The sequence below is a fragment of the Streptomyces sp. NPDC107581 genome, assembly GCF_055657175.1.
In genome coordinates, this window is record NZ_JBVKBH010000008.1 from 113,762 (window position 1) to 170,236 (window position 56,475).

Genomic DNA, 56,475 nt, shown 5'->3' on the forward strand with positions numbered 1-56,475 from the left:
CCGGCCTGACCATCCAGTCCGAGCGCGGCAAGGCGCTCGGCCGCATCACCGCGGAGGGCAACGTCCGTCTGGTGCGCGGCGACCGGGAGGCGTTCGGCATCAAGGGCCGCAGCGCCGAGCAGCGCGTCGCGCTGGACCTGCTGCTCGACCCGGACGTCGGCATCGTCTCGATGGGCGGCCGGGCCGGCACCGGCAAGTCGGCGCTCGCGCTGTGCGCGGGTCTGGAGGCGGTCCTGGAGCGCCGCCAGCACCAGAAGGTGATGGTCTTCCGGCCGCTGTACGCGGTGGGCGGGCAGGAACTGGGCTATCTGCCGGGCAGTGAGGCGGAGAAGATGAGCCCCTGGGCGCAGGCGGTCTTCGACACGCTGTCCGCGGTCACCAGCCGGGAGGTCATCGAGGAGGTCACCGCGCGCGGGATGCTGGAGGTGCTGCCCCTCACGCACATCCGGGGCCGGTCCCTGCACGACGCGTTCGTGATCGTGGACGAGGCGCAGTCACTCGAACGGAATGTACTGCTGACCGTTCTGTCCCGGATCGGCGCCAACTCGCGGGTCGTTCTGACCCACGACGTGGCACAGCGGGACAATCTGCGCGTAGGCCGTTATGACGGTGTGGTCGCCGTCGTGGAGAAGCTGAAGGGACACCCGCTCTTCGCACATGTCACGCTGAACCGGTCCGAGAGGTCCCAGATCGCGGCCCTTGTGACCGAAATGCTCGAAGAAGGCCATATCTGAGCAAGCCCAGTTGGCGCCGTCCGGCAAAGGCCAAGAGCCTAGCCGGGCGGCGCCTTCGCGCGTGAGGGTTTCCTGAAATCCCCAGGGGCAAACGAGGTGTGAGCTTTCACACTCAACTCGGAATTGCCACTCGGCGTCGGGTTACGGCAGAGTCTCACTCCTGTCAGGCCCCGCATGCGACACACCTGTACCCCCAGCGGTACGGCACCACAGAAGCACCACCTCCAACTCCATAGAGTCGTCGTATGCCGCCCGAGCATCACGTGGCGCTCCCCTCGCGGGAGTTGCCCACCGGGCCCGCGCCTCCCGTGACCCCGCAGTTGGGAGGCCAGTGTCAGGGGCACGATTGCGTCCGCCAGGGTCACCGAAGCGGGCGATGCTGGAAGGAAACCGTGTGAGCCGGATTTCGGTCCGGGGATTCGCAGTGGCCTCGGCCACCGCGGTCACCGCCGTCGGAAGCGTTGTCGGCGTTGCCTCGGGCAGCACCGCGCAGCCCAACAACGACGCCGAGGCGACGGCAGCCGACACCACGCTCCTCGCGGACATACCCGCGGGTCAGCAGGCCCAGGTGCAGACCGCGTCCCTGACGCAGCAGGCCGACGCCCAGGCCATCGCCGCCGACACGAGCGCCAAGAAGGACGCCGAGGAAGCGGCCCGCAAGGCCGCCGCCGAGACCGCCGTGGCGAAGAAGGCTGCCGCGGAGAAGGCGGCCAAGGAGGCCAAGGCCGCTCGCGAAGAGGCGAAGCAGGCGACCACCCGCTCCACCCGTGACTCCTCCAGCTTCCCCGTCCAGGGCAGCTACAGCGTCGCGCAGATCCAGGCCATGGCCAGCCAGATGGTCGGCGCCGGCCAGTTCCAGTGCTTCAGCAACATCGTGGACCACGAGTCGAGCTGGAACTACCGGGCGGTCAACGCCTCCTCCGGTGCCTACGGCCTCTTCCAGGCTCTGCCCGGCTCCAAGATGTCCTCCGTGGGCGCCGACTGGCAGACCAACCCGGCCACCCAGATCAAGTGGGGCCTCAACTACATGAACAGCCGGTACGGCAGCCCGTGCCAGGCCTGGTCGTTCTGGCAGGCCAACCACTGGTACTAGGCCGCCCGTTCGCCGCTCAACCTTGCGCAGCCCCTCCCCGTCCTCAGGGGAGGGGCTTTCGCCCTGTACGGTCGTACCCGAACGACTCCAGGGGGAGTGGTGGCGAGCACCCGGGGACGCGGGGGAAGAGGACAGATCATGTCGCGAGTGCCAGGGTGGCTCGGCCGGCTCGGGGCCGGTCTCACCGAGGTGAGTGAGCGCCTGGACGAGCGCCGCGCGGAGGTGGAGAAGGAGCACATCGCGCCCGAGCCCGCCGACCCGGCCCCCGTCGCCGACGCGCCACCGCCACCGCCCGCGCCCCTGACCGCGCCGAAGGCCGGCCCCCGCCCCGACCCCGCCGAGGCGGTGCCCTGGGGCGTGCGGGTCGCGGCCGAGGCCGGCTGGCGGCTGCTGGTCCTGGCCGGCACCGTCTGGGTGCTGATGCGCGTCATCAGCGCCGTACAGCTGGTGGTCTTCGCCTTCGTCATCGCCCTGCTGATCACCGCGCTGCTGCAGCCGACGGTCGCCCGGCTCCGGCGCCACGGGGTGCCGCGCGGCCTGGCCACCGCGATGACCGCGATCCTCGGCTTCGTCGTCATGGGCCTGATGGGCTGGTTCGTGACCTGGCAGGTCATGGAGAACATCGACACGCTCTCCAGCCAGATCCAGAACGGCATCGACGATCTGCGCAACTGGCTGCTGAAGAGCCCCTTCCACGTCACCGACAAGCAGATCAACCAGATCGCCAAGAACCTGCGCGAGGCGATCGGAGCCAACGCCGACCAGATAACGTCCGCGGGCCTGGAGGGAGTCCAGGTCATCGTCGAGACCCTGACCGGCATCCTGCTGGTCTTCTTCTCGACGCTGTTCCTGCTCTACGACGGCGAGCGCATCTGGCAGTGGTTCCTGAAGCTGGTGCCCGCAGCGGCCCGCCCGGGCGTGGCCGGCGCGGGCCCGCGCGCCTGGCGCACCCTGACGGCGTACGTCCGCGGCACGGTGCTGGTCGCGCTGATCGACGCCATCTTCATCGGCATCGGCATCTACTTCCTGGACGTGCCGATGGCCGTCCCGCTGGCCGTCTTCATCTTCCTGTTCTCCTTCATCCCCCTGGTCGGTGCCGTCGCCTCCGGCGCGCTGGCCGTGATCGTTGCGCTGGTGACCCAGGGCGTCTTCACGGCCGTCATGACCCTCGTCGTGGTCCTCGCCGTCCAGCAGATAGAGGGCCACGTCCTGCAGCCCTTCATCCTGGGCCGCGCGGTCCGCGTCCACCCGCTCGCCGTGGTCCTCACGGTGGCGGCCGGCGCCATGGTGGCGGGCGTCGGCGGCGCGGTGGTCGCCGTACCGCTGGTGGCGGTGACCAACACGGTGGTGGGGTATCTGCGGCAGTACTCGCTGGAGCTCCAGAACCGGCAGGCCCCCGCGGTGCCCGAGCAGGCGTCCGGTGAGAAGAACGCGGAGGACCCCGCCCACCAGGGGTGAGCGGGGTCCGGGAAGAGCGCGGCCGGACTACTCGGCGAGGATCGCCTCGGTGTCCAGCGTGACGCCGACCGCCTGAACCACAGAGGCGATCTTGAACGCCTCCTGGATCACCTCACGGTCGACGCCGGCCTTGCGCAGCACCTGCTCGTGCGAGTCCAGGCACAGCCCGCAGCCGTTGATCGCGGAGACCGCGAACGACCACAGCTCGAAGTCGACCTTCTCCACGCCCGGGTTGCCGATGACGTTCATCCGCAGACCGGCGCGCAGGGTGCCGTACTCGTGGTCGGACAGCAGGTGCCGGGTCCGGTAGAAGACGTTGTTCATCGCCATGATCGCGGCCGCGGACTTGGCCGCGGTGTACGCCTCCGGCGTGAGGTTCGCCTTCGCCTCGGGCTCCAGCTCACGCAGCACGATCGGGGAACGGGAGGCGATGGCGGTCGCCAGCACCGTGCCCCACAGCTGCTGCGCGGGCAGGTCGGAGTTGCCGATGACCGAACCCAGGTTGAGCTTCAGGTCCTTGGCGTAGTCCGGGACGCGGGACTTCAGCGAGTCGAGCGACATGGGTCACTCACCGGCCAGCAGCGCGACCGCGTCGAGCGTCTCGTCGCCCTTGCTCCAGTTGCACGGGCACAGCTCGTCGGTCTGCAGGGCGTCCAGGACCCGCAGGACCTCCTTGGGGTTACGGCCGACGGAGCCGGCGGTCACCATGGAGAACTGGATCTCGTTGTTCTGGTCGACGATGAAGACGGCGCGCTTGGCGAAGCCGTCCTCGCCCTCGATGCCGAGGTCGCGCATCAGCTCGTGCTTGGAGTCGGCCAGCATCGGGAAGGGCAGGTCGCGCAGGTCGTCGTGGTCCTTGCGCCAGGCGTGGTGGACGAACTCGGAGTCACCGGAGAAGCCGAGGATCTGCGCGTCGCGGTCGGCGAACTCGTCGTCCAGCTTGCCGAACGCGGCGATCTCGGTCGGGCACACGAAGGTGAAGTCCTTGGGCCAGGCGAAAACGATCTTCCACTTGCCCTCGTAGGTCTTGTGGTTGATCGTGTCGAACTCCTTGCCCTTCTCCAGCGAGACGCAGGCGGTCAGTTCGAACTCGGGGAACTTGTCACCAACAGTGAGCACGTAGTCTCCTAGCAGCGAAGAAACACCCCTTTTGAGGGTGTTTCCCGTATGGGTTGGACGCTGTCGATGTTGGCACAGGGTGCATTGATTAGGGAAATAGCTACACTCGGTCGTGTTGATCGGAGGTAGCTATCAGTGACCATCAGTAACGGCAAGCGGAGGCAGCCGAGTCTCGCGCAGCTGCGGGCCTTCGCCGCCGTCGCCGAGCATCTGCACTTCCGGGACGCGGCGGCCGCCATCGGGATGAGCCAGCCCGCCCTGTCCGGCGCGGTCTCGGCACTGGAGGAGACCCTGGGCGTGACCCTCCTGGAGCGTACGACGCGCAAGGTGCTGCTCTCGCCCGCCGGTGAGCGTCTGGCCGTGCGGGCGCAGGCGGTGCTGGCCGAGGTCCAGGCGCTGCTGGAGGAGGCCGAGGCGGTCCGGGCGCCGTTCACCGGGGCGCTGCGGCTCGGTGTGATCCCGACCGTCGCGCCGTACCTGCTGCCCACCGTGCTGCGGCTCGTCCACGAGCGCTATCCGCAGCTCGACCTCCAGGTGCACGAGGAGCAGACGTCGAGCCTCATCGACGGCCTGAACTCCGGCCGGCTCGACCTGCTGCTGCTGGCCGTCCCGCTCGGTGTTCCCGGGGTCGTGGAACTCCCGCTCTTCGACGAGGACTTCGTGCTCGTCACCCCGCTGGACCACTGGCTCGGCGGCCGCGAGGGCATCCCGCGCGAGGCCCTCAAGGAGCTGAACCTGCTGCTCCTGGACGAGGGCCACTGCCTGCGCGACCAGGCCCTGGACATCTGCCGGGAGGCCGGGCGCGAGGACGCGCCGGTCACGACCACGGCCGCCGGGCTGTCCACCCTGGTGCAGCTCGTCGCGGGCGGCCTCGGCTGCACCCTGCTCCCGCGCACCGCGCTGAAGCTGGAGACGACCCGCAGCAGCCAGCTCCTGACCGGCTCGTTCGCCGAGCCCGCGCCCAGCCGCCGGATCGCCCTGGCGATGCGTACGGGGGCGGCGCGCGGCGGGGAGTACACGGAGCTGGCGGCCGCCCTGCGCGAGGCCATGCGGCCGCTGCCGGTGCGGGTCGTGGGCAAGGACGCATGACGCCGAGGGCCCCTTCCCGGCAGCGGGAAGGGGCCCTCGGACGACGGCGCCGGCGCTACTCGGTGCGCAGGCCCTCCGGGCGCATCAGGCGCAGCAGCGGAGGCAGGCTGAGCAGGGTGACCGCGAAGACGATCCCCGCGCCGATACCCGTCATCGTCAGGATGCTCGGCCAGTCGACGCCCACCGCCGAGCCCGCCATCTTCAGCAGCACCACTCCCAGCGTGAGCCCCACGGCCGTGGCGAGCAGCAGGCCGAGTGCGATCGGGATCGCGGTCTGCCACAGCACCGACAGGCTCAGGGTGCGCCGCCGGGTGCCGAAGGCGACCAGCGCCGACAGCAGCTTCCGGCGCTCGCGCAGCTGCTCCAGCTGGGAGACCAGCAGGCTCGCGCCGATCAGCGCCAGGACGCAGGCGGCGCCCACGAACAGCCCGGTGCGGATGGACTCGAAGGTCTTGGACCGCTCGTTGGCCGCCCACACCATCGCGTCCGCCAGCGGGTCGACCGCCGCGGCCGTGTTGCGGACGTACTCCTGCACGTCCGGCACCGACTCGTCGAGCGTGATGTACACCGCCGCGTTCAGCTCGCGGCTCAACCGGTCGGGCACGGCGGCCGGCGTCAGCAGCACGCTGCTGTCCTTGGTCCCGTTCGGGCCGGTGATCGCGCGGGCCGGCTTCAGGCCGCCCGGCACGGTCCAGGTGAGATCCGTACCCCGGCCCAGTCCGTTGCTCGTGTCGACGTGGAGCGTGCGGCCCGACCGGACGGTCTTCGCCAGGTCGCTGTCGTTGTCCCCGCCCCTCGCCACGAACGCGTCCCCGTCGTGGCAGGACGTCAGCCGGGCCACCGCCCGCAGGGACGCGCAGGAGCCGACGGTCAGCAGCGCCGTGGTGTCGGGCCCGCGCTTCCAGTCGCGGTCGCCCAGTTCGGTACTGCCCAGCGCGGTGGCCTTGCGGACCCCCTCGGTGGCGGCGAACTTCGGTGCGACCGGCAGGAAGTCCACGCCCCGCGACAGGTTGACCTGCATCTGCGCCAGCCGGGTGTCCCGTCCGGTTGACTTGGTGTAGTCGCCCTGCACGCCCGCGAACAGCATCTGGAGCGCGATCGCGCCGGCCACCGCGACCGCGATGCCGTTCACCATGCGGGCCGCCGTGCCGCTGCTCAACTGCAGCCGCCGTACCGCCAGCTGCCAGGCCACCCCGCCGCGGCCCAGCCGGGCCACCACGGCCTCGACGACCCACGGCAGGAGCGTCGTCACGCCGACGAGCAGCAGCAGGACACCGCCGACCACCAGATACTCGTTGAAGTTGCCGTTCGACCGGCCCTGGCCGATCATCGGGGCGAGCATCGCAAGCCCGCCCAGCGGCAGCAGCAGCCGCCACCACAGCCGGCGGCGTGCGGGCTTGGCCGTGCGGACCACGCCCAGCGGCTCGATGACCACCCCGCGCAGGGCGAACAGCGTGACCAGCACCGCGGCCGCCGGGACGGCGACGGCGACCAGCGCGGCGAGCGCGGGGGCGGGGTTGAGATAGCTGGGGAACATGCTGACGCCCAGGATCTCGATCGAACCGGCGAGTTCACGGCCGAGCAGGAAGAAGACGGTGCCGAAGACGAGCCCGACCAGCGCGCCCGAGAGCGCCTCGCCCGCCGCGATCCGCCGGGTCATCCGGCTGTCGGAACCGACCAGCCGCAGTGCGGCCAGCCTGCGGTCGCGCCGCTCGCCGCCGAACCGTACGGCCGCCGCGATGAAGACGGCGACCGGCATCAGCAGCACCACGAAGACGACCATGATCAGCAGGATCAGGATCGGGTCCAGCCGGTTCGCCGGCGTCGGCTGCCCCGGCCCGAACTTGGCGATCCGGGCCGTCTGCCACCCGTTGATGCGCTGGGCCAGGTTCTTGGCACCGGCGTAGTAGGACAGTTCGCGCGAGCCGACCAGACCGGGCTCGCCGATCGTCCCGACGATCCGGTACGGCAGCCGCGCGCGCAGCAGCTTCCCGTCGCCCGAGCCGAGCAGCTGCTTCAGCGCGGGGGAGGCGACCATCTCGCCGGGGCCCGGGTACGTCGCGAGGCCGGGGGCGATCGGCGCCCGCGGCCCCTCGGGCTCCACCAGCCGGCCGCGGATGTCCTCGCCGTGGTAGGTCGAGTCGGCGTCGGCGATGATCAGGGTGTCGGCGCGCTTCTTCGGCAGCGAGCCGTAGGTGTAGTCGGCGCGGGCCTCGTCGCGGTCGTGCCGTACCGCCAGCGCGGTGGGGATCGCGGTCGTCAGCAGCAGCAGGGCCACGCCGAGCCCGACGCCGACCGCCGTCAGCAGCACCCTGATCCAGCCCTCACGCCCGCCCGTGAAGGCGAACTTGGCCCCCATGCCCAGATCCCGGGCCCATTGACGGGCACTCATACGATGCGCTCCATGTCCCGGGACTTGCCGTCGCGTACGACGATCTCGCGGTCGGAGTAGGCCGCCACCCGGGCCTCGTGCGTGACGAGGACGACGGCCGCGTTGGTGGAGCGGGCCGCGTCGGTCAGCAGCTCCATCACGCGCTCGCCGTTGAGGGAGTCCAGTGCACCGGTCGGCTCGTCGGCGAACAGCACCCGGGGCCCGGTGACCAGCGACCGTGCCACCGCGACCCGCTGCCCCTGGCCGCCGGAGACCTCGCCGGGCCGCTTGCCCTTGAGGTCGTCGACCTCCAGGCGCGCCATCCAGCTCAGGGCCGTCTTCTCGGCCTGCTTGCGGGGGGTGCCGTTCAGCCGCAGCGGAAGCGCCACGTTCTCCACGCAGGTCAGCTCCGGTACGAGCTGCCCGAACTGGAAGACGAACCCGAAGTCGCTGCGGCGCAGCGCGCTGCGCTCGGCGTCGCTCATCGTGGCCAGTTCACGGCCGGCGTAGAGGATCGAGCCCGAGTCGGGCGGCACGATCCCCGCGAGGCAGTGCAGCAGCGTCGACTTGCCGGACCCGGAGGGGCCCATCACGGCGACGACCTCGCCGGGGTGTATGGAGAACTCGGCGCCGTCGAGCGCGAGCGTGGGCCCGTAGGCCTTGCGCAGGTTCTCGGCGGTGAGCAGGGAGCCCGGGGGAGGGGGAACGCTGGTCATGCGGCCACCTCCGCACGGAGCTTGTCCAGGCGCGCGGCGGTCAGTTCCAGCCAGCGCAGGTCGGCCTCCAGGTGGAACAGGGCGTGGTCGCAGATCAGCTGGTCCGCGAGGTCGCCCCGGCGCTTGCGGTCGGTCAGGATCCGCATGCTGCGCAGGTGCTCGGCGCGCTGTATGTCGAGGATGTCGGCCGCGTTCCGGTGGGTGAGCAGCGCGAGGACGACCTTGGTGTACAGGGTCGACTGGAGGTATTCCTCCGGCTTCTCCGGGGACGCGAGCCACCGCTCGACATCGGTGACGCCGGCGGTGGTGATGGCGTACCGCTTGCGCTCGGGCCCGCCGCCCGCCTCGATCCCGTCGACTTCCACCAGCCCGTTCTTCAGCAGGCGGGACATCGTCGAGTAGACCTGGCCGTAGTGCAGCGGCCGGTCGTGACCGAACTTCTCGTCGAAGGCCCGCTTCAGGTCGTAACCGTGTCGGGGGCCGGACTCCAGGAGTCCCAGGAGGGTGTGACCGATGGACATGGCAGCACTCTACACACGGTGTATACGCCGCGTGTATACGCGGTGTGTGCAGATCATGGCGCGGGGTACGCAGGTGCAGGTGGGGGCCGATTGTCACGGTTCCGAAACAGGCGGACGGCCCCTGCGCGGGAGCGGTCCCGTGTCCTTCGGCAGGCGCCCCGCCTCGGCCAGCGCCTTGCGCAGCAGGAACTCGATCTGCGCGTTGGCGGACCGCAGCTCGTCCCCGGCCCACCGCGCGAGCGCCTCGTACACCGACGGGTCCAGCCGCAGCAGCACCTGCTTGCGCTGCTGCGGCCGGGGCTGGGGGGCCGGACCCCCGGAAGGGGCCGTCACTGGTAGAGGGTCCCGGTGTTGAGGACGGGCTGCGGTGCGCGGTCCCCGCACAGCACCACCATCAGGTTGGACACCATCGCCGCCTTCCGTTCGTCGTCCAGCTCCACGATGTCGCGCTCCGCGATCCGGGCGAGCGCCGCCTCCACCATGCCGACCGCCCCGTCGACGATCTGCCGCCGCGCGGCGACGACCGCGCCGGCCTGCTGGCGCTGGAGCATCGCCGAGGCGATCTCGGGAGCGTACGCGAGATGCGTGAAGCGTGACTCGATGATCCGCACGCCGGCCGCCTCCACCCGGGCCTGGAGCTCGACGGCCAGCTTCTCGGTGATCTCCTCGGCGTTGCCGCGCAGCGAGAGGCCGTCCTCCTCGTGGGCGTCGTAGGGGTACTCGATGGCGATGTGCCGTACGGCCGTCTCGGTCTGCGTGGCGACGAACTCGGCGAAGTCGTCCACCTCGAAGGTGGCCTGCGCGGTGTCCTGCACCTTCCACACCACGACCGAGGCCAGCTCGATCGGGTTGCCGTAGGCGTCGTTGACCTTCAGGACGGCGGTCTCGTGGTTGCGCACCCGGGTGGAGATCCGGGTCCGGGAGGTGAGCGGGTTCACCCAGCGCAGCCCGTCCTGCCGGATCGTGCCGCGGTAGCGCCCGAAGAGCTGGACGACGCGCGCCTCGCCGGGCGCGACCGTGTTCAGGCCGCGCATCGCGATCACGGCGGCGAGGAAGACGAGGACGCCGCCGGTGATCAGGCCGCCCTTCGCGCCGGCCGCCGAGACCGCCGAACCGGCCGCGAACAGGGCGACGGCGGCGGCGAGTCCGAGCAGGCCGAGGAGCAGGGCGAGCCCGCCGCCGATGCTGTGCGCCTGGAACTCCCGCACGCGCGGCGCGGGCATCTCGGGTACGTCGGCGGTCGCGGACGTGTCGTGCGTGGACATGGAGGGTCCCCCGTTCTGCTGGAGCTTAGCTTCGTACTAGCTAAGTGATATCACTTTATGCCTGAAGGCAACCCATGGCCAGTGATATCCGTCGGTTCCCTTGGGGCGGGTGCTGATTGTCACGTCCGTAAAAGAACGGATCGGACGTCCTTTGTCATATAGACGGGTGTTAGTTTTCGGAGCTGACCCCGAGACGGAAGCGGAGTGTAGGGACCCATGGGACGAGCGGAAGAGAGACGAGCGCGACAGCGCGGTGGCCGCCGCGCGGCGCCCAAGCGCCCCCGCTCGCAGGCCCCCGCGTCACCGGCCGAAGCCGCGCAGACGGCGGGTGCCGCGCAGGCCGCCGGTCCCGCACAGGCGGCGGGCGGCCGGGCGGCCTCCAGGTCCGCCAAGGCGGCCAAGCCTCCCAAGGGCCGGATACGCAGGCTCTTCACCTGGAAGAAGATGCTCGGCACGTTCCTCGGTATGTGCCTGCTGGGCATCGGCGGCTTCATCGCGCTGTACATGTACGTCGACGTGCCCCAGGGCAACGCCGTCGCCCAGCAGGAGAGCAACGTCTACAAGTTCAGCGACGGAACGGTCCTGGCCCGCGTGGGCAAGACCAACCGCGAGAGCGTGGACCTGTCCAAGGTGCCCAAGGAGGTCCAGCACACCTTCGTCGCGGCCGAGAACAAGAGCTTCTACCACGACTCCGGCATCGACCTGAAGGGCCTGGGCCGGGGCCTGTTCAACACGGTGACCGGCCGGGGCACCCAGGGCGGCTCGACGATCACCCAGCAGTACGTCAAGAACTACTACCTCAACCAGGACCAGACCGTCTCCCGCAAGCTCAAGGAGATGGTCATCTCCCTGAAGGTGGACCAGCGGCTGGGCAAGGACGAGATCCTCGCGGGCTACATCAACACCAGCTACTACGGCCGCAACGCCTACGGCATCCAGGCCGCGGCGCAGGCCTATTACCACAAGGACGCGAGCAGCCTCACCGTCCAGCAGGGCGCCTACCTGGCCGCGCTGCTCCAGGCCCCGAGCCAGTACGACTGGGCGGTCGCGGGCCCCGTGGGCAAGAAGCTGGTCGAGGCGCGGTGGAACTACGTGCTGGACAACATGGTCAAGCAGCACTGGCTCGACGCCGGCAAGCGGCAGGCGATGTCCTTCAAGAAGGACGCGATCCCCAAGGCCCCCAAGGGAACGCCCGGTGAGGAGGGCCAGAAGGGCTACCTGGTCCAGCTCGCCAACCAGCAGCTGGAGGACCAGCTGATGAAGACGGAGGGCATCAGCCGCAAGGACGCCGAGCAGGAGGTGGTCGACCGCGGCTGGACCATCACCCTCAACATCGACAAGAAGAAGCAGAACGCGCTGGAGAAGTCGGTCAAGGAGCAGCTGACCAGCAAGCTGAACCCGAAGAAGCGCAAGGTCGACGGCAACGTCCAGGCCGGCGCCGTGTCGGTGGACCCCAGGACGGGCAGGATCGTCGCCCTGTACGGCGGCCAGGACTACTTCAAGCACTGGGTCAGCAACGCCACGCGCCGCGACTACCAGCCCGCGTCGACGTTCAAGCCGGTCATCCTCGCCGCCGCGCTGGAGCAGCGGGCGACGACCCAGACCGGCAAGCCGATCAACGCGGACACGGTCTACGACGGCACCAGCGGCCGCCAGGTCCTCGACCACGGCAGCAAGGTCGGCTTCGGCCCGCCGAACGAGGACCACGTCGACTACGGGCCGATCACCGTCCAGAAGGCGATGAACCAGTCCGTCAACTCGGTCTTCGCGCAGATGGGTGTCGACGTCGGCATGACCAAGGTCATGGACACCGCCAAGGAACTCGGCATGGACACCGAGGGCATGCAGGCGGTACCCGCCCAGACCCTCGGCTCGATGGGCGCCAGCCCGCTGGAGATGGCGGGCATCTACGCCACCTTCGCCAACCACGGCTACAAGGTGACGCCGTCCATCGTCAAGTCGGCGGAGCGCAAGGGCCGTTCGCCCCAGATGCCCAACCCGGTCGGCGGATCGGTGATCAGCCGCACGGCCGCCGACACGGTGACCTCCGTGCTGACCGGCGTGGTCGACGACGGTACGGCCAAGAAGTCCGTGGCGGGCAACCCGCTGCGCGACGGCCAGCAGGTGGCCGGCAAGACCGGTACCTCCGACGAGAACAAGTCCGCCTGGTTCACCGGCTACACGCCCGACCTGGTCACCTCGGTGGGCCTGTTCGGCGAGGACATGAAGAGCCAGGCCCATGTCTCCATGGTGGGCGCCACCGGCCTGCTCCTGCCCCCCGGCCGGGTCAACGGCGGCACCTACCCGGCGGAGATCTGGGCCGCGTACACCTTCGGAGTCACCAAGCAGGCGACGTTCGACCTGAACACCACGCAGGGCGCGGCCGTCGAGCCGACGGACACCCCGACGTTCAGCCAGACGCCGTCCCGGACCCCGTCGAACACCCCGAGCAGTCAGCCGCCGACGTCCTCGACCCCGTCCAGGACGCCGTCGCAGACGCCGAGCCAGACGCCGTCGCAGACACCCACCCAGCCCTCGCCCACCGGCACCCCGACCACCTCGGGGCCGCCCACGGGCACGGCCTCGGACGATCCGCTCGAGCCCGACGACGGACTGGGCTTCGGCCAGTAGGCAGCGGCACACGGCACATCGCACACGGCACACGGAATGGGCGCCCGGGGACATCTCCTCCCCGGGCGCCCATTCCGCGTCCTCAGGCCCGGTTCAGCTCGAACCAGACCACCTTGCCGGTGCTCAGCCGGGTCGCGCCCCAGCGCCGGGCCAGCCGGTTGACCAGGTACAGGCCGCGGCCGCCCTCGTCCGTGGCCCGGGCCTGTCTGAGCCGCGGCAGCTGGGGCACGTCGTCACCGACCTCGCAGCGCAGCACGTCCGTGCGCAGCAGCCGCAGCGTGACCGGGCGGGAGGCGTACCGCACGGCGTTGGTGACCACCTCGCTGACCAGCAGCTCCACCGAGTCCGTCAGGTCCTCCAGGTCCCAGCGGGCCAGCGCGCGCCGGGCCAGCCGGCGGGCCTGGCCGGGGGCCGTCTCCTCCGGCTCCAGGGTCCAGTACGCCACGTCGCTCGGCGCGATCCCGTCGAAGCGGGCCGCGAGCAGCGCGATGTCGTCGTCCCGGTCGCCCGGCCCGAGCATGTCCAGCACCTCGTCGCACAGCGCTTCCAGCGGCGGCGGATGGTCCGGGCCGGTCAGCTGGGCGGTCGCGGCGAGCTTCTCGCGCAGCTGCTCTATGCCGGTCCACACGTCCCGCAGCCGGGACTCCACCAGGCCGTCGGTGTACAGCAGCAGCGTGGCCCCGGCGGGCGCGTCCAGCTCGACCGCCTCGAAATCCACCCCGCCGACCCCGATGGGCGCGCCCGGCGGCACCCGCAGCACCTCCGCACGGCCGCCCAGGTGCAGCAGCACGGGCGGCGGATGGCCGGCGTTGGCGATCGTGATGCGGTGCGTGACCGGGTCATAGACGGCGTACAGACAGGTCGCCATGCGGTCGGTGCCCAGGCGCTGCGCCTGTTCGTCCAGGTGGTGCAGCACCTCCTGCGGGGGCAGGTCGAGCCCGGCCAGGGTCTGCGCGGTGGTGCGCAGCTGGCCCATGATCGCCGCCGAGGTCATGGAGTGCCCCATGACGTCGCCGACGACCAGCGCGACCCGGCTGCCGGGCAGCGGGATCGCGTCGTACCAGTCGCCGCCCACCCGCGCGGTCTCCGCGGCCGGCAGATAGCGCGAGGCCAGCCGCACCCCGGTCGGGCGGGGCAGGGTCTCGGGCAGCATGGTGCGCTGCAGCTCGTCGGCGATGTAGGCCTCCCGGCCGTACAGCACCGCCTTGTCGATGCCGAGCGCGCTGTGCGTGGCGAGCTGGGCGGCCACCAGCAGGTCGTCCGCCTCGAACGCTAGGCGCTCCGGACGGCGCAGGAAGAGCGCCGCTCCGATCACCCGGCGCCGGCCGCGCAGCGGCGCGAGAATCGCGTGCCGCCCGCCCGGTACGAGCGCCTCGCCGCCCTCGCCGAGCAGCTCGGGCAGCGCGGCACGCGCGGCGGGCGCGTCCGCGAACACCGGCCGCACCCCGCGCAGCACCTCGTTGAGGGCACCGCCCGGGCGGACCTCGCACAGCTCCGTCGTCAGCGACGACAGCTCCGACAGAGGCGACGGATCCGGCTCCGGCTCCGGGAACGGCGGGAGCAGCAGGCCCTCGGTGTCCCGTTCGTCCGGTATCCGGTCGGTCCGGCGCAGCCGCAGCACCACCGGGCCGGTGGGACGCTCGTCACCGACCGGCAGCGGGTCGCGCAGATAGACCAGGATCGCGTCCGAGAACGTCGGCACGGTGGCCCGGCACAGCCCCATCACGATCTCGTCGAGGTCGATGCCGCGGGCGATCCGCCGGGTCGCCGCGCCCACGAACCGCAGCCGGTCCCCGTCGCGGCGCATCGGCATCGGCCGGCCCGGCGGCAGTCCGCGCCCGGTACGGCGCTCCTGGGCGCCGAGCGCCTTCTCCTCCTCGGCGCCCGGCTGCGGGGGAATGCTCTCCGGGGCGGGGCGCGGCCGGTGGGTGTCGGGCTCGGCGGCGGCCGGCTGGGAGTGTTCGGGGCCGTTGACTGGGGGCTCCTTCCCCTTGTTCCCCTTGCCGCAGGGCGTGTTCGCCGGCGGGCCCGACGGCGTGCCGTCGGCCCGTGCCTGGGCCGGTAAGGCCGGGTTGCCGAGCTGCTTGGGGGTACGCAGGAGCGCCCCGCGGGTCTCCGCGGGGTCGACGCCCGGCTGGGGGCGTTCGAAGGAGGTGGGCTGCTCCGTCACGCGAGTCGCATCCGTCCGTCCGGGGCTGCGCGCCGAGCGCGCAGATGGTCCCGCCGAAATCCCGATACCCGGAATACGTGCCCCAGGAACGGAATTCCCGCGTGGTCAGAGGTTGTTCCTGTGCCACCGGCGAACCCTGGCGGGTCAGCGGTGGTGTTGCCCTCGTACCCCTCGCTCACGTCCTGCCGCCCCTCGGTGACGTTCGGTCAAGCCCTGCGCATGTTCAGGTAGTTGCTGTAGCGCCCCCTTGCGGAGGACGATCCTACGGTTGTGCACCGGGGGCGCATCAAGGGTCTCATGAGGACACGTGCGCGGGCGTACGGTCCCAGTCCTCGGGGAGAGACGGTACCGCCCAGGACGGGTCCGGACGCCAGTGCTGCCAGCCGTCCCGGAACGGCGGGCCCCAGGCGTCGATCGCCGCCACCGCGGACCGCCCGGCCGCCCGCGCCCGTTCGGCCGTCGGCGCGTCCATCAGCCCGTCCAGCTGGGCCTGGGCGAACTCGTCCTCGTCCCGCCAGTGCCAACTCCGGTCCGGCTTCACCGAGATGTCCAGGAAGTAGTCCACGGAGTCGACCCCGCCCGTCCAACGCGCCAGCGGCCGTTCGAGGTTGACGTACCAGTCCTTGAACCGCCAGCCCGGCTCCCAGAACAGCCACACCGACCAGGGCTCGCCGGGCCGGGCCAGCTTCAGCACGCCGGTGCCGAACCACCGGCCCCGCTGCACCGTGCGCGGCTTGGTGTAGCGGGTCTCCAGCGGCTCCAGATGCACGGGTGTCCCGTCGGCCAGCACCGGCTTGATGCACTCGGTGCCGGGTGCCAGCCACACCGCGAGCAGTTCCGCGTCGTCCCGGACGACGGTCACCGGACGCGCGATGTGAAAGCCCTCACCGGCGTTCTCCCGGTACCGCCACAGGATCTGTGTCCCGGGAGCCCAGTACGTCGCAGGTCCACCTGCCACTCGCCTCACCGTTCCGTCGTCCGCCATGGACAGATATTAGGTGTCGTAGGCATACGACGCTGCGGCGGGCGTCACGGTTCGGCACGGCCGGGGTTCTCGTTACGGACGCGTCATCCGCAGGACGTCCAGCGCCTCGTCCAGCTGCTCCAGGGTGAGCAGGCCGCGTTCCACGTACCCGCCCTCCAGCACCACCCGGCGGATGGTCTTCCGCTCCGCCAGGGACTTCTTGGCGACCTTCGCGGCCTCCTCGTAGCCGATGTACCTGTTGAGCGGGGTCACCACGGACGGGGAGGACTCGGCGTACTCGCGGGTCCGTTCCCGGTCGGCCTCGATCCCGTCGACGGTCCGGTCGGCCAGCAGCCGCGAGACGTTCGCGAGCAGCCGGATCGACTCCAGCACGTTCTTGGCGATCACCGGGAGCATCACGTTCAGTTCGAAGTTGCCGGCGGCGCCGGCCGTGGTGATCGTGGCGTCGTTCCCGATCACCTGGGCCGCCACCATCAGCACGGCCTCCGGGATCACCGGGTTGACCTTCCCCGGCATGATCGACGACCCCGGCTGGAGGTCGGGCAGCCGGATCTCGGCGAGCCCGGTGCGCGGCCCGGACGCCATCCAGCGCAGATCGTTGGCGATCTTCGTCAGCCCGACCGCGATGGTCCGCAGCTGCCCGCTGGTCTCCACGATCCCGTCGCGGGCGCCCTGCGCCTCGAAGTGGTCGCGGGCCTCGGTGAGCGGCAGCCCGGTGGCCCGTGCGACCTCCTCGATGACGGCGGCGGAGAAGCCGGGGGGCGTGTTGATGCCGGTGCCGACGGCGGTACCGCCGAGGGGCAGCTCGGCGAGCCGGGGCAGGGAGGCGTTCAGCCGCTCGACGCCGTACCGCACCTGGGCCGCGTAGCCGCCGAACTCCTGGCCCAGCGTCACCGGCGTCGCGTCCATCAGGTGCGTCCGCCCCGACTTCACGACGTCGGCGAACTCCTCGGACTTCCGGGTCAGGGAGGCGGCGAGGTGCTCCAGCGCGGGGATCAGATCGCGGGTGACGGCGGCGGTGGCCGCGATGTGGATCGAGGAGGGGAAGACGTCGTTGGAGGACTGCGAGGCGTTGACGTGGTCGTTGGGGTGCACGTCCCGGCCGAGCCGCTCACCGGCGAGGGTCGCGATGACCTCGTTGGTGTTCATGTTGGACGAGGTGCCCGACCCGGTCTGGAACACGTCGATCGGGAAGTGCTCGTCCCAGGCGCCCTCGGCGACCTCGGCCGCCGCCTCCTGGATGGCCCCGGCGATGTCCTTGTCGACCACACCGAGCCGCGCGTTCACCTTGGCGGCGGCGCCCTTGATCCGGGCCAGCGCCTCGATGTGCGCCCGCTCGATGCGCTGGCCGGAGACGGGGAAGTTCTCGACGGCGCGCTGCGTCTGGGCGCGCCACTTGGCGTCGGCGGGGACGCGCACCTCGCCCATGGAGTCGTGCTCGATCCGGTATTCACTCATGCCGGTAACAGCGATCGGAACGGCAGGGTTGTTCCGGACCGTGGGCCGCACGGGCGACGGCGGCGGCCACTGTGACCCAGGTCTCATCGGGGGCGTGCAGCAGGGCGGGCGGCGCGCACGTCGAGGACGGGTGACAGGAAGGGAGGAGCGTGTGGAGACGGACTTCGACGGCTTCGTCGCCGCCCGGTCGGCCGCGCTGTTCCGGGGTGCGCTGATCCTCACGGGAAGCCGTGAGACGGCCGAGGACCTGGTCCAGGAGACCCTGGAGCGGGCCTGCCGCAAGTGGCGGAGCATCGCCGCGGCGGACGCCCCGGACGCCTACGTACGGCGGATCATGATCAACCTCGCCAACGACCGCTGGCGCAGGTTCCGCCGTACCGTCCCGGATCCCGGCGACCGGATCGCCCCGGGCGACGCGTACGGACAGGTGGACAGCCGGGACCAGTTGGTGCGGGCGCTGCAGCGGCTGCCCATGCGGATGCGGACGGTGGTGGTGCTGCGCTACTTCCACGACCTCTCCGACGCCGAGATCGCGGCCGACCTCGACATCTCGCCGAGCACGGTGCGCTCTCAACTGGCCCGGGGGATGGAGAAGCTCAGAAGCCAGTTCCCCGCACTCTCCGGCCCTTCACCGGTACGGCAGCCCACGGAAGGAATGCGATGACCTCGTACGACGGCGACCCGCGGCCTCCGGGCTGCACCCCCTTCGAAAAGGACCTGGTGAACGCCATGAAGCACTACGCCGACTCCGCCGACGCGCCCGCCTTCGACGCGCCGGGAATCGTCCGCCGCACCCGCCGCCGGCGGGCGGTGGGCATCGCCGCCGTCACCGCCGCGATCGTCGTGGCGGGCGGTGGTACGGCCCTGGCCTCGATGACCGGGGGTACGACCCACACGGCGCGCCCCGCCGCAAGCAGTACGCCGGCTGCCCCGAAGGGCGCGGCCGCCACCCTGCTGTACAGGTTCTCCGACGGCTCGACCCTCCCGATCGACTTCTCGGGCTGGGACCTGGAGAGCGCCAAGGCGTACCTGGCGAAGACGCAGACGAAACTCGGCACCGTCGGCAAGGCGGCGGTGAAGGGCTGCAAGCCGGGCTCGGTGGTCGCCGTGGCCCCGCACGCCCCGAAGACCGTCAAGCCGGGGGACAAGGTCAACCTGACCCTGTGCGCCGGCTGACCTCGCCCCGAGGAGGCGCCCGCCCCTGCCGCAATCAGGGGCGGCGCCCGTCACCCGCTTCCCTACGCCGGCCCCGGTCCCCGCACCGGAATGCTCGTGAACGTCGGCTGGGGCGCCGGGTCCTGGAAGAAGTCGTTCGACTTGTTCAGCCTGCGTGGACCCTCGTACGATCTGCGCCGTGATCTCTAACCCGAGGGTCCTGGGGGCCGTACGCCTGTCCATCCTGAAGGACGACACCACCAGTCCCGAGAAGCAGCGGCAGGCCGTGGAGCACTGGACTGCTGGCCCCGCCGTGGACGGCCGCATAGCGGGCTGGGCGGAAGACCTGGACGTGTCCGGAGCGATGCACCCCTTCAAGCGACCGGGCCTCGGTCCTTGGTTCAACGAGCGGGCCGACGAGTGGGATGTGTTGGCCGTCTGGAAGCTCGACCGTCTCAGCAGGAAGGCGGGCCATTTCGCCGAGGTCTTCGAGTGGTGCCAGAAGCACGGGAAGTCCATCGTGTCCGTGACCGAGGGCATCGACATGTCCACCCCCATGGGCAAGATGTTCGCTCAGATCATCGCCGCCTTCGCCGAGGGCGAGTTGGACACCATTCGCGCCCGCGCTCTCTCTGGCTCGGCCGCTCGTAAAGCCAAGGGTGTTTGGATCGGTGGCGTCGAACCGTACGGGTACCGCTTCGAACGGCAGGAAGGCGGCGGAAAGAAGCTCGTTCAGGACCACACGTATGCTGAACTGTTCCGAGAGATTGTCGAGCGGCTGAAGGGCGACTGGTCGTCGTACAAGATCGCGCTTGATCTGAATAAGCGTGGCGTTCCCACTTGGCGGGATCATCTTCGAATCGTGAAGGGGGAAGATCCGAGGGGCGTTGTCTGGACTGCCAACGCGATTCGCGCCATAGCTATGAATCCCACGGTGGCCGGCATCTACACGTACAAGGGCGAGAACGTCGTAGACGAGAACGGCGAGAATGTTCGGATCACCGATGATCCGTTGATGGATTTTGCCGAGTGGTCGGAATTCGTGGCCGCGCTCAAGAGTGATCGTCCGGTTAGGCGGTCTACCCCTTCGCGGTCGATGCTGGGCGGTGTGGCTACCTGCCAGGATTGCGGGGCCCGGATGTCGTCCAACAAGAAGATGAAGCCGAACGGCCGCGTGCATCACTACTACGCCTGCAACAACGTCAACACCGGAACGTGCCCTAACCCTGGCCGCATTCGGCGCGATGACCTGGACATGGCAGTTGGTACTTTCGTGAAGGTCACTCTCGGCCCGCTCCCGGTTATGGAGCGGGCGGGTAATTCCATCAGTCAGGATAAGATCGAGCTTGCCGAGGCCGAGGCGACGCTAGACCGGCTGGAAGCCGATTACCTGGCTGGACGGTTCAAGACCGACGTTCAGATTGAACGCTACTGGGGACAGCACGGATTCCAGTCGGTCAAGGTTGAACGTCTGAGGGACGAAATCAAGACTGCCGAAAATGCCCCGGCATGGAAGGAGACGGGGCGGACTTACTCCGAAGAGTGGACGACCAAGGATGACGAACAGAAGCGTGTGTTCCTGCAACGGCACGGCATAACTGTGACGGTGGGGGCCACGGAAGACGGGAGCCGACGAGTCGTCTGCAAGATGCCTGAGCTTGCCGAGATCGCCAAGGAAACCGGGCTTCAAGTTCCCGAGGGGTACTGGCTGATCGAGCCGGAGGCGGAATACATTCTGCCGAAGCAGATGGCCTATAAGCGGAAGTAGGTAGGGCCGCCCCCGACCCTTGGCCCCCGTCGCGTGTAAACGCTTCAGGGGCCTTTCCATGTCCATGCTCGGCCCTCTGGCCGTTTAAACGCTCTCGCCCCATCGAGGGCGTCGAAGTCGGAGGTTCGCGAGCCGAGCGATATGTTCGCTAGGTCTCGCAACGTTCCCCCAAGCATCTTGTCCGGGGGCAGGCCATTGATCATCTCTTGCAGACCCAACACCGGGTCGGCTAGTGCAACCTCGGCAAGGTTGGCCATCCGCAAGACGTACTGACACTTCGACTCGAAGGAATTGGCCAGGTGCAACGCGCGACCAGCCGACAGGGAAAGCGCGTCCAACAACCGTGGTTCACGCGGCTTCAGATAGCTTAGCGACCAACTCATGCGGTCCACAGTACTGACACCGTCAAGGGGATTTCGGCCGGCTGACGGGGAAGGCGCCGGTGTTCAGGTCGCGGAGGCTCCCACCACGGCCCTGGCCACCGGAAAGGGCTGGGAAGAGGGGTCTGAAACTCTGAAGGCATCCTTCCGGGCACCCGCGTCCTTCCCTTCGCTTGAACAGGCGGGGGTTCGGCCGAGTTGGCGGCAATGCGAATGACGGGAAATATCGGTGGCGCCGATCTGGTCCTTCGAACTCAGCGGGCACCCGGCCGGCGCCAGGTGCCCCTGGTTTTTTCGTTTAGCAGAGAACCGGAGGAACTGGGTTCGCTGGTTCATCCAGCCATACGGTTTCGCCGTCCGCAGTGACCGTGAGCCCGAAACGTTCGAAGCCGGGGCAACCTTGCTCCTCCCACCAGCAGTACGCCTTTTCGACCTCATCCCACAGTTTCCTGGGACCAGACTGCACGACTTCGAACTCTGTCCGCCCCTTCTCGTAGTCAGCCGTCGCCCATGACGTAACCGCCGTGTCTCGAAGCCACAGGGTGTATGAACCGTCCGTGTACGACTCCATCCACGGGAACGCGTCGGCAACCTGCACTCCGATGGCGAACATGACGCGCCAGTCGCCCACGTCATCCGGGGAGAGAGCCGTGGTCGACTTGACGCCGTCGGCTGGCCACGGCTTGCCCTTCAGGTACTCGCGTACGTGTTGTCGTTTCGTGCGCTGGGCACGGAGCCGCATGAATGCCGAGGACCCGAGGAACTTCCCCGACGCCGACCTGTCCGACTTCACCGTGAGCCTTACGACCGCTTCTCCGCCGTACGTCGGCCCCCACGGGGCCACGATCACCCCGCCCGGCTTCGTCTGCGCGATCCAGGCGTAAGGGACCTGGCCAATCGAGCACGTCGCAATCACCCGGTCGTATGGGGCCTCCAGCGCGAATCCGGCCGCTCCGTCACCGACCACGGCCAGCGGTACGAACCCCGCGTCCTGAAGACGCTTTCTGGCGTCCGCCGCCGTGGCTTCGTCCACCTCGACCGTGATGACGTTCTCAGGGCCTACGCGGTGCGACAGCAGCGCGGCGTTCCAGCCGGTACCCGTCCCGATTTCCAAAACGCGATGGCCTTCATGGACGCTCAGGGCGTCGAGCATCGAAAAGACCATGGTGGGCATGGAGTTGGAAGACGAAGGGATCTTGCCCTTATCGGGACCCGTGTGGGCGCCGTCGTCCCATTGCGTTGTGATCGGCGCGTCCCTGTAGACGGCGTCCCGCCACGCCCGAGAGTCCTCGGAACGGATGATCCGGCTCTTCTGCCGGTTGCCGCCCGCAGTACCCGGCCAGATCACATCCGGCACGAACATGTGGCGCGGCGCCCGCTTGAAGGCCGGAAGCCAGTCAGACGTCAGGACGCCCTTCTCCATCAGCGCGGACGCCAGCCGCTCAGGGCTGGCGTCCGTTCCGTGCTGCTCAGTCATTCAGCGGCCGTCCGCCGGTCCCTGGCCGTCGTTCGTGTTGCCACCCTCGTCCGACCCGCCACCGCCGTGCTTGTTGCCGCTGTCGCTGTCGTCCTGCGGGTTGCCGGGGTCCTCGGCCGTGAGCCACTGCTTACGCATCTGGATACCTCCAGTTGGATGGTGCCTCTTGAACCGTCCCGCTGTATGCGGAACGGGATGTTGCCCACCCCTGCCGGGCTTCCGAGCCATGGGGCATAGGGAATCGGGTCAGATCCGACAGGGGTGGAGATCAGCGAGAAATGATCACCAGACACTGGGCAGAAGCGGACCGCCGGCACAGGTAGGGCAGAGCACCCTCCGCCGGTTGTTGCAGCCCGAACAACCCTCGAAGCCGAAGCAGATGGGGCACCAGATTTCGCGGTGTCCGGCACACGTTCCGCAGTACTCCCCGTACGACCACAGAACCTGAGTGATCGCTTTAGGACGGCGCGGGGCGGTGCGCGCCATCAGAGGATTTCGCCACGGCTCCGAGCATTGGCTTCGGCGACCCGTTCCCGGAGGGTCGTACGGCCCACTCCCGGATGAGGTGCAGCATCCGCCCCTTCAGCCGTCGTTGCCAAGGGGTCATCCACCAACAGCATGCCGTTGGTGCCGAACAGGTCGAACGCCTCAGACAGCCGGACTCTTGCGTCGCTCGCCATGATCGCTCGCCCTCCTCCGGTCGTGCAGACCACGCTAGGAACGCGCCACATCGGGGCTCTACGAAGTTCTACGAAATTGCACGCGAGTTAGCCGAGCGTCTCGATGGCCTTCGTGATCAAGGTTCGTGCCGTGGCCCCATAGACCGCCGCTTCCGACAGTCGTTCGAACGCTCTCGCGTACTGCTCGATCTCCGACGGCGCCGTGACATTCACAGCCGCTGTCAGCAGCTCCACCTGGGCTTGTGCGCTGTCGTAGATCGAGAATGTCTCCAGCGGCCACATGTGCCTTGAGGCGGTAAACGGCACGACTCCCAGGGAGACCGCCGGCAGGGACATGATCGACAGTAGATGGCCCAGTTGTCCGGCCATGATTCCGGCGTCACCAATGCGGTACCGCAAGACGGCTTCCTCGACGAGGATGGCGAACCGGTGATCTCCTTCGCGGAGAACCCGCGCACGATCCATGCGGGCGGCCACAGCCTCCGTGACGTCATTGGGCGTCTGCCGGAAGTCGGTGATCTCAGTCAGCAGCGCGCTTGCGTACGCGGGGGTCTGGAGCAGGCCGGGCACCACGTTGGAGCAGTAGATCCGGAAGGTTCGGGTGCGCTCGAAGAGAGGTACGTACGACTCCTGGAGTCGGCGTAGCCCGGTGCGCTGGAGCCGTCGCCACTCGACGTACATCGACTCCGCCGAGCGAGAGGCAGCGATCAAGTCGGCAGCTTGATCGTCGGCTCCACAGATGCGGCACCAATCGCGAATGTCTGCGTCCGAGGGGGGCGTTACGGCGTTCTCCAGCCGACTCGCCTTGGAAGGATGCCAGCCAGCCTGTACGGCTACCTCACGGGCCTTCAGACCAGCGTCTAGGCGAATATCCCGAAGGCGTGCTGCAAGTGCCTCACGGGCCGCCTGGACGCTGGATGAAGGGGAACGGGCCATTGGTGCTGTGCGTTCTCAGATCTTGTAGCGGTCCTGCGGAACGGCCCGATCCCAGACGGCTTCGAACGCCGAGGCGCACAGCTTGACCACCTCGGCGCGGTCGTCCACTTCGTCGCCGAGGTACACGCCCCCACCGGAGAAGTAGCCGAACCTCACCAGCCGGTCATCGAAGCACCAGAAGTCATTGCCAGGGAGTGCCAGATCCGACGCGTTCCGCCGCGGAAGCCAACGGATCTGCTCACCAGCGGCGATGTTGGTGAACGTGCCGTCGTAGAGGTACCGGGTGTACTCGCTCACCGGCTCGGAGACGATCCGGGCGCGGCGGATCACGACACCACGGGAAACCGCCTCGGACACCATGCCGAGCCAGGGGCGCCACCAGGACGCCCGGTCGTTCGGGTCCGGCCGATGCCCGGCCCTCCACGCGGCCACGCGCGGAGCCTCGTCCGGGTCGTCGTAGAAGTCGCGCATCTCCAGATGCACGGCGGACCGCTGGCAGCTCGCCAGCAACTCACTGAACGGTGGGGCCGTCTGCGGCATCACAAGCCTCCCTGATGGCGGCGACCATACGCGCAGGCAGCCGGACGACGGTCTCATTGTCGGGGATGGGGCCGGTCTTCAGGCACTCGGCGCGCGTCGCCTCGTCCACCGTCCAACCCTGCAACACGATCTCTTGCTTCTCCTCGTCGAGCCAGACCGTGGGGCAGTTCGCCCCGTCCGTGTTCGGGTCCTTGGCGATGAACCGTAGCGACACAGCAGCCTCCCGGGCTACGCGGATTGCACGGACTTCTACGCATGGACCCTCCCGATGCTGCCGTGCTGGCGTCAAGGGTGCGCTTCAAGCCACGGGAGCGGGGGGCTCATAGCGCCACCCACGGGACAGCAGCAGACCCCCCGGCGACGCCGAGGGGTCCGTGACTTAGGGGTGGCTCAGGACAGGCCGGGGCCCCGCACCGGGATGCTGGTGAACGTCGGCTGCTCAGGTTCCCGCGAAGTGAAGAAGTCGTTGCCCTTGTCGTCGACGACGATGAACGCCGGGAAGTCCTCGACCTCGATCTTCCAGACCGCCTCCATGCCGAGCTCCTCGTACTCGACGACCTCGACCTTCTTGATGCAGTCCTGGGCGAGGCGGGCGGCCGGGCCGCCGATGGAGCCGAGGTAGAAGCCGCCGTGACTGCCGCACGCGTCGGTGACCTGCTTGCTGCGGTTGCCCTTGGCGAGCATCACCTTGGAGCCGCCCGCCGCCTGGAACTGCTCCACGTAGGAGTCCATGCGGCCGGCGGTGGTCGGGCCGAAGGAACCGGAGGCGTAGCCCTCGGGGGTCTTGGCCGGGCCGGCGTAGTACACCGGGTGGTCCTTCAGGTACTGCGGCATCTCCTCGCCCGCGTCGAGCCGCTCCTTGATCTTGGCGTGCGCGATGTCACGGGCGACGACCAGCGGGCCGGTGAGCGAGAGCCGCGTCTTGACCGGGTACCTGGTCAGCTCGGCGAGGATCGTGTCCATCGGCTGGTTGAGGTCGATCTTCACCACGTCGGAGGACTCGTCGAGGTGCTCGTCGGTCGTCTCCGGCAGGAAGCGCGCCGGGTCGGTCTCCAGCTGCTCCAGGAAGACGCCCTCGGCGGTGATCTTCGCGACGGCCTGGCGGTCCGCGGAGCAGGAGACGGCGATGGCGACCGGGCAGGAGGCGCCGTGCCGCGGCAGCCGGACCACGCGCACGTCGTGACAGAAGTACTTGCCGCCGAACTGCGCGCCGATCCCGATCTTCTGCGTCAGCTCGAAGACCTTCTGCTCCAGGTCCTTGTCCCGGAAGCCGTGGCCGAGTTCGGAACCCTCCGCCGGGATCTCGTCCAGGTAGTGCGCGGAGGCGTACTTCGCGGTCTTCAGCGCGTACTCGGCGCTCGTACCGCCGACGACGATCGCCAGGTGGTACGGCGGGCAGGCGGCCGTACCGAGCGAACGGATCTTCTCCTCCAGGAACTTCATCATGGAGGCCTCGTTGAGGACGGCCTTCGTCTCCTGGTAGAGGAACGACTTGTTGGCCGAGCCGCCGCCCTTGGCCATGAAGAGGAACTTGTAGGCGCCGCCGTCGGTGGCGTACAGCTCGATCTGGGCCGGCAGGTTGGAGCCGGTGTTCTTCTCCTCCCACATGGTGAGCGGAGCCATCTGCGAGTAGCGCAGGTTGAGGTTCAGGTAGGCGTCGTAGATGCCGCGCGACAGGGCCGCCTCGTCGCCGCCCTCGGTCAGCACGTTCTGCCCGCGCTTGCCCATGACGATCGCCGTGCCGGTGTCCTGGCACATGGGCAGCACGCCTGCCGCCGCGATGTTCGCGTTCTTCAGCAGGTCGAGGGCGACGAACTTGTCGTTGGCCGACGCCTCCGGGTCGTCGATGATCCGCCGGAGCTGGGCGAGGTGGGCGGGCCGCAGATAGTGCTGGATGTCGTGGATGGCCTCCTCGGCCAGCTTGCGCAGCGCCTGCGGCTCCACCTTGAGGAAGGTCCGCCCGTCGGGCCCCTCGACCGTCGAGACGCCCTCGGACGTCACCAGCCGGTACGGGGTGGTGTCCTCACCCTGGGGGAGCAGATCGGTGTACGCGAACTCAGGCATCGCAGCCCATTCCTCACTCTGACGGACGGCGCCCGCCGACGCTGGCGGGCCTCACCAGCGTAGAACCTGCCGCCGGCGGGAAGCCTGTGAGGTAAGGCTCAGTCGCCGGACACGCGGGTTGCCGCCACCCCTAGTCGCGATCTATCGCGTTTCGGTACGCTGCTGTCGTGGACCTTCAGAAGCACCCCCAGCCGCAGGACGGCGCGCCGCACGTGGCCACGCTGCGCGCCTCGGACGCCGACCGTGACCGTGTCGCCGACATCCTCCACGAGGCCCTGGCCGAGGGTCGGCTGACCGTCGACGAACACGGCGAACGCGTGGAGGGGGTGCTGAGCGCCAAGACGGTCGGTGAGCTGGACGTCTTCATACGGGACCTGCCCGCCGCCCAGAGCGCGCCCCCCGCCTACACGGCCGTCCCGTCCTGGCCCGCACCCGGTGCGGTCCCGGCCGAGGCCGACGCCAACGTGGTGGCCGTCTTCAGCAGTGCCGTGCGCCGGGGCCGCTGGCGCGCGGGGCGCCGGCTGCACGCCTACTCGGTCTTCGGCACCATCGAGATCGACCTCAGCGAGGCGATCTTCGAGTACCAGCAGGTCGTCATCAAGGCCGTCTCGGTCTTCGGCGACGTCCAGATCCGCGTCCCGGAGAACGTGTCGCTGCGCGGCACCGGCGGCGGCGTGCTGGGCAACTTCGAAGTCGACACGCTGGATTCGGCCGACCCGCAGGCCCCCGTGGTCTACGTCGACGGGTGGGCCGTGCTCGGCAATGTCGAGGCCCGGCCCAAGCGGGGCAAGCTCGTGGCGGACATCATCCAGCGTGTGCAGGACAAGGTCGACAAGAAACTGCGCAAACACCTGGACCGTTGACGGTCGCGAATCCGCCGGTGACTGCAGGGCCGCGAGCCGGCCGCGGCGGACGCCGGGGGGCGCGAACAAGCCGCCGCGCGCCTGCGGTTGGAAACGCAGTGCATAGGCACGCGCACAGCGGGTAGGCCTTGCTGCATCGTCGCTCACTCGCGAAGCCGTCGTCAGGAGTAGACCGTGCTGCAACCGCCGCATTCGTCCCTGCAGGTAGCTGCCGTTCCGGCCCAGCGGGTGCCAGCGCGCGACAGGGATCAAGACGCACCCTGGCACACCGAGGCGGTGTGCCGACGCGATGAGGCCGGCCTGTTCTTCGCCCCGTCGAAGGAGCCGACGGCCGCCCGTCTGTCCCGCGAGGAAGCGGCCAAGCGCGTCTGTGCGCGCTGCCCCGTGATGGTCGAGTGTCGCGAACACGCCCTCCTTCAGCCCGAGCCCTACGGCGTCTGGGGCGGCCTCACCGCGGCCGAACGCCGAGTGGTCCTGGCGCGGCGCCGCAGGCGCGAGGTGGAACTGAAGAAGGCGGCCCGGGCGACGGCGAACCGTATAGCGGGCTAGCGATGTGAAGGGGGGCGCCCTCTCCGCACCGAGGGCGCTTCCCCGTCAACTTCCCCGTCAAGGGGTGCCGGGCCGCGGCCAAGCCGCGGTCAGGGGGTTCCGGGGCCGCGGCCGAGGGGCGGTCTGGGGGTTCCGGGTCCGCGGCCGAGGGGCGCCGAGGCTGCGTCCGGCATGGGGCTCCACCGCGCGGGCGTGAACACCCACGGGGGGCGAGGCGCCAAGGCGGGCGCGAACATCCACGGCGAGCGCGCGCCCGTCACCGGGCTCGCGCCTGTCACCGGGCTCGCACCCGTCGGCGCATGTGCGCCCGGCCCCGCTCGCCGCTCCCCTCGTGCGCTACTTCGCCCGGTCGAAGTCGACCGCGCTGTAGGCCCGCAGCTTGCTCAGACGGTGCTCGGAGTCGATCCGCCGCACCGTGCCGGACTTCGACCGCATCACGATCGAGTCGGTCGTCGCGGTCTCCGAGCGGTACCGGACCCCGCGCAGCAGCTCACCGTCGGTGATGCCGGTGGCGACGAAGAACACGTTCTCCCCGGTGACCAGGTCCTCCGTGGTCAGCACCCGGTCCAGATCGTGCCCGGCATCGATGGCCCGCGCACGCTCCTCGTCGTCCTTGGGCCACAGCTTGCCCTGGATGGTGCCGCCCAGGCACTTCACGGCACAGGCCGAGATGATGCCCTCCGGGGTGCCGCCGATGCCGAGCAGCAGATCGATGCCCGTGCCCTCGCGCAGCGCCAGGATCGAGCCGGCCACGTCGCCGTCGGTGATCAGCTTGATGCGTGCGCCGGCCTCGCGGACCTCCTTGATGATGCCCTCGTGCCGCGGCCGGTCGAGGATGACGACGGTGACGTCCTCCGGCGCGGACCGCTTGGCTTTGGCGATCCGGCGGATGTTCACGGCCACGGGCGCGTCGATGTCGACGAAGTCCGCCGCCTCGGGGCCGGTGACCAGCTTGTCCATGTAGAACACGGCGGACGGGTCGAACATGGCGCCGCGCTCGGTGGCCGCGAGGACGGCGATGGCGTTCGGCATGCCCTTGGCCGTCAGCGTGGTGCCGTCGATCGGGTCGACGGCGATGTCGACCTCGGGGCCGGTGCCGTCGCCGACACGCTCCCCGTTGAAGAGCATCGGAGCCTCGTCCTTCTCGCCCTCTCCGATGACGACGACGCCGTTCATGGACACAGTGGAGACGAGCGTCCGCATGGCGCGCACCGCGGCGCCGTCGGCGCCGTTCTTGTCGCCGCGCCCGACCCAGCGGCCGGCGGCCATCGCCGCGGCTTCGGTCACGCGGACGAGTTCCAGGGCGAGGTTGCGGTCGGGAGCCTCGGAGGGGACGTCCAGCTCGGACGGCAGGTGATGATGTTCGGTCATCGGAGCGCACCTTTCTGATACGGCGACGGCCGGATGAGGGTATGTCTTCGACTCTATCGTTAGGCGGACAATATGAGCAGGGGACCCCACGGATGAGCGCTCCGGGCACCTGCGACGATAGGGGGCGTGGCAGGTTCGAACGGCAAGCAGAAGACGGTCCGGGACATGATCCTCTCCCTGGCCCTCATCGGGCTGGCGGCGGGGTTCATCTATCTCCTCGTCCCGCACAGCGATCACGCTCCCGATCTCAAGCGGGTCGACTACCGGGTCGAGCTGCTGACGGCACGCCGTGCGGCGAGCTATCCGGTGGCCGCACCGGAGGGCCTGCCCGCGGCCTGGAAGGCGACCTCGGTGCGCTACCAGGGTGAGGACGCCGACCGCTGGCACCTCGGCTTCCAGGTCCCCGGCGGTCAGTACGTGCAGGTCGAGCAGTCCACTCAGAAGCGCTCCGACTTCATCGACCAGGCCAGCCAGGGCGCCTCGGCGACGAAGCGGACCGAGAGGATCGGCGACCGCACCTGGACCCGCTACACCGGCGGCCGCTACGACGCCCTGGTCCTGGAGGGCACCCCCGGCTCCACGACGGTGGTGGCCGGCACGGCCTCCTTCGACCGGCTGACGCAGATGGCGGCGGCGCTGAAGACGCAGTGACCGGTCGCCGCGCCCTGCGCGCGGCCGCCCCGCCCCGGGGCACGCACACACGCAAGAGGCCCCCAGCGACGCTGCTGGGGGCCTCTTGCCGTATTCGGGGCGGCGGCTCGGGCTGCCGTATTCGGGACGCCGGCCCGGGGTGCCGTGCTCGGGGTGGCTCAGACGGTCGTGACGACGTCGTCGTAGGCCAGGCGCGGCGAGCGCGGGAACCAGGCGTCCGGGCCCGGACGGCCGATGTTGACCACCATCAGCGGGGTGTGGTCGTCGTCCAGGAACTCCTTGCGGACGCCCTCGAAGTCGAGGCCGGTCATCGGGCCGGCGGCCAGGCCCGCGGCGCGGACGCCGATGATGAAGTACGCGGCCTGCAGGGCGGCGTTCAGGGCGGCGGCACCCTCACGGGCCGGACGCTCGCTGAAGAACACGTCCTTGGCCTGCGGGAAGTGCGGGAAGAGGGCCGGCAGCTCCTCGTGGAACTCGTTGTCCGCGGAGAGGATCGCGACCAGCGGGGCGGCGGCGGTCTTCGCCTGGTTGCCCTCGGCCATGTGCTGCACCAGGCGCTCGCGGGCCTCGGCGGAGCGGACCAGGGTGATGCGCAGCGGGCTCTGGTTGAAGGCGGTGGGGCCGTACTTGACCAGGTCGTAGATCGCCTGGACGTGCTCCTCGGTCACCGGCTCGTCGGTGAAGGTGTTCGCGGTACGGGCCTCGCGGAACAGCAGGTCCTGGGCGGCGGGGTCAAGAACGAGAGACATTGCGTGAACTTCCTCGGGGTGGCGTCCGATCCGGACCACGGTCCGGATCGGCTGACGACACCGACGGTACGCCAGGGAAGTTCAAGGTTCAACGAAAACGGGGCCGTGGTGATCCGCTTCACAGCCCGGTACCCCGCAGGACCTACTCGGCGGCGCCTTCGGACTCTGCCGCTTCTTCTTCCTCCTCCTCGGCGAGTGCCGCGTCCAGCCGGGCCCGGGCGCCCTCCAGCCAGCGCCGGCACACCCTGGCCAGCTCCTCACCGCGCTCCCACAGCGCCAGGGACTCCTCCAGCGTCGTACCGCCGGCCTCCAGCCGCCGCACGACCTCGATCAACTCGTCCCGCGCCTGCTCGTACGAGAGCGCCTCATCCACCTTGCTGGTCATCCGTCCACCCTAGACATCGGCTCGGACATCGACGCGAACCGTGAACTCCCCCTCGGCGACCCGCGCCCGCAGCGCCTCGCCCTGCGCCACCTCGTCCGGATCCCGCACCACGTGTCCGGCGGCCTTCTGCAGCACCGCGTACCCCCGCTGGAGCGTGGCGGCGGGGGAGAGGGCCACCACGCGCGCGTGCGTGTGCGTCAGCTCCGAGTCGGCGCGGTCCAGCAGGTGGCCGACGGTGCGCCGGCTGCGGGCCAGCAGGGAGGCCACGTGGTCGGCGCGCTCGTCGATCATCCGGTGCGGATCCTCCATCGAGGGCCGGGCCAGCGCATGCGCCAGCCCCCGCTCCTCCCGCTCCAGGAACGCGCTCACGCACCGCCGGGCCCGGTCCCGCAGCATCCGCACCCGCTCGAACTCCTCGCCCACGTCCGGTACGACCTTCTTGGCCGCGTCGGTCGGGGTGGAGGCGCGCAGGTCGGCGACATGGTCGAGCAGCGGATTGTCCGGCTCGTGCCCGATGGCGGAGACGACCGGCGTACGGCACTGGGCCACCGCCCGCACGAGCTGCTCGTCGGAGAACGGCAGCAGATCCTCCACGCTGCCACCGCCCCGGGCGACGATGATGACGTCCACGCCCTCGAGCCCGTCCAGCTCCTTGACGGCCTGCACGACCTGCGGGACCGCGTGCACGCCCTGCACGGCGACATTGCGCACCTCGAAGCGGACGGCGGGCCAGCGGTGGCGGGCGTTCTCCAGCACGTCCCGCTCCGCGGCGGAGGCCCGGCCGCAGACCAGTCCGATCAGCTGGGGCAGGAACGGCAGCGGCTTCTTCCGCTCCGGCGCGAACAGCCCCTCGGCCGCCAGCGCCTTCTTCAGCTGCTCCAGCCGGGCCAGCAGCTCGCCGACGCCCACGGGCTTTATCTCGGCGGCCCGCAGCGACAGCTGCCCGCGCGGTGCGTACCACTCCGGCTTGGCGAGTACGACGACCCGCGCGCCCTCGCCGACGACATCGGCCACGGCGTCGAACACCTGCCGGTAACAGGTCACGCTGACGGAGATGTCGTGCGACGGATCGCGCAGGGTCAGAAACACGACCCCGGCACCCGGCCGCCGCGACAACTGCGTGATCTGCCCTTCGACCCACACGGCGCCGAGCCGGTCGATCCACCCCCCGATCATCCGGGAGACCTCACCGACGGGGAGGGGCGCTTCGGGCGACGTGTTCAGAGCCATGCGCCGAGCGTAGTGGCCGGTACCGACAGGCGAGGGGTGCGGCGGTGGCGAGGCGTGAGGGGGGAGCGCCTCGGATGCCGGACGGATCGGAGTGCCCCGGATTTTCGATGGGCCGGAGTGCCTCGGATGCCGGGCGGGCCGTGGCGCCTCAGACGTCCGATGGGCCGGAGCGCCTCAGTTGCTCGGCGGGCCGTGGCGGCTCAGATGCCGTCCGGGTCCGTGCGCCTCAGCTGCCCCACCAGTACCAGGAGCCCGATGGCCAGCCAGGCCGCCCCCACCGCCTGTGCGGACCCGTCGGCCTCCACGACCACCGCCACCGTGATCGCCGCCCCCGCCACCGGCACCACCACATGCCGCCACCAGCGCACCGGCCCCCCGCCCCGCCGCACCGCGAAGAACCCCACCACGCTCGCGTGCAGCAGCGTGAACGCGGTCAGGGCGCCGATGTCGACCACCGAGACGAGCCGGTCGAGGCCGTCGTCCCGGCGGGCCGCCCACCCCGCCGCGATCAGCGTGACCAGCGCCGCAGCCAGCAGCGCCACCCGCGGCACCCCCGCGTCCGTCCGGGCCAGGGCCCGCGGCAGCCTCCCCTCCCGCCCCATCGCGAACAGCAGCCGCCCCGCCGCCGCCTGTCCGGCCAGCGCCGCGAACGCCGCCCCGACCGCCTTGCTCGCGGCCACCAGATCGTGCAGCCACGGCCCGACCGACGCGTCGACCGCGTCGTAGAAGGCCGGCCCCTGCTCACCCGGGGCGGCCGCCAGCCGCGCGGACGTCGTCGGCTCCAGCAGCGCCACCAGGTACGTCTGCCCCACGAACAGCACACCGGCCAGCGCCAGACAGCACAGCAGCGCCCGCGCCACCTTCGCCGAGCCGCCGGTGACCTCCTCCGCGAACGAGGCGACCGCATCGAAGCCCAGGTACGACAGCACGGCCACCGACACCGCGCCGATCACCGCCGAGAGCGCGAACGCGCCCTGCGTACCGTCGCCCGTCAGCGGTGCCAGCCAGCCGCGCGTCGCCCCGTCCCGCGCCAGGACCACCACCGCCGACACCGCGAACACCAGCAGGACGGCGATCTCCATGGCCAGCACGAGGAACCCCGCGCGCGCGGCCGCCCGTACGCCCCACAGGTTCAGCAGCGTCGTGACGACCACCGCCAGCGCCGTCCACACCCACCGCGGCACCTCCGGGACCAGCGCGTTCATCGCGATCCCGGAGAACAGATAGGCCACCGCGGGGATCAGCACGTAGTCCAGCACCGCCATCCAGCCCGCGATGAACCCCGCTCCGGTGCCGAGGCCCGCGCGCGCGTAGGCGAACACCGACCCCGCCTGCGGCACCACCCGCACCATCTGTGCGTAGCTGAACGCGGTGAACGCCATGGCGACCGTGGCGACGACGTACACCAGCGCCACCGCTCCGTGCGACCTGGCGTCCAGCGTGCCGAACACCCCGACCGGCGCCATCGGCGCGATGAACAGCAGCCCGTAGACCACCAGGTCCCGGAAGCCGAGGCTGCGCCGCAGCCGGTGGTGCGTGTCGGTCGCGGGCGCCGCCGTGCCGGTCTCGGACATAAGGACCAGTTTTCCCCGGGAGGGAAGGGGCACGCGATCTCAGGCCCGCCGAACGCGGCCTTACGATGGGTCCCATGACCGCTTCGCCTGGCCGCCGTGTCCTGCTCGCCGCCCCCCGTGGCTACTGCGCCGGTGTGGACCGCGCCGTGATCGCCGTCGAGAAGGCGCTGGAACAGTACGGCGCCCCGATCTACGTCCGGCACGAGATCGTCCACAACAAGTACGTCGTAAAGACCCTGGAGAAGAAGGGCGCGATCTTCGTCGAGCGGACGGAGGAGGTGCCGCCGGGCAACATCGTGATGTTCTCCGCGCACGGCGTCGCCCCGGTCGTGCACGAGGAAGCCAGGCAGGGCCGCCTCGCCACCATCGACGCGACCTGCCCCCTGGTCACCAAGGTCCACAAGGAAGCCGTCCGGTACGCCAACGAGGACTACGACATCCTCCTGATCGGGCACGAGGGTCACGAAGAGGTCATCGGCACCTCCGGCGAGGCCCCCGACCACATCCAGCTGGTCGACGGCCCCGAGGACGTCGCCAAGGTGGAGGTCCGCGACCCCTCGAAGATCGTCTGGCTGTCCCAGACCACCCTCTCCGTGGACGAGACCATGGAGACCGTCGACGCCCTGAAGACGAAGTTCCCCGGACTCGTCTCCCCGCCCAGCGACGACATCTGCTACGCCACCCAGAACCGCCAGCTGGCCGTGAAGCAGATGGGTGCCGAGGCCGAACTGGTCATCGTGGTCGGCTCGCGCAACTCCTCCAACTCCAAGCGGCTGGTCGAGGTCGCCAAGCTCGCCGGCTCCCGCGACGCCCACCTGGTGGACTTCGCCGACGAGATCGACGAGGCCTGGCTGGAGGGCGTCACCACGGTCGGCGTCACCTCCGGCGCCTCCGTGCCCGAGGTCCTGGTCGAGCAGGTCCTTCAGTGGCTCGCCGAGCGCGGCTACGGAGACGTCGAGATCGTCAAGGCGGCCGAGGAGTCCATCACCTTCTCGCTGCCCAAGGAACTCCGCCGTGACCTGCGCGAAGAGGCGGCGACCCTGGTCGCCGAGCGCGGTGGATCGGGTACGTCGGACGCGTGAGCGCGGGGTTTTCCGGGGCGTGACCGTCAGTCGTCCGTCGTAACGTGGAGCCATGCAGATCTTCGGCGTGGACATCGGCGGATCCGGGATCAAAGGCGCCCCTGTGGACCTGGACAAGGGCGACCTGGCCCAGGAGCGCTGCAAGGTGCTCACCCCGCATCCGGCGACGCCCGACGGCGTGGCCGACGGCGTGAAGCAGGTCATCGACCACTTCGGCTGGACGGGCCCGGTGGGCCTGACCTTCCCCGGAGTGGTCACCGGCGGCGCCACGGTGCGTACGGCGGCGAACGTGGACAAGAGCTGGATCGACACGGACGCGCGCGCGTTGTTCGGCGGGCGGCTGGGCGGCCTGCCGGTGACCGTGGTCAACGACGCGGACGCGGCGGGCGTCGCCGAGATGCAGTTCGGCGCGGGCCGGGACCGGCGTGGCACGGTCATCCTGCTCACCTTCGGCACCGGCATCGGCAGCGCCGTCTTCGTGGACGGCGCCCTCCTGCCCAACACCGAGCTGGGCCACCTGGAGCTGAACGGCCACGACGCCGAGAAGAAGGCCTCCAGCAAGGCCAAGGAAGACGGCGAGCTGACCTGGGAGCACTGGGCCCGCCGCGTCCAGAAGTACCTCGCCCACGTCGAGATGCTCTTCTCGCCCGAGCTGTTCATCATCGGCGGCGGGGTGAGCCGCAAGGCCGACAAGTTCCTGCACCTCATCGAGGGCATCAAGGCCGAGATGGTGCCGGCCCAGCTGCAGAACAACGCGGGCATCGTCGGGGCCGCGATGCACGCGGCGCAGACACAGCAGGCACTTTAGATGTAGACACAGGCGTGGGCGCGGGCGCGGGCGCGGGCCGGTGGGGCCGCCGGTCAGCCGGTCAGCCGCGGCGCCGGCGGCTCCGCACCCACCGCACCCGCCGTACGAGCACGATCACCCCCGCGACCAGCGTCCCCCCGTACAGCCAGCCCGCCTGCGTGGCGAGCCCGGTGACCAGGCCCATCAGCCGGCCGAGCAGCCCCCCGCTGCCGTCGGCGACGGGGAGGAGCCCCGCGGCGAAGCCGATCGGCACGACCACGGGAGCCGTGAGCAGGTCGCCCCCGCGCACCCACAGCGCGGTCAGCACGCAGACCGGCACGAACAGCACCCCGTACAGCGTCAGGGACGCCCCGAACAGCAGCTGGTCCAGAAGGCCGAGCACGACCATCACGGCCACGCAGAAAAGCCCCCCGCCGAGCCCGGTGAGCCGGGGGCCCGGTACCCCGCCCGATGGCACCGGACTGCCGCCCCGGACCGACCGCGCCACCCGGGCCGGCCGCGCGTCCCTCCCCGCCCCCGGCGCCGGCCTGCGCTCACCCGTCTGCCGCCGTGCCTGCGGCGGCAGCGGCGTGTGCGGTGTGCGTCGCCGTCCGCCATTCGGGGGTCGTGATCTGTGTTGCTCCATTGGACCAACTTAGGTCTGCTTATGTGCTCAATCGGCCCACAGACACGCCGACGGGAAGAGCTTGGCCAGGCGTTCGACGCTCCCGCGAGCCTGCCGCCGTGGACGCCGTAGACTGGTGGATCGGCCAGTGTCTCTGGCCCCTGGCAGCCCCTGGCCCTCTCATCTACGGGAAGTCGCAACGTGTCGCTCACGATCGGAATCGTCGGCCTGCCGAATGTCGGCAAGTCGACCCTGTTCAACGCCCTGACCAAGAACGACGTGCTGGCGGCCAACTACCCGTTCGCCACGATCGAGCCGAACGTCGGCGTGGTCGGCGTCCCCGACGGCCGCCTCGCCCAGCTGGCGTCGATCTTCAAGTCGGAGCGCATCCTTCCGGCCACGGTCGACTTCGTCGACATCGCGGGCATCGTGCGCGGCGCCTCCGAGGGCGAGGGCCTGGGCAACAAGTTCCTCGCGAACATCCGTGAGTCCGATGCGATCTGCCAGGTCATCCGGGCCTTCAAGGACGAGAACGTCGTGCACGTCGACGGCAAGGTCTCGCCGAAGGACGACATCGAGACGATCAACACCGAGCTGATCCTGGCCGACCTCCAGACGATCGAGAAGGTCCTGCCGCGCCTCCAGAAGGAGTCGCGGATCAAGAAGGACATCGCGCCGAAGGTCAAGGCGGTCGAGGAGGCCAAGGAGATCCTGGAGAAGGGCGACACGCTCTTCGCGCACGGCATCGTCCAGGGCACCGAGCGCAACGAGCTCCTCCACGACCTGCACCTGCTCACCACCAAGCCGTTCCTGTACGTCTTCAACGTCGACGAGGACGAACTGGTCGACGAGGACTTCAAGAACGAGCAGCGTGCCCTGGTCGCACCCGCCGAGGCGATCTTCCTGAACGCCAAGCTGGAGGCCGACCTCGCCGAGCTGGACGAGGAGGAGGCCCTGGAGCTGCTGGAGTCCGTCGGCCAGCACGAGCCCGGCCTCGCCACCCTCGCCCGCGTCGGCTTCAACACCCTCGGCCTGCAGACGTACCTCACGGCCGGCCCGAAGGAATCCCGCGCCTGGACCATCAAGAAGGGCGCCACGGCCCCCGAGGCGGCCGGTGTGATCCACACCGACTTCCAGAAGGGCTTCATCAAGGCCGAGGTCATCTCCTTCACCGACCTGGTCGACTCCGGCTCGGTCACCGAGGCCCGCGCCAAGGGCAAGGCCCGCATGGAGGGCAAGGAGTACGTGATGCAGGACGGGGATGTGGTGGAGTTCCGCTTCAACGTGTAATACGTCCGGCGAAAGGCCGTCTGACCTGCTACGGAGCGGGGTTGGGCGGCCTTTGCTGTCCGCGCAGAGTCCGCAGCGTGCTGACTTCGGTCAGCGCGCGGGGGAGCGGCTATGCCGCTTCGTCGACCTGTGGCTGGGCATCGGCGGACTGGTCCGCGTACGCCTTGTCGACCGCGGCCCGGGTCCGCTCCTCGGAGTCGGGCCACAGGTGGGTGTAGATGTTCAGCGTCATGGCCGCGTTGGTGTGGCCGAGGCGCTCGGAGACGGTCTTCACCGACTCGCCGTGCTTGATCAGCAGGCTGGCGTAGTGGTGCCGCAGGGCATGAGGTCCGGTGCCCTTCGCTATGCCGGCCTTCGCGCAGGCGGGCCGTCAGGACCCGTCCATGAAGTGCGTGTAGACCACGGGCCCGCCTTGCGGCGCCGTGAAGATCCAGCCCTCGGGCCCATCGGCGGGGAAGTCCCGCAGGTGGGCCTTCATCGCATCCACCGCCATGCGGGGGAGCGGAACCGTGCGGTGCGAGCGAGCGGTCTTGGGCGGGCAGACGTACACGCCGTGCTTGGCGGTCTGTTGGATCTGCTGCTCGACCGAGACGGTCGCGTGCAGCAGGTCCACGTGCCGGAGCTGGAGGCCGAAGAGCTCGCCGGGGCGGAGCCCGGTGGCCGCGCCGAGTAGCACGATGCCCTTGTATCGGGCGGGTATCTCGGACAGCGTCCGCACCTGGTCGACGGCCAGCGGCACGAGTGCCCATACGGAAGTCTTCCGAGAGGTAGATGTAGTAATCCCCATCGGGGTACGGGCTCAAAGTCCAGGCCAGCTTCCCAGGGCCACCGACGCCCTACGGTGCGAAACGATACGACGCGTGCTGCCAGTCGAGCGCGAGCAGCGTTCCGCTCGGGCCAGTGCAGGAAGTCAGCCCCTGCTCGACTACCTCGACCAAGCGGTCCAAACGCGTTTTTAACACCCCTGGGAGGAGTTCCTCTGTCTGTTTGGTCAGAAATTCCTCGACGCCGCATCTGCGGAGGTAGACACGCTTCTCGGCCAGCCGATTCGTAGGTCCGGCAGGGCAGTCGGCACCGTCCGAGTTGGTCCCGACTCCACCAGGCACCCAGGTAGTCAGACCCCGCAGCGCGTCCTGATGCCCTCGCTGCTCGTGGCAGCGAGGGCGTCAGTCGTCAGGCGGCGCGGGCTGTGTGTAACTGCGCGACCCACCTCACGACCTCGGTCAGGAGCTCGGGCTGTAGACCGAGGTGCGGCTCGGGTTGAACGAGGAGCGTCGCCCTTCCCTTGGCGGTGCGCTCCGTCGCCCAAGCGTGGTCGAGGCCGGTGAAGTCGTCGTCGATCCAGACGGCGGGGGCGTCGCCGAGCCAGGCGTCGACGTGGTCGCGCTTCCAGAGGTAGCCGTTGGGGTGGCTGGTGGTGATCTGGCGACGTGGCAGGTCGACGTGCGGCAGGGCCGGAAGGTCGAGTAGGGGCCCGATGAGGGTGGTGGCGTCCTGCCGCCAGCTTGTGCACCAGACGGGGGTGACCAGGCCGGTGCGGATCACGTCCATGAGAAGTCGGCCGTGGTCGGGGTTGAGCCAGACGGTGACAGGGTTGTCGGCGCTGCGGCCGGTGGGGACGACGTCGTGGCGGGCGTGGGTGGCCGGGGTCGAGCCCTTTGCGTCGGGGAAGGGTATGAGGACGCCGTCGATGTCGAGGAGCAGGTAGGGCGGGCGCATCGGTTCCTCCACGGGAAGCCGGGGCGAATGGCTGGTCAGAGCTTGCGAGCGCGGATCAGCAGGGTGGTGGGCCAGTGGCCCATGCGGGGGTCGTGGAACTCCAGGGCTGAGGTGAGCCAGAAGCCTGCCTGGCTGAGGTGCTTCTCCCACCGGTCCGTGGAGAACTCCCAGCGAGCGATGGGGAGCCGGGTGCGGTCGGGAAGGGTGACGTAGTCGCGGCGGGGACGGTCGTCGCCCGAGGGGCTTCGGCCGCCGCGCTGCGGGTGGGGAACGGAGAAGGCGAGCACTCGTCCGGGCGTGAGGCGCTGGGCGATGGCAGGGAGCAGGAGCTCGGGGGCGACGAGGCCGACGGCGCCGAAGACGGAGTAGATCGCGTCGAACTGCTCGTCGGAGGCGTGCAGGTAGTGCAGGGCGTGGCCGGCGACGAAGGTGAGGTTGTTCAGCCGTCCGTAGTGGGAGCGGGCGCGGCGGACCTGGAGGCCGACCAGGTCGACGCCGGTGACACGGGCGCTATGGCGGGTGGCGAGGTGGGCGGCGTTGTGGCCGGGGCCGCAGCCGAGTTCAAGGAGTCGCTTGCCGCGCAGGTCGGGGCCGAGGATCTCGGCGCCGGGCCCTTGGCCGGGTCTCGTGGTCCATTCCATCCGGGCGGGTATGGGGAGGGGTTCGGCGAGTCGGGCGGCGGTGCGCTGGAGGGCGTGGGCGTGCCAGGGGGATGTCTGGGCGAGCACGTCAGATCTCCAGGAGGTGGAGGACGTCGGTGAGGTGGCGGCGGACGGCCTTGATGTAGGCGGGGTCGGTGGCCGGGTCGTTGATCCAGCGGATGGACTGCTCCATGAACCACTCGCCGGCCCACATGCGGTGCCAGCCCAGGGCCCAGTTCTCGGCGGTGAGCCCGCCGCGCGGAGAGAGGGCGTCGGGGGTGCCGCCGGCGGTGACGTACTGCTCCAGGAAGACGCGCAGGCGTACGGGGTGCGGGGGCTCGATGGTGCCGTGCCAGCTGGCGAGGTCGAGCAGACCGGGACCCGTGAAGGCGCGGGCGAAGTCGAGCAGCCGCCACCCGCGCTCCCCGATGTGGAGGCTGGTGGGGTGGAATTCGGAGTGCACCCAGCCGAACGGTTCCAGCGTCGCTCCGGCCGAGCGGGCCTCGGCGGCCTGGGCGATCCGGTCGAGCGCGTCCTCGACGTCGTCGGCGTCCTGCCACCGGTCGGCCTTGCGCAGCCGTTCGAGGTGTTCCAGCGCCCGGGCCGGCAGCGTCCGCAGGCGCTCCCGGCCGAGGACGGGCAAGGGCGGAGCCGTACGGGTGCCGTGCAGGACCACGGCCGCGGCGACGCCGTCGAGGTCGTCGGCCTCGCGGACGGACGGTCCGAGGTCCTCCACGAGCATGCCGAGCCAGCCGTCCAGGACGGCGGAGGCGTGGACCTGGGGGACGGGTACGCCGAGGGTGTGGGCCAGGCGAAGGGCCTGGTCCTCGCTGTCGAAGGGCTTCTTGGCGTACTTGAAGATGGCCGTGGCACCGTCGGGGAAGGTCACGCGCTCGACGCCGGACATGGACCACACGCGTACCTCCTCCCGTACGGCGGTGGTCTGGCCGGTCGCGGTGAGCAGGTTGTCGAGGAGTTCGGCGCTGGGGTTTGTGGTCACGGGAGGGCTCCGGGGGATGGTGGCTTCCGGGGCGGGCGAGGGATGCCGGCCCGCCCCGGAGCCTGATCGGATGGTGGGTTACACGGCGGGGTTCACGCGGTGGGCGGAGACCTGCTCGATCCAGCCCACCTTGAACGCGGCGAGGTCGTCGCGGAAGTTCGCCATCGAGGCACCGTAGGGCGCGACCACGCCGCCGGACTGGTCCGGCACGGACTGGCACCCGTGCACGAGCCGGCCACCGAGCGCCGCGTGGGCCTTGATGGACTCGATCCGGCGGTGCTCGTTGAACCAGCCGCCGTGGTAGACCTCGTCGAGCATCCCGCCCATCTCGTCGTCCAGGTCGAAGACCACGGAGGTGGCGGCGGGGAAGAACCAGCACGGGCCGACGTTGGAGATGTGCCCGTCGAGCTCGACCTTGTTGAGCGCCATGAGCGTGGCCGCCTCGCGGAGCATCCGCAGATGATCGGCGGTGATCTGCGGCAGGCCGAGGCCGGCCAGGTGCTCGTCGCGGAAGAGGTACGCGTACACCTCGTACGCGGTGGCCAGAACGCGGGCCGCATCGGAGGTGGACTCGCTGTGCTGCTTGATGAAGTCGAGCGCGAACTGCTCGACCGCGCTCTCGGTCGTCTCGTCCACGTCCAGGAGCTGGGCCTTGACCAGCTCCCAGTCGGCGACGAGCCACGTGCTCGACTCGAAGCGGAAGAAGTACTCGGCCGGGTCGATCGTGATGCGTCGGCCGTCGACCTGGATGCCGGGCAGCCGGCTCCAGCGCGGGTCGAACGCCTCGGGCAACTCGACCGTGATGGCCGTGGTGTCGATGGTGGTCACCGTGTCTCCGTCTCTGATCGGCCAGGTTCGGGCACAGGAATGCCCGAGCCCGGTGTGGGCGTACGGAACTTCGGGGTGCCGCCCGGACCAAGGGGGAGCCTGGATCACGGTCGCGCCGTTCCGGACGGCTGCTGATAAGTGAACCGGTGGTCACGCTCAGTGGGTACGGTGGAAGGCAGTTGAAGCGGTATACGCGGTTTACAGCTCCAGGGCGGAGGCGATCGTGGCGGCGCAGCGAGAACCCAACTCCCGTCTGCGGGACGTCATCGACGCGGCCGGCTGCACTTACGAGGCCCTCGCCCGAGACGTGCGGCGCATCGCTGCCGAGAACGGCGAGATCTTTCAGACCAACAAGTCGGCCATCTCGCACTGGGTGAACGGCACTCGTGCCCCGTCGGGCCGAGTAGGCCAGTACCTCGCCGAAGCGCTGTCCCGTCGAGCGGGGCGCACGATCACCCATACCGAGATCGGCCTCCAGACCAGTGATGACGAAAAGTCGGCGGAATCCGACCCCGTCCTCGCCGTCACCGACCTGGGCCGGGCCGACGTCGAGCGCCGCCGCTTCCTCGCCATCGCGGCCTTCACCACCGCCGGCGTCGCCATGCCGCTCGGCTACGACCACGAAGCCACCACCCGTATGCTCCGAGCCCGCACCGGCACGTCCCTAGTCGGCGCGGAGGACGTGGACGTCGTACGCCAGATCACCGCGGCCTTCAGCGCCGCCGACGAACGCCTCGGCGGCGGGCACGGACTGACCACCGTCACCGCGTACCTCGCCGACACAGCGGCCCCCATGCTGCGCGGACGCTTCCCCAGCGATGCCTTACGCCGGGCCGCCTTCGGCGCCGTCGCCGAACTCGCCTACCTCGCAGGGTGGAAGCACCACGACCTCGGCCAGGAAGGCGCCGCCCAGTGCTACTACCAGGTCGGCTACAAGCTCGCCTGCGAAGCCGACCCCCACGGCCACGCCGCCTGGATGATGCGCGCCCTCGCCCACCAGGCCCTGAGCCTCAAGCAGCCCCACCACTGCGTCGACCTCGTCGAAGGCGCCCTACGCACAGGTCTCGGCCACGTCGACGGCCAGACCGAGGCCCTCCTCCACATCACCCACGCCCGCGCCTACGCGGCCACCGACGAGAACCCGTCGGCCGCACGCGCCCTCCTCGCCGCAGAAGACGCCCTTCTCCGCGACGACGGCCTCCAGCCCAGCTACTCCCGTGTGAGCGGCCCCGCCGCTGGCACCGTGGCCAGCCACACTGCCCGCACACTGACCGACCTCGCCGACCACATCGGCACCGAGCAGCAGCACCGCGACGCCCTCACCCGCTGGGACCCCGACAAGTACAAGCGCGTCCACGCCCTCACCCACGCCGACCTCGGCGACAGCCTGGCCGCCCAGGCCCGCGCCGACGAGGCCGTCGCCGCCTGGACCCAGGCCCTGGTGCTCATGGAGGGCATGACCTCCGACCGCACTCGCAAGGCGATCACCTCAATCCGCTCCACCCTCGCGGTCTACCAGAGGCGCAAAGTGCCCGGCGCCGCCGATCTCGCCCGCCGCGCCCGCGAGACCCTCGCCTAACATGCCCAACAACCCGCCCGACGAAGGGAACACCGTGGCCCAGCAGACCAACGACCAGCCGAAGGCCCTCAAGCCGGCGCTCGAATCGATGACCCTGCTGGTCGCCGCCGTCATCGTCCACGACAAGGCCACAAACCGCGTCGTCTTGCTCCAGCGCAGCGAGAACGCCAAGTTCGCCCAGGGCATGTGGGACCTTCCCGTCGGCAAGAGCGAGCCGGGCGAGCCCATCACCGAGACAGCGGTCCGCGAGCTCTACGAGGAGACCGGCCTCACGGTGAAGCCCGAGTCCCTCAAGGTCGCCCACATCATCCACGGCGCCTGGGGCGTCGAGGCCCCCAACGGCTTCCTCACCGTCGTCTTCGCCGCCCACGAATGGACCGGCGAACCCGAGAACCGCGAACCCCGCAAGCACTCCCAGGTCCGCTGGATCGACGCCGACGCTGTCCCCGAGAACTTCGTGGACACCACCGCCGGCGCCCTGCATCAGTACTTGGGTGGCAACTCTCAGGTATCACTTGACGGGTGGAACTAGCCCGCCCATCCAATGCGGGCGGATCTTGAATCAACCAACGACAGCACTGGAGACCTGGGTGCAGGGGCCGTCCGTATCACGGCGTTCGATCAAGAATTGCGAGCAAGCGTGGCTCGAAGGGGTTGCGCAGCTGAGGGTGGGTAATCGGGCCGCTGCGGCTGCCTCCTTTCACGCGGCCGTCGCGCACAACCCTCTTGCTGCTGACGCCTGGCTGGGACTGCATGCCGCGGGGCAGCTCCAGGGCCAGGCGATCGAGGCCATGCATGGTCAAGCCCAGTCCTTCGGTGCCATGCGCACGAAGCTCCAGACCCCGTTGTCCTCCCGGTTTCAGATCGGGGGCTACGTGAACTTCCGTTTAGATACGCCCCGTGACCTGTGGCTCGCGAGGGCGGCAAAGTTCTTGGACGACGGCCTACTCGATCAAGCATGGAACATGCTCTCCCACGCAGTGCTCGACTGTGACGAGACCCGCTTCGTCTGCGCCCGCTACGCCGTCCTGAAGAAGGACTGGCCACTCCTTCTGTCCTTTGCCGAGGGAATCCGGAACTCCTTCCTACGGGACGAGTCGCAGCTCTGCGTTGCGGCCAGTCTTATCGCCCAAGGCGTATCCCACGAGGCGCTCAACGTGCTGAACCCACTCCCACAAGCGCTGGCTGATAACGCCGGATTCCTCGGGGAGATTGCCTACCTGCGTGGCCGTGCGTATGAGCAGCTCGGCCGGGCTGAGGAAGCCCTGAAGCAGTTCCAGACAGCGTTCCGGTACAGCCCGACCCTGGGGGATGTGGCCCAGCGGGCGAAGGTGGTGGCCTCGCCTGCTGCGCGCCTGCCCGCCCAGGCTGCTGGGGCTGCGCAAGAACAGCGTGAGGACTCCTCCGGTGTCACTTTGAGCGACGAGGAGCGTTCGGCATTGCTGGACGAGGCGATGGCCGAACTCGACGAGATGGTCGGGCTGGCCCCGGTGAAACGCCAGGTGCGGACCCTGTCGGCACAGCTGAGGATGGCGTCAGTGCGAAGAGGCCAGGGCCTGGCTGCGGCACCGGCTCCACAGCACTTGGTATTTGCCGGGCCGCCCGGCACAGGCAAGACCACGGTTGCCCGCGTCGTAGGCAAGGTCTTCGCAGGGCTTGGCTTGCTGGCCCGAGGCCACGTCGTCGAAGCTCAGCGCGTTGACCTCGTGGGACAGCACCTCGGAGAGACGGCGATCAAGACATCAAAGATCATCGACGAGGCCCTGGACGGCGTTCTCTTCATCGACGAGGCGTACGCACTGTCCAACACCGGGTACTCGGGCGGTGACGCCTTTGGCAAGGAAGCCCTGCAGGTGCTCCTCAAGCGAGCCGAAGACGACAGGCACCGCCTGGTTGTGCTTCTCGCCGGGTACCCGAACGAGATCGATGACCTCCTGTCCACCAACCCAGGTCTCACCTCCCGCTTCAATACTCGGGTGGACTTTCCTGCCTACTCGGCTGACGAGCTGGCGCTGATTGCGGAGTCGTTCCTGGGAGCCCAAGGTGATGCCCTTACCGACGAGGCAGCGGTTGCGCTGCGCACGTCATGTGACCTCGTCGTCACCAAAGGCCTGATCGACCGGCTTGGTAATGGTCGCTTCGCGCGCGAACTCGCTCGGAAGGCTGCCGCAGTGCGGGACCTGCGGGTCTACGACGCGCATGGCAGCTCTGGAGTCCCGTCGGAGGGCGAGGTCACCACGCTGCATGTGGGTGATGTCATGGACGCGTACCAGGAACTCACTGGAAGCGTTCCGCCGAACCACTGACTGGGGAATCGCGGATGTTCTGCCAGTCCGCATCCAGTCCGCAGGACACCCGTAAGCGGCCGTCCGAACTCAACGCACACCAACGGAGAAACGCCTGTTCAGGGCCCTGGGCGGGGCTCCGCCGCAGGTCAGGATCAGCCCGCAGACGTTCCGGTTCAACGTATGAGCGGATGAGGTAACACCACGTCGCTGACGCGGCAGACATGCTGGTCAGAACGGGTCGGACTCTGGCGAGTCCGACCCGTTCTGTATTCCCGTGCTGACTCTTCAGCTGCTGCGCGGCGGTGTGAGCCTGTCGAGGTCCAGGCTGATATCGAAGGGCACCGGACGCTGGAGCGACCCTCGGTAGATGCCGGCGCGCGCGTGACTGCCAGTCGGTTCGTCGGGCTCACCGTCAACGCGCAGCCGCCCTTCCTGGCTGTCGTTCGGTCCGGGTCCGGGGGTGGTGCCCGGACCTGTGATGGCACGTCGTCTGTCGACGTCAGAGCCCCGTCACCCGCGCCACCGTGAACGGCGTCTGCGGTGTGCCCGGCCCCATCGGGCCCCCCTTGTCGAACTGGGAGCGGACGACCAGGAGGCCGTGGGGGGTGTGGGCGAGGGTGGTCGGGATCTGGAGTGCGGGGTCGGTCAGGCGGCGGTGGAGGCGGGCCGTGGTGCCGGTGGGGGACAGGTGCCAGCGGGTGAGGGTGTTGGTGGCGTTGTGCGCGGCCCACAGGGTGCGGCGGTGCAGTTCCAGGCCGTCGCCGTTGAGCAAGTCTCCCCCGTCCAGGGTGACTTGGCTGACGGATCCGGTGGCGGTGTGCACGCGGTAGAGGCCGCCGCCCGTCATGTCTACGACGAACAGCAGACGCCCGGCGGGGTCCGCGGCGATGCCGTTGAGGGCGTACGTGCCGGACGGGCGCGGGGGCAGCGCACCGCCCAGGTCGTAGTGCGCGGTGAGCGGGGCGCGGCCGCCGCGGGCGCGGGTCACCTCGGCCGGAGTGACGCGGTAGATCACCGGCCTCGCGCTGTCGGTGGCGTAGGCCGTGCCGTCCGCGGTGATCACGAGGTCGTTCACGAAGCGCGGGTCGCCTTCCGGGACCTCGAAGCGGGCGACGAGCGAGCGGTCGCGCAGGTCGTAGACGTCGATCCCGGCGGTCGAGTCGAGGACCCACAGGCGGCCCGCCCGGTCGGTCTTGAGCCCGTTCGCCGTCGTGCGGCCGTCGGTGCCCGCCGGGAGGAAGATCTCCGCGGCCCGGCTTCCCGTGGCGGCGCGGTAGACCGCGCCGGTCGTGTACGAGCCGACGTAGGCGTCCCCCGTGTGCGCGTCGAGGGCGATGCCCTCCGGGTAGGCGCGGTCGCCGGGCAGGGTGAAGGCCGTGGAGATGCGGGGCCCGGCGGCGGCGCTCGCCGTGGGGGCGGTGGCGGCCACGGCAAGCGCGGCCGTGGCGGTCAGGAAGGTACGGCGCTGGATCGAGCGGGACACGGCAGTGCCTCTCGGTTCGAGTACTCAGTATGTGATGGGTGCGAATCTAGATTAGAGTCCTAATCATCGCCACCGTATTAATGTGAGCGGGGTGACCTCCATGCCCGCCTCCGAGCGCCTCGGTTCCCACCTCAAGCGGGCCGAACAGGCCCTCAACGCGACCAAGACCGCGGTCCTGAAGCCGGCGGGCCTGACGGTCGCCCAGTACGGCGCTCTGCTGCACCTCGCCGGCAACCCCGGGATCTCGGCCGCCGCCCTGGCCCGGCTGTGCGGGGTCACCCCGCCCACGATGAACACGGTCCTGAAGAACCTCCAGGACCGTGACCTCATCGCCCGCACCCCGCACGAGTGGCACAGGAACGTCCTGGAGACCCGTCTGACCGAGGAGGGCCGCGCCGTCCTCGCCGACGCCGACACCCACGCCGTGCGCGTCGAACGGGCGCTGGCCGCCGAGTTCACCGACGAGGAGCGGGACGCCCTGACCGGGCTGCTCGCCCGCTGCGTCGAGGTGCTGGAGGCGCAGCGCCCCTGAACCAAGCCCCTGATCGAACGGTCAGGGACCTCCGATCGACCTGTTCAGGGATCCTGATCGGCCTGTTGAGGGCCTGACAGCCTGTTCGGGAACCCTGATCGGCCTGTTCGGGGCCTGGCCGGGCTGGTTCAGGACCCTGACGGGACGTCGCCCAGGCCCCTGGCGGGGTACGGCGCCGGGTCCGTCACCCAGCCCGCCATCAGCACCAGCCGCGACTCGCGGTCGACCGCGAGGAAGCCGAAGGGGTGGTCGAAGGCCACGCGGACGACCGTCGTCTCGTAGCGGTACTGCGGGGCGGCGCCGGCTCCGTACGGCACGAACGCCGTCACCGCCGCCGCCCGGAAGCCGAGCGCGCCGAACCGGGCGAGGACGGACTGGCGGGCGGCGCCGATGGCGAGCGGGAAGGCGCTGACGCCCGGGAAGTGGGCCTGGCTCAGGTCCTGGGCCGTGGCGAGCCCGAAGAGGCCCGGCAGCGCCAGCAGGTCGTGGTCGGCCCGCACCTCGTACGCCACCGTCCGCACGTCCAGGGCGATCGGCTCGGGCGCGGTGGCGGGCTGCTGCTCCACGTGCAGACCGGGGCCGACGTGCCCGAAGGGGAGCGAGCCGCCCCGGGTGACCGTGAGCGTGCGCTCCACTGCCCCGACCCCGGCGCCGAGGACCTGACCTGGTGTCATCCGCTCCTCACCCAGGACCAGATGGACGTCGACGCCGTTGTCGCCGGGCACCGTCAGCGCGGTGACGAAGCCGTCCGGCGTACTCGTCACGCCGACCCGGTCCGGCCGTATGCTCCTGCGGTGCAGGCCGAGCAGCGTACGGCCCTGCCAGGGCCCGGACTCCGGGCGCAGCATCGTCTCGGTGAACGGCTGCCGCCAGTCCGTGCGCAGGGCGAGGGCGTCGGCCAGCACCATCCGCGCGTCCCGCGTCAGCGTCACCGGCATGCGCTCCACGAGCCCGCCGGTCCGCTCGGCCGCCCAGGAATCCAGCCACTCCTGCGCGGTGACGAGGTCGTCGCCGAACACCCCGTGCGTCCCGGCCGGCAGCCCGGCCCGCCACTCCTCCCTCAGGTGCAGTGTGTGGTGCGTCCACAGGGCGAGGGCCGTGTCCAGGCCGGAGACGGAGTCCAGCGCGGACAGCAACTCCCGCGCGGCGGCGGCCGCCTGCTCCGCGGGCACGCCGAGCGCTCCGGCCAGCTCCGCCCGCGCGGCGCCCGTCGCGCCGTCGGCCAGGAAGGCCATCAGGGGCCAGACCCCGGCCGCCGAGAAGGCCGTGCCCTCCGCGGCCGTGTGTGCCGCCCACCGCGCCGTGAGCCCGTTCACCATCCTCGCGGTGGTGCCGTCCACCCCGCTTCCCGCCTGGTGTTCCGCCCTCATTCCGCCCCCACTCGTGCCCCGCTTACCATGCGGCGAGTCGTACGTCAGAACAGTCGCCGGGCCCTCGCCCGACCTGCGCTGCCGCCGCCCTACCCAGGAGCACGGTACCGGTGTCCATACCCCCGCCCCCCGGCCCCCACCAGCCAGAAGGGCCGAATCAGCCACCCCTGCCGCCGTATCGGCAGGGGCCGTCCGGGCCGTCGGTACCCCCGCAGGGCCCGCACAACCCCTACGAGGCGTCGGCGTACCCGCAGGGTCCGCAGAACCCGTACGAGGCGTCGGCGTACCCGCAGGGTCCGCAGAACCCGTACGAGGCGTCGGCGTACCCGCAAGGGCCGCAGAACCCCTACGGGCCGCCGGTGCACCCGCAGGGCCCGCACAACCCCTACGGGCCGTCGGCGTACCAGCCGTGGGCGCAGGGCTACAGCCCCTACAACCGGCCGGCGCCCGTCAACGGTCTCGCCGTCGCCTCCCTCGTGCTGGGCGTCCTGTGCTGTGTGCCGGGCGTGGGGCTGGTGCTCGGGCTGGTGGCGCTGCGCCAGATCCGGCGGCGGGGCGAGCGCGGCAAGGGGCTGGCGGTCGGCGGTGCGGTGCTGTCCGGGATCGGGCTCGCGCTGTGGGCGCTGATGCTTGCCTCGGGCGGCGCGTCCGACTTCCGGGAAGGGTTCGAGGAGGGCGCGCACGACGGCGCGAGCATCTCGCTGGTCAAGGGGGAGTGCTTCGACGCGCCCGGCGGTGCGCTGAGCGGCACGACGTACGACGTGGACAAGGTGCCCTGCTCCGGCACGCACGACGGCGAGGTGTTCGCCTCCTTCCGGCTGCAGGACGGGGGCTACCCGGGCGACGACTCGGTGACCGGCACCGCGGACGATCGCTGCTACGGCCTCCAGGACAGCTATGCGATGGACGGCTGGGCCGTCCCCGGCGACGTCGACGTCTACTACCTCACACCCACCGAGGACAGCTGGTCCGGCGGCGACCGGGAGGTCACCTGTGTGTTCGGCAATGTGTCCGAGGGCGGTGACCTGACCGGCTCGCTGCGCAACGACGAGACCGTCCTCGACGCCGACCAGGTCGCCTATCTGAAGGCCGCGCACGTCCTCAACGCAGCCCTGGAATCCGCGCCCGGCGCGGACGACGTCGAGGACGACCTGCCGGGGCACAAGGCGTGGGCGGGCCGGGTGTCGGCCGCGCTGGCCGAGCAGGCCCGGACGCTGCGCGGGCACGAGTGGCCCGCCGGCGCCCGCAAGCCGGTCACCGTGCTGGCGGCCGACCTGGACCGGGCGCGGGTCCAGTGGGCGAAGGCCGCGAAGGCGAAGGACGCGGACGAGTTCTACCTGTCCTACGGCGCCGGTCTGCGGCTGCTGGACCCGAAGGAAGGCGTGCCCGCGCGCAAGGCCCTCGGGCTGGAGACGACTCCGCCCGCCCGTGACGGCGGTGACGGTGGTGACGGCGGTGGCAGTGGTGACGGCGGAGACGGCGGCGGCAGCGACGGCGACCGTCTGGAGGTGTGATCGCAGCCATAGCGGGGAGAAAGTGCCTGGGTAAAGCCTTCCCCCGCCCCTTGTCATCACATCGAGTGATTCTCTGGCCTTCGCTTGCATGGCACAACCCACGGTTGCCAGGCTGTTGCTGTCTGTACAACCTGATGGGAGCGGCCAGTGTCTTTCGGTGAGCAGCCGGCGTACCTGCGCGTCGCGGGTGATCTCCGCAAGAAGATCGTCGACGGTTCACTGCCTCCGCACACCCGGCTCCCCTCCCAGGCCCGCATCCGCGAGGAGTACGGCGTCTCGGACACGGTCGCGCTGGAGGCCCGCAAGGTGCTGATGGCCGAAGGTCTGGTCGAGGGCCGCTCCGGCTCGGGGACGTATGTGCGCGAGCGTCCGGTGCCCCGGCGTGTGGCCCGCTCCGGATTCCGTCCGGCCGCCGGTGCCACGCCCTTCCGGCAGGAGCAGGCCGACGCCTCGGTGCGCGGCACCTGGGAATCGAGCAGCGAGCAGGCCGTGGCCCGGGGCATCATCGCCGAGCGGCTCGCCATCGAGTCCGGCGACCGGGTGATGCGCACCAAGTACCTGTTCCGTGAGGCGGGGGAGCCGATGATGCTCTCCACCTCCTGGGAACCGCTCGCCGTCACCGGGCGCACCCCGGTGATGCTGCCCGAGGAGGGCCCGCTCGGCGGCATGGGGGTCGTCGAGCGCATGCGGGCCATCGACGTCATCGTGGACAACGTCACCGAGGAGGTCGGCGCCCGCCCCGGCCTCGCCGAGGAACTGCACGTCCTCGGAGGGGTCCCCGGTCATGTGGTGGTGGTCGTCCAGCGCACCTACTTCGCCTCCGGCCGCCCGGTGGAGACCGCCGACGTCGTGATCCCGGCCGACCGCTACCGGGTCGCGTACCACCTGCCCGTGAAGTAGCGCACACCCCGGCACGCCCCTCGACCGGGTGCCCTGCTCGCACCGCCCTTGCCCCGCCCCTGACGGTCCGCCGCGATCCAGCCGTTCTCGCAGGTGATCCCTGGTCCGCCCGAAATGCCCCGTCGCACGACACCGGAGGGGCGGGCGGCGCGTTCGCCACCGTGCGCCCCCTGCGTTCTGGCTGGTTGCGTACCTCTTTGTGAAAAGGCGTATTCGCTCCGTGAAGGTAGGGCGTACGCTCGGGCATATGCGGATTGCGGTTTCCTTAGGCGGGGCACGGCGGGGGCCCGGAACGGGACGGGGGTCCGGGACGGGGCGGGGGTCCCCTCGCGACGGGGGTCCTTCCCGCGCAAGCGAAGTCGAGCGTGTGCGAGCAGCCGAGCGTGGGGGAGGGTGGGGCAGTGCAAGAGGGAACGGTGGGGGCGATGAGTGAGGGGACGGTCTCCCTGCCCTGGATCGTGATACGGCAGGACGACAACGGCAATCGCTACCGTGTGGGGCGGTACGCGACCCGGGCCGAGGCCCAGAAGATTGCCGACAGCCTCGACGACCGCGGCCACAAGCAGGTCTATTGGGTCGAGCGCATAGGCCAGAACGGCAACGGCACCCAGAACTGACCAACGACGGGGACGGCGGCACCCAGAACTGACCAACGACGGGGACGCCGGCAGCCAGAACTGACCGATGACGGGGACGCCGACAGGCAGAACTGACCGACGACGAGGGCGGCGGTGCCCGGAACCGAGCGACGAACGGGGACGGCCCCCGGAACCGACCGATGACGGGGACGGTGCCCCGAACCGCCCGGCGACGGGGACGGTGGCGCCCGGAACGGACCGATGAACGGGGACGGCGGCGCCCGGAACTGACCCTCTGTGTGCTCCCGTAGGCTCCGCTGCATGACCGAACGGATCGTGGTGGTGGGAGCCGCCCTGCTCGACGCCGGCCGACTGCTCGCCGCTCGCCGCAGCGCGCCCCCCGAGCTGGCCGGGCGCTGGGAGCTGCCCGGAGGCAAGGTCGAGACCGGCGAGCGGCCCGACGACGCCCTGGTGCGTGAGCTGCGCGAGGAACTCGGCATCGACGCCGAGACGGTGGAGCGCGTGCCGGGGGAGCGGCCGCTGAGGCCCCCGTACGTCCTGCAGGTGTGGACCGCGCGCTTGCGCCCCGGTTCCGCGGCTCCCCGGCCCCTCCAGGACCACGACGAGCTGCGCTGGCTCACCCCCGACCGGCTCTGGGAGGTGCCCTGGCTCGACCAGGACGTGCCGGCGGTCCGCGAACTCGCCGCACGCCTGCGTGCCGGGGCGCACTGAGCGGGCTCGCCGGTGCGGAGCTGGAGCGCGCCGAGCTTCCTGTACGCCGTTCGTGCCACAGTGCGCCTTCGTTTGCGGTAATGCCCCCCTGATACCGGGTATGTCCCCATTAACCCCATGAAACCGGACATGGGTGGGCTCACTGGCCTGGGAAGTGATCGGCGTGATCGACACCGAAGGCGACTGCGCCGAGTGGACCTTTCCCGCGGAACCCGGCGCCGTGCGCACCGCCCGCGCCGCGGTCCGGGAGCAGTTGCGCGGCTGGGACCTCGACTCGCTCGCCGATCTCGCGGCCCTGCTGGTCAGCGAGTTGGTGACCAACTCCCTGCGGCATGCCACCGGCCCGATCGGCGTACGGCTGGTACGCCCCACCGCGCTCGACGACGTGCTGCTCGTCGAGGTGTCCGACCCGCTGCCGGACCCGCCGCGCGAGCGCATCGCCCACCCCGAGGACGAGAACGGGCGTGGCCTGCAGTTGGTCGCCGGCTCCTCGCGCCGCTGGGGCACCCGGCCCGGGGACACCGGAAAAACCGTCTGGTTCGAACTGCCGGTGTCCGGCTGAGCCCGGTGTACACACCGCCGGAGGGCGCCCACCGTGCGCCCCGCCGCGGCGACCGGGTCGAGGGTGCGTGATTCGAGGGCGTGTTCCCTGGTTAGAAGACTGGAAGTGTTGTCGCGGCTCGGTCCGAAAAACGCCTGGACCGAGCTGTGATCGTGAACACCGTGTCGTGCGGCGCCGTAGTGCTGGATACTGCGGGCAGCCGCCCCTGGTGACCGGTGCCGGGCGCGGTGAGCTGGAGGGGACGGTTCGCGTGAGCGAGATACCAGCGAAGGCCACGGAGTCCGAGGACCCGTCGGACGGCGCGGGGAAACAGGCAGTACCGGCCGCGGACGCGCCCGGCGACACCATGTGGCAGAGCAGCCCGCCCGGCTCGATCTACGACTACATCAAGGTCGCGTCCTTCTCCATCAGCCCCGGCGGACTGGTCGACCAGTGGAGCCTGCGCGCCGAGCAGCTCTTCGGCGTCCCCGCCGAACGCGCCGTCGGCATGGACCCCATAGAAGCCTTCATCGACCCCGACCTGCGCGAGCGCGGCCAGCGGAAGATGGCCGAAATCCTCGACGGGCGGGAGTGGACCGGGGTCGTCCCCTTCCGGATGCCGGACGGGCCGGACGGGGCGCGGGGTGAGGAGGGGCTCGCCGAGGTCTATGTGATGCCCACCCGGACCGCGGAGGGCGACAAGGCCGCCGTCTGCATCGTCGTGGACGTCCGCACCCTGCGCAGCATCGAGACCGACCTCGCCGCCTCGCAGGCGATTTTCGGTCAATCGCCGTTCGGTTTCCTGCTGATCGACCCCGACCTCCGGGTCCGCCGCGCCAACATGCGCTTCGCCTCCATCTTCGGCGGAACCCCGGACGACCACCGCGGCAAGGGAGTTCACGACTATCTGGCGCGCGGCGAGGCCGAGCGGATTTCGGCCACCCTGCGCCGGGTCCTGCAGAGCGGCGACTCCATCACCGACATGCATGTGACGGGCTTCGTCCCCGGCTCCGAGGAACGGCGGCACTGGTCCGTCAACCTCTACCGCGTGCACGGCGGCACCGGCCGCCCCATCGGCGTCGCCTGGCTCGGCACCGACATCACCGCCCGCCGTGCCGCGGCCCGCGAGGCGGCGGCCGCCCGGCGCAACCTCGCCCTGCTCAACGAGGCCGGTGCCCGGATAGGGAACTCCCTCGACCTGGAGACCACCGCCCGCGAACTGCTGGACGTCGTCGTCCCCGGCTTCTGCGACCTCGCCACCGTCGACCTCTACCAGGGCCTCCTCGCCGGTGACGAGACCCCGCCGGGACTCGCCGACGGCAGCGCGGAACTGCGCCGCGTCGCCTTCGCCAGCGCCGTCTCGGGCGTGCCCATCGGCGGCTCGGGCGACCCCGTGGCGGTCGGCGCGGTCCACCACTTCCCGTTCAACTCGCCCTGCGCGGACGCCCTGCGCACCGCCCGCCCGCAGTACATCCCCGCCGAGGACGGCGGGCTCGTGCAGTCCACGCTGGCCGTGCCGATGGTCGCCCACGACACCGTCGTGGGCCTCGCGCAGTTCGCCCGCACCAAGGGCAGCGAGCCGTTCGGCGACCGCGACCGGGACCTGGCGGTCGAGCTGGCCGCGCGCGCCGCCGTCTGCATCGACAACGCCCGCCTGTACCGGCGCGAGCACGAGCGTGCGCTCATCCTGCAGCGCTCCCTGCTGCCGCCCGGCGACCCCGAGGCCTCCGGCCTGGACATCGCCTGCCGCTATCTGCCGGGCAACGCGGCCACCGAGGTCGGCGGCGACTGGTTCGACGTCATCGAACTCCCCGGCCACCGCACGGCCCTGGTGGTCGGGGACGTCATGGGACGCGGACTGCGGGCCGCCGTGGCGATGGGCGAACTCCGAACGGCCGTACGCACGCTGGCCCTGCTGGACCTCGAACCGGCGGAGGTTCTCTCCGCGTTGGACGAGATCGCCCGCGGACTCGGCACCCCCGGTGGTGTCCAGCAGGCCACCCGCGCGGCCCGCCAGCCGCGCGACGCCGACCTCTCCGAGGTCTACCTCGCCACCTGTGTGTACGCGGTCTACGACTCCGTGACCAGACGCTGTACGTTCGCCAACGCCGGCCACCTGCCCCCGGTGCTGGTGGAACCCGGCGAGGCGGCGCTGATGCTCGACGTGCCGCCGGGGATGCCGCTGGGCGTGGGCGGCGAGCCGTTCGAGGAGGTGGAGGTCGAACTCCCCGAGGGCGCCCTGCTCGCCCTCTACACCGACGGCCTGGTCGAATCCCGTGACCACCCCCTGGACGAGGGCCTGCAGGCCTTCGTGGGCGCGCTGACCGATCCCTCCCGGCCCCTGGAGGACGTCTGCGACCACGTCCTCAACACCCTCGACACCCACCACGGCGAGGACGACATCGCCCTGCTGATGGCCCGCGTCCAGGGGCTGCCCGCGGACTCCGTCGGGGACTGGGCGCTGCCGCGCGAGCCGCGCAGCGTGGGCCGGGCGCGGGAGTACGCCCGGGCACAGCTGCTCAGCTGGGACCTGGAGCCGCTGGTCGACACGACGGAGCTGCTGGTCAGTGAGCTGGTGACCAACGCGCTGCGGTACGGGGAGGGCGAGATCAGGCTGCGGTTGCTGCTGGACCGCACGCTGGTGTGCGAGGTGTGGGACTCCGGTCTGGTGCAGCCGCGGCGGCGACGGGCCCGGGACACGGACGAGGGGGGCCGGGGGCTGCAGCTGGTGGGGCTGCTCAGCGCGGCGTGGGGCTCACGGAGGACGCCGAGGGGGAAGACGGTGTGGTTCGAGCTTCCGTTGCCCGGCGGCGAGAGCGGTCTGACGGACCCGGCGGAGGCACTGCTGAGCCTCTTCTGAACGCCCCTCTTCGCCCACCCGCCCACCCGACTCGGTCGGCTGCGAGGGCGCCGTAGAGGGTGATTCCGCTTGCCGGTGTGGGTTGGTTCGGGGTGGGCTGCCCGCTGGTCCGGCTCGGTCGGCCGTGCGGGTGCCGGAGCGGAT

At 70.2% G+C, this 56,475-nt stretch carries 54 protein-coding genes and 2 pseudogenes (1 of these 56 running past the window's edge); 24 read left to right on the forward strand and 32 right to left on the reverse strand.

Going from position 1 to position 56,475, the window contains the following annotated elements; translation table 11 throughout:
• The 3 genes from ACZ7P3_RS21880 to ACZ7P3_RS21890 form a co-directional block, all read left to right on the forward strand.
• Positions 1-734, forward strand: the 3' portion of a protein-coding gene (locus ACZ7P3_RS21880) for a PhoH family protein (protein ID WP_472084088.1). 592 nt of this gene lie to the left of the window's left edge; 734 of the gene's 1,326 nt are visible here — the last part of the coding sequence; its start codon lies off the left edge, out of view; the stop codon is at positions 732-734.
• 394 nt (positions 735-1,128) lie between these two features.
• Positions 1,129-1,827 carry an aggregation-promoting factor C-terminal-like domain-containing protein gene (locus tag ACZ7P3_RS21885; protein ID WP_472084090.1) on the forward strand — a complete coding sequence of 233 codons (699 nt, stop codon included), beginning with the start codon at positions 1,129-1,131 and terminating at the stop codon, positions 1,825-1,827.
• Between the two features lie 138 nt (positions 1,828-1,965).
• Entirely contained in the window at positions 1,966-3,285 is a 1,320-nt protein-coding gene (locus tag ACZ7P3_RS21890) for an AI-2E family transporter (RefSeq protein WP_472084092.1), read from the forward strand.
• A 27-nt stretch (positions 3,286-3,312) separates the two neighbouring features.
• Here the strand turns inward: ACZ7P3_RS21890 and ACZ7P3_RS21895 are convergent, their stop codons facing one another.
• Positions 3,313-3,846, reverse strand: coding sequence for an alkyl hydroperoxide reductase (locus ACZ7P3_RS21895; protein ID WP_472084094.1), 534 nt, complete (start codon positions 3,844-3,846; stop codon positions 3,313-3,315).
• Between the two features lie 3 nt (positions 3,847-3,849).
• The gene (locus ACZ7P3_RS21900; protein WP_472084096.1) at positions 3,850-4,404 is read right to left on the reverse strand and encodes a peroxiredoxin; all 555 of its coding nucleotides are present in this window, start codon (positions 4,402-4,404) and stop codon (positions 3,850-3,852) included.
• Positions 4,405-4,539: 135 nt separating this feature from the next.
• Here ACZ7P3_RS21900 and ACZ7P3_RS21905 point away from each other — a divergent pair, with 135 nt between their 5' ends.
• Positions 4,540-5,493: a LysR substrate-binding domain-containing protein gene (locus ACZ7P3_RS21905; RefSeq protein WP_472084098.1), complete on the forward strand. Its 954-nt coding sequence runs from the start codon at positions 4,540-4,542 to the stop codon at positions 5,491-5,493.
• 55 nt (positions 5,494-5,548) lie between these two features.
• Here ACZ7P3_RS21905 and ACZ7P3_RS21910 read toward each other — a convergent pair whose 3' ends face one another.
• The 5 genes from ACZ7P3_RS21910 to ACZ7P3_RS21930 form a co-directional block, all read right to left on the reverse strand.
• Positions 5,549-7,885 carry an ABC transporter permease gene (locus ACZ7P3_RS21910; RefSeq protein WP_472084100.1) on the reverse strand — a complete coding sequence of 779 codons (2,337 nt, stop codon included), beginning with the start codon at positions 7,883-7,885 and terminating at the stop codon, positions 5,549-5,551.
• Positions 7,882-8,580, reverse strand: coding sequence for an ABC transporter ATP-binding protein (locus ACZ7P3_RS21915; protein WP_472084102.1), 699 nt, complete (start codon positions 8,578-8,580; stop codon positions 7,882-7,884). The genes ACZ7P3_RS21910 and ACZ7P3_RS21915 overlap by 4 nt, the downstream gene beginning before the upstream one ends.
• The gene (locus ACZ7P3_RS21920) at positions 8,577-9,101 is read right to left on the reverse strand and encodes a PadR family transcriptional regulator (protein ID WP_472084104.1); all 525 of its coding nucleotides are present in this window, start codon (positions 9,099-9,101) and stop codon (positions 8,577-8,579) included. Before ACZ7P3_RS21920 ends, ACZ7P3_RS21915 begins: the two co-directional genes overlap by 4 nt.
• Positions 9,102-9,194: 93 nt before the next feature.
• Positions 9,195-9,485: a type II toxin-antitoxin system antitoxin gene (locus tag ACZ7P3_RS21925; RefSeq protein WP_472084106.1), complete on the reverse strand. Its 291-nt coding sequence runs from the start codon at positions 9,483-9,485 to the stop codon at positions 9,195-9,197.
• On the reverse strand, positions 9,431-10,366 hold the full coding sequence (locus ACZ7P3_RS21930; RefSeq protein ID WP_472084108.1) for an SPFH domain-containing protein: 936 nt from the start codon (positions 10,364-10,366) through the stop codon (positions 9,431-9,433). The genes ACZ7P3_RS21925 and ACZ7P3_RS21930 overlap by 55 nt, the downstream gene beginning before the upstream one ends.
• Before the next feature lie 216 nt (positions 10,367-10,582).
• On the opposite strand from ACZ7P3_RS21930, the gene ACZ7P3_RS21935 reads away from it, so the two are divergent.
• Positions 10,583-12,997: a transglycosylase domain-containing protein gene (locus ACZ7P3_RS21935; RefSeq protein ID WP_472084110.1), complete on the forward strand. Its 2,415-nt coding sequence runs from the start codon at positions 10,583-10,585 to the stop codon at positions 12,995-12,997.
• 82 nt (positions 12,998-13,079) lie between these two features.
• Here ACZ7P3_RS21935 and ACZ7P3_RS21940 read toward each other — a convergent pair whose 3' ends face one another.
• The 3 genes from ACZ7P3_RS21940 to ACZ7P3_RS21950 form a co-directional block, all read right to left on the reverse strand.
• Entirely contained in the window at positions 13,080-15,167 is a 2,088-nt protein-coding gene (locus ACZ7P3_RS21940) for a SpoIIE family protein phosphatase (protein ID WP_472084112.1), read from the reverse strand.
• Between the two features lie 295 nt (positions 15,168-15,462).
• Positions 15,463-16,152, reverse strand: coding sequence for a cytidylyl-2-hydroxypropylphosphonate hydrolase (gene fomD, locus ACZ7P3_RS21945; protein WP_472084113.1), 690 nt, complete (start codon positions 16,150-16,152; stop codon positions 15,463-15,465).
• A gap of 72 nt (positions 16,153-16,224) precedes the next feature.
• A complete protein-coding gene (locus tag ACZ7P3_RS21950) occupies positions 16,225-17,610 on the reverse strand; it encodes a class II fumarate hydratase (protein WP_472084115.1) in 1,386 nt (461 codons plus the stop codon).
• A gap of 151 nt (positions 17,611-17,761) precedes the next feature.
• Here ACZ7P3_RS21950 and ACZ7P3_RS21955 point away from each other — a divergent pair, with 151 nt between their 5' ends.
• The 3 genes from ACZ7P3_RS21955 (at position 17,762) to ACZ7P3_RS21965 (ending at position 20,533) form a co-directional block, all read left to right on the forward strand.
• Positions 17,762-18,274, forward strand: coding sequence for a SigE family RNA polymerase sigma factor (locus tag ACZ7P3_RS21955; RefSeq protein WP_472084117.1), 513 nt, complete (start codon positions 17,762-17,764; stop codon positions 18,272-18,274).
• Complete coding sequence (locus ACZ7P3_RS21960) at positions 18,271-18,786, forward strand: PASTA domain-containing protein (RefSeq protein ID WP_472084119.1); 516 nt, start codon at positions 18,271-18,273, stop codon at positions 18,784-18,786. Before ACZ7P3_RS21955 ends, ACZ7P3_RS21960 begins: the two co-directional genes overlap by 4 nt.
• A gap of 178 nt (positions 18,787-18,964) precedes the next feature.
• Positions 18,965-20,533, forward strand: a complete 1,569-nt coding sequence (locus ACZ7P3_RS21965) for a recombinase family protein (RefSeq protein WP_472084121.1) — start codon at positions 18,965-18,967, stop codon at positions 20,531-20,533.
• A 678-nt stretch (positions 20,534-21,211) separates the two neighbouring features.
• Here ACZ7P3_RS21965 and ACZ7P3_RS21970 read toward each other — a convergent pair.
• The 7 genes from ACZ7P3_RS21970 to ACZ7P3_RS22000 all read right to left on the reverse strand — a co-directional run bounded on the left by ACZ7P3_RS21970 (position 21,212) and on the right by ACZ7P3_RS22000 (position 26,610).
• Positions 21,212-22,390 (reverse strand): methyltransferase domain-containing protein, encoded by a 1,179-nt coding sequence (locus ACZ7P3_RS21970; RefSeq protein WP_472084123.1) that lies wholly within the window; start codon positions 22,388-22,390, stop codon positions 21,212-21,214.
• On the reverse strand, positions 22,391-22,528 hold the full coding sequence (locus ACZ7P3_RS21975; RefSeq protein WP_199814055.1) for a hypothetical protein: 138 nt from the start codon (positions 22,526-22,528) through the stop codon (positions 22,391-22,393).
• Positions 22,529-22,875: 347 nt separating this feature from the next.
• Complete coding sequence (locus ACZ7P3_RS21980) at positions 22,876-23,070, reverse strand: hypothetical protein (protein ID WP_472084125.1); 195 nt, start codon at positions 23,068-23,070, stop codon at positions 22,876-22,878.
• A gap of 87 nt (positions 23,071-23,157) precedes the next feature.
• Positions 23,158-24,006, reverse strand: a complete 849-nt coding sequence (locus ACZ7P3_RS21985) for a helix-turn-helix domain-containing protein (RefSeq protein ID WP_472084127.1) — start codon at positions 24,004-24,006, stop codon at positions 23,158-23,160.
• Positions 24,007-24,021: 15 nt separating this feature from the next.
• Positions 24,022-24,546 (reverse strand): DUF6879 family protein, encoded by a 525-nt coding sequence (locus tag ACZ7P3_RS21990; protein ID WP_472084129.1) that lies wholly within the window; start codon positions 24,544-24,546, stop codon positions 24,022-24,024.
• Positions 24,518-24,760 (reverse strand): hypothetical protein, encoded by a 243-nt coding sequence (locus tag ACZ7P3_RS21995; protein ID WP_472084131.1) that lies wholly within the window; start codon positions 24,758-24,760, stop codon positions 24,518-24,520. Before ACZ7P3_RS21995 ends, ACZ7P3_RS21990 begins: the two co-directional genes overlap by 29 nt.
• 176 nt (positions 24,761-24,936) lie before the next feature.
• Positions 24,937-26,610, reverse strand: a complete 1,674-nt coding sequence (locus ACZ7P3_RS22000; protein ID WP_472084133.1) for a fumarate hydratase — start codon at positions 26,608-26,610, stop codon at positions 24,937-24,939.
• A 167-nt stretch (positions 26,611-26,777) separates the two neighbouring features.
• Between ACZ7P3_RS22000 and ACZ7P3_RS22005 the strand changes: the two genes are divergently transcribed.
• Both ACZ7P3_RS22005 and ACZ7P3_RS22010 read left to right on the forward strand, forming a co-directional pair.
• Positions 26,778-27,473, forward strand: coding sequence for a DUF1707 SHOCT-like domain-containing protein (locus tag ACZ7P3_RS22005; protein WP_472084135.1), 696 nt, complete (start codon positions 26,778-26,780; stop codon positions 27,471-27,473).
• A 174-nt stretch (positions 27,474-27,647) separates the two neighbouring features.
• Positions 27,648-28,022 (forward strand): WhiB family transcriptional regulator, encoded by a 375-nt coding sequence (locus tag ACZ7P3_RS22010; RefSeq protein ID WP_319147745.1) that lies wholly within the window; start codon positions 27,648-27,650, stop codon positions 28,020-28,022.
• Between the two features lie 336 nt (positions 28,023-28,358).
• Here the strand turns inward: ACZ7P3_RS22010 and glpX are convergent, their stop codons facing one another.
• Entirely contained in the window at positions 28,359-29,393 is a 1,035-nt protein-coding gene (gene glpX, locus ACZ7P3_RS22015; protein ID WP_472084137.1) for a class II fructose-bisphosphatase, read from the reverse strand.
• A gap of 126 nt (positions 29,394-29,519) precedes the next feature.
• On the opposite strand from glpX, the gene ACZ7P3_RS22020 reads away from it, so the two are divergent.
• On the forward strand, positions 29,520-30,044 hold the full coding sequence (locus tag ACZ7P3_RS22020) for a DUF4245 domain-containing protein (protein WP_472084139.1): 525 nt from the start codon (positions 29,520-29,522) through the stop codon (positions 30,042-30,044).
• A gap of 158 nt (positions 30,045-30,202) precedes the next feature.
• Here the strand turns inward: ACZ7P3_RS22020 and ACZ7P3_RS22025 are convergent, their stop codons facing one another.
• The 4 genes from ACZ7P3_RS22025 to ACZ7P3_RS22040 form a co-directional block, all read right to left on the reverse strand.
• Entirely contained in the window at positions 30,203-30,793 is a 591-nt protein-coding gene (locus ACZ7P3_RS22025) for a malonic semialdehyde reductase (RefSeq protein ID WP_472084141.1), read from the reverse strand.
• 142 nt (positions 30,794-30,935) lie between these two features.
• Positions 30,936-31,178, reverse strand: a complete 243-nt coding sequence (locus tag ACZ7P3_RS22030) for an exodeoxyribonuclease VII small subunit (protein ID WP_472084143.1) — start codon at positions 31,176-31,178, stop codon at positions 30,936-30,938.
• Positions 31,179-31,187: 9 nt separating this feature from the next.
• Positions 31,188-32,408, reverse strand: coding sequence for an exodeoxyribonuclease VII large subunit (xseA, locus tag ACZ7P3_RS22035; RefSeq protein ID WP_472084145.1), 1,221 nt, complete (start codon positions 32,406-32,408; stop codon positions 31,188-31,190).
• A gap of 200 nt (positions 32,409-32,608) precedes the next feature.
• Positions 32,609-33,982 (reverse strand): APC family permease, encoded by a 1,374-nt coding sequence (locus tag ACZ7P3_RS22040; RefSeq protein ID WP_472084147.1) that lies wholly within the window; start codon positions 33,980-33,982, stop codon positions 32,609-32,611.
• A gap of 65 nt (positions 33,983-34,047) precedes the next feature.
• Between ACZ7P3_RS22040 and ACZ7P3_RS22045 the strand changes: the two genes are divergently transcribed.
• Positions 34,048-35,064, forward strand: coding sequence for a 4-hydroxy-3-methylbut-2-enyl diphosphate reductase (locus tag ACZ7P3_RS22045; protein WP_472084149.1), 1,017 nt, complete (start codon positions 34,048-34,050; stop codon positions 35,062-35,064).
• A 52-nt stretch (positions 35,065-35,116) separates the two neighbouring features.
• Complete coding sequence (gene ppgK / locus ACZ7P3_RS22050; RefSeq protein WP_472084151.1) at positions 35,117-35,872, forward strand: polyphosphate--glucose phosphotransferase; 756 nt, start codon at positions 35,117-35,119, stop codon at positions 35,870-35,872.
• A 61-nt stretch (positions 35,873-35,933) separates the two neighbouring features.
• Here the strand turns inward: ppgK and ACZ7P3_RS22055 are convergent, their stop codons facing one another.
• On the reverse strand, positions 35,934-36,497 hold the full coding sequence (locus ACZ7P3_RS22055) for a DUF6542 domain-containing protein (RefSeq protein ID WP_472084153.1): 564 nt from the start codon (positions 36,495-36,497) through the stop codon (positions 35,934-35,936).
• 180 nt (positions 36,498-36,677) lie between these two features.
• Here ACZ7P3_RS22055 and ychF point away from each other — a divergent pair, with 180 nt between their 5' ends.
• Positions 36,678-37,766 (forward strand): redox-regulated ATPase YchF, encoded by a 1,089-nt coding sequence (gene ychF / locus ACZ7P3_RS22060; protein WP_472084155.1) that lies wholly within the window; start codon positions 36,678-36,680, stop codon positions 37,764-37,766.
• Between the two features lie 109 nt (positions 37,767-37,875).
• Here ychF and ACZ7P3_RS22065 read toward each other — a convergent pair.
• The 6 genes and pseudogenes from ACZ7P3_RS22065 to ACZ7P3_RS22090 all read right to left on the reverse strand — a co-directional run bounded on the left by ACZ7P3_RS22065 (position 37,876) and on the right by ACZ7P3_RS22090 (position 41,954).
• Positions 37,876-38,553 (reverse strand): annotated as a pseudogene (locus tag ACZ7P3_RS22065) (site-specific integrase).
• 49 nt (positions 38,554-38,602) lie between these two features.
• Positions 38,603-38,872, reverse strand: a complete 270-nt coding sequence (locus ACZ7P3_RS22070) for a DUF2716 domain-containing protein (RefSeq protein WP_472084157.1) — start codon at positions 38,870-38,872, stop codon at positions 38,603-38,605.
• Between the two features lie 67 nt (positions 38,873-38,939).
• The gene (locus tag ACZ7P3_RS22075) at positions 38,940-39,485 is read right to left on the reverse strand and encodes an HAD domain-containing protein (RefSeq protein ID WP_472084159.1); all 546 of its coding nucleotides are present in this window, start codon (positions 39,483-39,485) and stop codon (positions 38,940-38,942) included.
• Between the two features lie 35 nt (positions 39,486-39,520).
• Positions 39,521-40,213: a class I SAM-dependent methyltransferase gene (locus ACZ7P3_RS22080; RefSeq protein WP_472084161.1), complete on the reverse strand. Its 693-nt coding sequence runs from the start codon at positions 40,211-40,213 to the stop codon at positions 39,521-39,523.
• A gap of 1 nt (position 40,214) precedes the next feature.
• Positions 40,215-41,126: a phosphotransferase family protein gene (locus ACZ7P3_RS22085; protein WP_472084163.1), complete on the reverse strand. Its 912-nt coding sequence runs from the start codon at positions 41,124-41,126 to the stop codon at positions 40,215-40,217.
• A gap of 78 nt (positions 41,127-41,204) precedes the next feature.
• Positions 41,205-41,954 carry a hypothetical protein gene (locus ACZ7P3_RS22090; protein WP_472084165.1) on the reverse strand — a complete coding sequence of 250 codons (750 nt, stop codon included), beginning with the start codon at positions 41,952-41,954 and terminating at the stop codon, positions 41,205-41,207.
• A 223-nt stretch (positions 41,955-42,177) separates the two neighbouring features.
• On the opposite strand from ACZ7P3_RS22090, the gene ACZ7P3_RS22095 reads away from it, so the two are divergent.
• From ACZ7P3_RS22095 to ACZ7P3_RS22105, 3 genes are read left to right on the forward strand one after another with little or no spacing between them, the layout of a single operon-like run.
• On the forward strand, positions 42,178-43,533 hold the full coding sequence (locus tag ACZ7P3_RS22095) for a tetratricopeptide repeat protein (RefSeq protein ID WP_472084167.1): 1,356 nt from the start codon (positions 42,178-42,180) through the stop codon (positions 43,531-43,533).
• 1 nt (position 43,534) lies between these two features.
• Positions 43,535-44,065, forward strand: coding sequence for an NUDIX domain-containing protein (locus ACZ7P3_RS22100; RefSeq protein WP_472084169.1), 531 nt, complete (start codon positions 43,535-43,537; stop codon positions 44,063-44,065).
• 25 nt (positions 44,066-44,090) lie between these two features.
• The gene (locus ACZ7P3_RS22105) at positions 44,091-45,839 is read left to right on the forward strand and encodes an AAA family ATPase (RefSeq protein WP_472084171.1); all 1,749 of its coding nucleotides are present in this window, start codon (positions 44,091-44,093) and stop codon (positions 45,837-45,839) included.
• 267 nt (positions 45,840-46,106) lie between these two features.
• Here ACZ7P3_RS22105 and ACZ7P3_RS22110 read toward each other — a convergent pair.
• Both ACZ7P3_RS22110 and ACZ7P3_RS22115 read right to left on the reverse strand, forming a co-directional pair.
• A pseudogene (locus tag ACZ7P3_RS22110) lies at positions 46,107-46,229 on the reverse strand (Uma2 family endonuclease); the annotation flags it as partial.
• Between the two features lie 91 nt (positions 46,230-46,320).
• Complete coding sequence (locus ACZ7P3_RS22115) at positions 46,321-47,304, reverse strand: SMP-30/gluconolactonase/LRE family protein (protein WP_472084173.1); 984 nt, start codon at positions 47,302-47,304, stop codon at positions 46,321-46,323.
• Positions 47,305-47,386: 82 nt separating this feature from the next.
• On the opposite strand from ACZ7P3_RS22115, the gene ACZ7P3_RS22120 reads away from it, so the two are divergent.
• Positions 47,387-47,836, forward strand: coding sequence for a MarR family winged helix-turn-helix transcriptional regulator (locus ACZ7P3_RS22120; RefSeq protein ID WP_472084175.1), 450 nt, complete (start codon positions 47,387-47,389; stop codon positions 47,834-47,836).
• A 128-nt stretch (positions 47,837-47,964) separates the two neighbouring features.
• Here the strand turns inward: ACZ7P3_RS22120 and ACZ7P3_RS22125 are convergent, their stop codons facing one another.
• On the reverse strand, positions 47,965-49,206 hold the full coding sequence (locus tag ACZ7P3_RS22125; protein ID WP_472084177.1) for a serpin family protein: 1,242 nt from the start codon (positions 49,204-49,206) through the stop codon (positions 47,965-47,967).
• Between the two features lie 110 nt (positions 49,207-49,316).
• Here ACZ7P3_RS22125 and ACZ7P3_RS22130 point away from each other — a divergent pair, with 110 nt between their 5' ends.
• The 6 genes from ACZ7P3_RS22130 (at position 49,317) to ACZ7P3_RS22155 (ending at position 56,331) form a co-directional block, all read left to right on the forward strand.
• Positions 49,317-50,720, forward strand: coding sequence for a DUF4190 domain-containing protein (locus ACZ7P3_RS22130; RefSeq protein WP_472084179.1), 1,404 nt, complete (start codon positions 49,317-49,319; stop codon positions 50,718-50,720).
• A gap of 147 nt (positions 50,721-50,867) precedes the next feature.
• A complete protein-coding gene (locus ACZ7P3_RS22135; protein WP_472084181.1) occupies positions 50,868-51,620 on the forward strand; it encodes a GntR family transcriptional regulator in 753 nt (250 codons plus the stop codon).
• Positions 51,621-52,045: 425 nt separating this feature from the next.
• Positions 52,046-52,237, forward strand: coding sequence for an SPOR domain-containing protein (locus ACZ7P3_RS22140; protein ID WP_472084183.1), 192 nt, complete (start codon positions 52,046-52,048; stop codon positions 52,235-52,237).
• Between the two features lie 282 nt (positions 52,238-52,519).
• Positions 52,520-52,930, forward strand: a complete 411-nt coding sequence (locus ACZ7P3_RS22145) for a (deoxy)nucleoside triphosphate pyrophosphohydrolase (protein WP_472084185.1) — start codon at positions 52,520-52,522, stop codon at positions 52,928-52,930.
• Between the two features lie 133 nt (positions 52,931-53,063).
• A complete protein-coding gene (locus ACZ7P3_RS22150; protein WP_472084187.1) occupies positions 53,064-53,492 on the forward strand; it encodes an ATP-binding protein in 429 nt (142 codons plus the stop codon).
• A 250-nt stretch (positions 53,493-53,742) separates the two neighbouring features.
• Entirely contained in the window at positions 53,743-56,331 is a 2,589-nt protein-coding gene (locus ACZ7P3_RS22155; protein ID WP_472084189.1) for a SpoIIE family protein phosphatase, read from the forward strand.
• The last annotated feature ends 144 nt before the right edge of the window (positions 56,332-56,475 follow it).

Coding starts and splice junctions, on each gene's coding strand:
- ACZ7P3_RS21890 (WP_472084092.1), top strand. CDS start 1,966: ATGTCGCGAGTGCCAGGGTGGCTCGGCCGGCTCGGGGCCGGTCTCACC.
- ACZ7P3_RS21895 (WP_472084094.1), bottom strand. CDS start 3,846: ATGTCGCTCGACTCGCTGAAGTCCCGCGTCCCGGACTACGCCAAGGAC.
- ACZ7P3_RS21910 (WP_472084100.1), bottom strand. CDS start 7,885: ATGAGTGCCCGTCAATGGGCCCGGGATCTGGGCATGGGGGCCAAGTTC.
- ACZ7P3_RS21915 (WP_472084102.1), bottom strand. CDS start 8,580: ATGACCAGCGTTCCCCCTCCCCCGGGCTCCCTGCTCACCGCCGAGAAC.
- ACZ7P3_RS21920 (WP_472084104.1), bottom strand. CDS start 9,101: ATGTCCATCGGTCACACCCTCCTGGGACTCCTGGAGTCCGGCCCCCGA.
- ACZ7P3_RS21930 (WP_472084108.1), bottom strand. CDS start 10,366: ATGTCCACGCACGACACGTCCGCGACCGCCGACGTACCCGAGATGCCC.
- ACZ7P3_RS21935 (WP_472084110.1), top strand. CDS start 10,583: ATGGGACGAGCGGAAGAGAGACGAGCGCGACAGCGCGGTGGCCGCCGC.
- fomD (WP_472084113.1), bottom strand. CDS start 16,152: ATGGCGGACGACGGAACGGTGAGGCGAGTGGCAGGTGGACCTGCGACG.
- ACZ7P3_RS21950 (WP_472084115.1), bottom strand. CDS start 17,610: ATGAGTGAATACCGGATCGAGCACGACTCCATGGGCGAGGTGCGCGTC.
- ACZ7P3_RS21960 (WP_472084119.1), top strand. CDS start 18,271: ATGACCTCGTACGACGGCGACCCGCGGCCTCCGGGCTGCACCCCCTTC.
- ACZ7P3_RS21970 (WP_472084123.1), bottom strand. CDS start 22,390: ATGACTGAGCAGCACGGAACGGACGCCAGCCCTGAGCGGCTGGCGTCC.
- ACZ7P3_RS21975 (WP_199814055.1), bottom strand. CDS start 22,528: ATGCGTAAGCAGTGGCTCACGGCCGAGGACCCCGGCAACCCGCAGGAC.
- ACZ7P3_RS21980 (WP_472084125.1), bottom strand. CDS start 23,070: ATGGCGAGCGACGCAAGAGTCCGGCTGTCTGAGGCGTTCGACCTGTTC.
- ACZ7P3_RS21985 (WP_472084127.1), bottom strand. CDS start 24,006: ATGGCCCGTTCCCCTTCATCCAGCGTCCAGGCGGCCCGTGAGGCACTT.
- ACZ7P3_RS21990 (WP_472084129.1), bottom strand. CDS start 24,546: ATGCCGCAGACGGCCCCACCGTTCAGTGAGTTGCTGGCGAGCTGCCAG.
- ACZ7P3_RS22000 (WP_472084133.1), bottom strand. CDS start 26,610: ATGCCTGAGTTCGCGTACACCGATCTGCTCCCCCAGGGTGAGGACACC.
- glpX (WP_472084137.1), bottom strand. CDS start 29,393: ATGACCGAACATCATCACCTGCCGTCCGAGCTGGACGTCCCCTCCGAG.
- ACZ7P3_RS22025 (WP_472084141.1), bottom strand. CDS start 30,793: ATGTCTCTCGTTCTTGACCCCGCCGCCCAGGACCTGCTGTTCCGCGAG.
- ACZ7P3_RS22030 (WP_472084143.1), bottom strand. CDS start 31,178: ATGACCAGCAAGGTGGATGAGGCGCTCTCGTACGAGCAGGCGCGGGAC.
- xseA (WP_472084145.1), bottom strand. CDS start 32,408: ATGGCTCTGAACACGTCGCCCGAAGCGCCCCTCCCCGTCGGTGAGGTC.
- ACZ7P3_RS22040 (WP_472084147.1), bottom strand. CDS start 33,982: ATGTCCGAGACCGGCACGGCGGCGCCCGCGACCGACACGCACCACCGG.
- ACZ7P3_RS22045 (WP_472084149.1), top strand. CDS start 34,048: ATGGGTCCCATGACCGCTTCGCCTGGCCGCCGTGTCCTGCTCGCCGCC.
- ppgK (WP_472084151.1), top strand. CDS start 35,117: ATGCAGATCTTCGGCGTGGACATCGGCGGATCCGGGATCAAAGGCGCC.
- ACZ7P3_RS22055 (WP_472084153.1), bottom strand. CDS start 36,497: ATGGAGCAACACAGATCACGACCCCCGAATGGCGGACGGCGACGCACA.
- ACZ7P3_RS22075 (WP_472084159.1), bottom strand. CDS start 39,485: ATGCGCCCGCCCTACCTGCTCCTCGACATCGACGGCGTCCTCATACCC.
- ACZ7P3_RS22100 (WP_472084169.1), top strand. CDS start 43,535: ATGCCCAACAACCCGCCCGACGAAGGGAACACCGTGGCCCAGCAGACC.
- ACZ7P3_RS22125 (WP_472084177.1), bottom strand. CDS start 49,206: ATGAGGGCGGAACACCAGGCGGGAAGCGGGGTGGACGGCACCACCGCG.
- ACZ7P3_RS22140 (WP_472084183.1), top strand. CDS start 52,046: ATGAGTGAGGGGACGGTCTCCCTGCCCTGGATCGTGATACGGCAGGAC.
- ACZ7P3_RS22145 (WP_472084185.1), top strand. CDS start 52,520: ATGACCGAACGGATCGTGGTGGTGGGAGCCGCCCTGCTCGACGCCGGC.